Annotated in this window: 49 protein-coding genes (2 of these 49 running past the window's edge); 17 read left to right on the top strand and 32 right to left on the bottom strand. The window is 41.3% G+C overall.

Annotated features, from left to right (window positions below; genetic code table 11):
* On the bottom strand, window positions 1-1,137 hold the 5' portion of the coding sequence (ade, locus tag ACLOAU_RS23960; protein WP_427864459.1) for an adenine deaminase. 492 nt of this gene lie to the left of the window's left edge; only the first 1,137 of its 1,629 coding nucleotides appear in the window; it begins with the start codon at window positions 1,135-1,137; its stop codon lies beyond the left edge, outside the window.
* Between ade and ACLOAU_RS23955 the strand changes: the two genes are divergently transcribed.
* Window positions 1,136-1,333, top strand: coding sequence for a hypothetical protein (locus ACLOAU_RS23955; protein ID WP_427864458.1), 198 nt, complete (start codon window positions 1,136-1,138; stop codon window positions 1,331-1,333). The two genes, ade and ACLOAU_RS23955, sit on opposite strands and share 2 nt — an antisense overlap.
* Window positions 1,334-1,349: 16 nt before the next feature.
* On the opposite strand, the gene ACLOAU_RS23950 is transcribed toward ACLOAU_RS23955, so the two are convergent.
* Both ACLOAU_RS23950 and ACLOAU_RS23945 read right to left on the bottom strand, forming a co-directional pair.
* The gene (locus tag ACLOAU_RS23950; RefSeq protein ID WP_427864457.1) at window positions 1,350-1,622 is read right to left on the bottom strand and encodes a hypothetical protein; all 273 of its coding nucleotides are present in this window, start codon (window positions 1,620-1,622) and stop codon (window positions 1,350-1,352) included.
* A 16-nt stretch (window positions 1,623-1,638) separates the two neighbouring features.
* A complete protein-coding gene (locus ACLOAU_RS23945; protein ID WP_427864456.1) occupies window positions 1,639-2,445 on the bottom strand; it encodes a UbiA family prenyltransferase in 807 nt (268 codons plus the stop codon).
* Between the two features lie 113 nt (window positions 2,446-2,558).
* On the opposite strand from ACLOAU_RS23945, the gene ACLOAU_RS23940 reads away from it, so the two are divergent.
* The gene (locus ACLOAU_RS23940) at window positions 2,559-3,554 is read left to right on the top strand and encodes a LuxE/PaaK family acyltransferase (RefSeq protein ID WP_427864455.1); all 996 of its coding nucleotides are present in this window, start codon (window positions 2,559-2,561) and stop codon (window positions 3,552-3,554) included.
* Between the two features lie 95 nt (window positions 3,555-3,649).
* Here ACLOAU_RS23940 and ychF read toward each other — a convergent pair whose 3' ends face one another.
* On the bottom strand, window positions 3,650-4,747 hold the full coding sequence (gene ychF, locus ACLOAU_RS23935) for a redox-regulated ATPase YchF (RefSeq protein WP_427864454.1): 1,098 nt from the start codon (window positions 4,745-4,747) through the stop codon (window positions 3,650-3,652).
* A gap of 120 nt (window positions 4,748-4,867) precedes the next feature.
* Between ychF and ACLOAU_RS23930 the strand changes: the two genes are divergently transcribed.
* From ACLOAU_RS23930 to ACLOAU_RS23920, 3 genes are all read left to right on the top strand, one after another.
* Window positions 4,868-6,007, top strand: coding sequence for a PDDEXK nuclease domain-containing protein (locus ACLOAU_RS23930; RefSeq protein ID WP_427864453.1), 1,140 nt, complete (start codon window positions 4,868-4,870; stop codon window positions 6,005-6,007).
* A 15-nt stretch (window positions 6,008-6,022) separates the two neighbouring features.
* Window positions 6,023-7,426: a nucleoside recognition domain-containing protein gene (locus tag ACLOAU_RS23925; RefSeq protein ID WP_427864452.1), complete on the top strand. Its 1,404-nt coding sequence runs from the start codon at window positions 6,023-6,025 to the stop codon at window positions 7,424-7,426.
* A 119-nt stretch (window positions 7,427-7,545) separates the two neighbouring features.
* Window positions 7,546-7,872: a hypothetical protein gene (locus ACLOAU_RS23920; protein ID WP_427864451.1), complete on the top strand. Its 327-nt coding sequence runs from the start codon at window positions 7,546-7,548 to the stop codon at window positions 7,870-7,872.
* Between the two features lie 110 nt (window positions 7,873-7,982).
* On the opposite strand, the gene ACLOAU_RS23915 is transcribed toward ACLOAU_RS23920, so the two are convergent.
* From ACLOAU_RS23915 to ACLOAU_RS23875, 9 genes are all read right to left on the bottom strand, one after another.
* A complete protein-coding gene (locus tag ACLOAU_RS23915; RefSeq protein ID WP_427864450.1) occupies window positions 7,983-8,489 on the bottom strand; it encodes a hypothetical protein in 507 nt (168 codons plus the stop codon).
* 130 nt (window positions 8,490-8,619) lie between these two features.
* A complete protein-coding gene (locus ACLOAU_RS23910) occupies window positions 8,620-9,423 on the bottom strand; it encodes a DUF4397 domain-containing protein (RefSeq protein ID WP_427864449.1) in 804 nt (267 codons plus the stop codon).
* A gap of 30 nt (window positions 9,424-9,453) precedes the next feature.
* On the bottom strand, window positions 9,454-11,172 hold the full coding sequence (locus tag ACLOAU_RS23905; protein WP_427864448.1) for a SusD/RagB family nutrient-binding outer membrane lipoprotein: 1,719 nt from the start codon (window positions 11,170-11,172) through the stop codon (window positions 9,454-9,456).
* A 19-nt stretch (window positions 11,173-11,191) separates the two neighbouring features.
* A complete protein-coding gene (locus ACLOAU_RS23900; RefSeq protein ID WP_427864447.1) occupies window positions 11,192-14,314 on the bottom strand; it encodes a SusC/RagA family TonB-linked outer membrane protein in 3,123 nt (1,040 codons plus the stop codon).
* Between the two features lie 54 nt (window positions 14,315-14,368).
* On the bottom strand, window positions 14,369-15,118 hold the full coding sequence (locus ACLOAU_RS23895) for a DeoR/GlpR family DNA-binding transcription regulator (RefSeq protein WP_427864446.1): 750 nt from the start codon (window positions 15,116-15,118) through the stop codon (window positions 14,369-14,371).
* A gap of 157 nt (window positions 15,119-15,275) precedes the next feature.
* On the bottom strand, window positions 15,276-17,117 hold the full coding sequence (locus ACLOAU_RS23890; protein WP_427864445.1) for a RagB/SusD family nutrient uptake outer membrane protein: 1,842 nt from the start codon (window positions 17,115-17,117) through the stop codon (window positions 15,276-15,278).
* 11 nt (window positions 17,118-17,128) lie between these two features.
* A complete protein-coding gene (locus tag ACLOAU_RS23885; protein ID WP_427864444.1) occupies window positions 17,129-20,563 on the bottom strand; it encodes a SusC/RagA family TonB-linked outer membrane protein in 3,435 nt (1,144 codons plus the stop codon).
* 475 nt (window positions 20,564-21,038) lie between these two features.
* On the bottom strand, window positions 21,039-22,145 hold the full coding sequence (carA, locus tag ACLOAU_RS23880; RefSeq protein WP_427864443.1) for a glutamine-hydrolyzing carbamoyl-phosphate synthase small subunit: 1,107 nt from the start codon (window positions 22,143-22,145) through the stop codon (window positions 21,039-21,041).
* Between the two features lie 157 nt (window positions 22,146-22,302).
* Window positions 22,303-23,103 (bottom strand): queuosine precursor transporter, encoded by an 801-nt coding sequence (locus tag ACLOAU_RS23875; protein ID WP_427864442.1) that lies wholly within the window; start codon window positions 23,101-23,103, stop codon window positions 22,303-22,305.
* Window positions 23,104-23,638: 535 nt separating this feature from the next.
* Here ACLOAU_RS23875 and ACLOAU_RS23870 point away from each other — a divergent pair.
* Entirely contained in the window at window positions 23,639-26,125 is a 2,487-nt protein-coding gene (locus ACLOAU_RS23870; protein WP_427864441.1) for a YfhO family protein, read from the top strand.
* Between the two features lie 104 nt (window positions 26,126-26,229).
* Entirely contained in the window at window positions 26,230-27,360 is a 1,131-nt protein-coding gene (locus tag ACLOAU_RS23865) for a glycosyltransferase family 4 protein (protein ID WP_427864440.1), read from the top strand.
* A gap of 6 nt (window positions 27,361-27,366) precedes the next feature.
* Here the strand turns inward: ACLOAU_RS23865 and ACLOAU_RS23860 are convergent, their stop codons facing one another.
* The 7 genes from ACLOAU_RS23860 to rfbF are packed head-to-tail and all read right to left on the bottom strand — an operon-like array spanning window position 27,367 to window position 33,983.
* The gene (locus ACLOAU_RS23860; protein ID WP_427864439.1) at window positions 27,367-28,491 is read right to left on the bottom strand and encodes a glycosyltransferase family 4 protein; all 1,125 of its coding nucleotides are present in this window, start codon (window positions 28,489-28,491) and stop codon (window positions 27,367-27,369) included.
* Between the two features lie 21 nt (window positions 28,492-28,512).
* Window positions 28,513-29,499 carry a glycosyltransferase gene (locus ACLOAU_RS23855; protein ID WP_427864438.1) on the bottom strand — a complete coding sequence of 329 codons (987 nt, stop codon included), beginning with the start codon at window positions 29,497-29,499 and terminating at the stop codon, window positions 28,513-28,515.
* An 11-nt stretch (window positions 29,500-29,510) separates the two neighbouring features.
* Entirely contained in the window at window positions 29,511-30,374 is an 864-nt protein-coding gene (locus tag ACLOAU_RS23850) for an NAD-dependent epimerase/dehydratase family protein (RefSeq protein WP_427864437.1), read from the bottom strand.
* A gap of 1 nt (window position 30,375) precedes the next feature.
* Window positions 30,376-31,605 carry a methyltransferase domain-containing protein gene (locus ACLOAU_RS23845; protein ID WP_427864436.1) on the bottom strand — a complete coding sequence of 410 codons (1,230 nt, stop codon included), beginning with the start codon at window positions 31,603-31,605 and terminating at the stop codon, window positions 30,376-30,378.
* Between the two features lie 10 nt (window positions 31,606-31,615).
* Window positions 31,616-32,140 carry a dTDP-4-dehydrorhamnose 3,5-epimerase gene (gene rfbC / locus ACLOAU_RS23840; protein ID WP_427864435.1) on the bottom strand — a complete coding sequence of 175 codons (525 nt, stop codon included), beginning with the start codon at window positions 32,138-32,140 and terminating at the stop codon, window positions 31,616-31,618.
* A complete protein-coding gene (rfbG, locus tag ACLOAU_RS23835; protein ID WP_427864434.1) occupies window positions 32,137-33,222 on the bottom strand; it encodes a CDP-glucose 4,6-dehydratase in 1,086 nt (361 codons plus the stop codon). Before rfbG ends, rfbC begins: the two co-directional genes overlap by 4 nt.
* Entirely contained in the window at window positions 33,207-33,983 is a 777-nt protein-coding gene (gene rfbF, locus ACLOAU_RS23830) for a glucose-1-phosphate cytidylyltransferase (protein ID WP_427864433.1), read from the bottom strand. Before rfbF ends, rfbG begins: the two co-directional genes overlap by 16 nt.
* Window positions 33,984-34,184: 201 nt before the next feature.
* On the opposite strand from rfbF, the gene ACLOAU_RS23825 reads away from it, so the two are divergent.
* On the top strand, window positions 34,185-35,033 hold the full coding sequence (locus ACLOAU_RS23825; RefSeq protein ID WP_427864432.1) for a glycosyltransferase: 849 nt from the start codon (window positions 34,185-34,187) through the stop codon (window positions 35,031-35,033).
* On the opposite strand, the gene ACLOAU_RS23820 is transcribed toward ACLOAU_RS23825, so the two are convergent.
* The 4 genes from ACLOAU_RS23820 to ACLOAU_RS23805 form a co-directional block, all read right to left on the bottom strand.
* Window positions 35,030-36,037 (bottom strand): TIGR00180 family glycosyltransferase, encoded by a 1,008-nt coding sequence (locus tag ACLOAU_RS23820; RefSeq protein ID WP_427864431.1) that lies wholly within the window; start codon window positions 36,035-36,037, stop codon window positions 35,030-35,032. The genes ACLOAU_RS23825 and ACLOAU_RS23820 overlap by 4 nt on opposite strands.
* Before the next feature lie 9 nt (window positions 36,038-36,046).
* On the bottom strand, window positions 36,047-37,003 hold the full coding sequence (locus ACLOAU_RS23815; RefSeq protein WP_427864430.1) for a class I SAM-dependent methyltransferase: 957 nt from the start codon (window positions 37,001-37,003) through the stop codon (window positions 36,047-36,049).
* 125 nt (window positions 37,004-37,128) lie between these two features.
* Window positions 37,129-38,070 (bottom strand): hypothetical protein, encoded by a 942-nt coding sequence (locus ACLOAU_RS23810; protein ID WP_427864429.1) that lies wholly within the window; start codon window positions 38,068-38,070, stop codon window positions 37,129-37,131.
* A gap of 116 nt (window positions 38,071-38,186) precedes the next feature.
* A complete protein-coding gene (locus ACLOAU_RS23805) occupies window positions 38,187-38,927 on the bottom strand; it encodes a menaquinone biosynthetic enzyme MqnA/MqnD family protein (RefSeq protein ID WP_427864428.1) in 741 nt (246 codons plus the stop codon).
* 132 nt (window positions 38,928-39,059) lie between these two features.
* Between ACLOAU_RS23805 and purB the strand changes: the two genes are divergently transcribed.
* Window positions 39,060-40,397, top strand: a complete 1,338-nt coding sequence (purB, locus tag ACLOAU_RS23800) for an adenylosuccinate lyase (RefSeq protein ID WP_427864427.1) — start codon at window positions 39,060-39,062, stop codon at window positions 40,395-40,397.
* Window positions 40,398-40,459: 62 nt separating this feature from the next.
* On the opposite strand, the gene ACLOAU_RS23795 is transcribed toward purB, so the two are convergent.
* The 7 genes from ACLOAU_RS23795 to ku all read right to left on the bottom strand — a co-directional run bounded on the left by ACLOAU_RS23795 (window position 40,460) and on the right by ku (window position 47,490).
* Window positions 40,460-41,014, bottom strand: coding sequence for a hypothetical protein (locus ACLOAU_RS23795; protein ID WP_427864426.1), 555 nt, complete (start codon window positions 41,012-41,014; stop codon window positions 40,460-40,462).
* A 203-nt stretch (window positions 41,015-41,217) separates the two neighbouring features.
* Window positions 41,218-41,595, bottom strand: coding sequence for a hypothetical protein (locus ACLOAU_RS23790; RefSeq protein WP_427864425.1), 378 nt, complete (start codon window positions 41,593-41,595; stop codon window positions 41,218-41,220).
* 58 nt (window positions 41,596-41,653) lie between these two features.
* A complete protein-coding gene (locus ACLOAU_RS23785; RefSeq protein ID WP_427864424.1) occupies window positions 41,654-42,268 on the bottom strand; it encodes a hypothetical protein in 615 nt (204 codons plus the stop codon).
* Window positions 42,269-42,362: 94 nt separating this feature from the next.
* Complete coding sequence (locus tag ACLOAU_RS23780; protein ID WP_427864423.1) at window positions 42,363-43,955, bottom strand: peptide chain release factor 3; 1,593 nt, start codon at window positions 43,953-43,955, stop codon at window positions 42,363-42,365.
* 89 nt (window positions 43,956-44,044) lie between these two features.
* Window positions 44,045-45,943 (bottom strand): DNA ligase D, encoded by a 1,899-nt coding sequence (gene ligD / locus ACLOAU_RS23775; protein ID WP_427864422.1) that lies wholly within the window; start codon window positions 45,941-45,943, stop codon window positions 44,045-44,047.
* 89 nt (window positions 45,944-46,032) lie between these two features.
* Window positions 46,033-46,716 carry a DNA polymerase ligase N-terminal domain-containing protein gene (locus ACLOAU_RS23770; RefSeq protein ID WP_427864421.1) on the bottom strand — a complete coding sequence of 228 codons (684 nt, stop codon included), beginning with the start codon at window positions 46,714-46,716 and terminating at the stop codon, window positions 46,033-46,035.
* Window positions 46,717-46,719: 3 nt separating this feature from the next.
* Window positions 46,720-47,490 carry a non-homologous end joining protein Ku gene (gene ku, locus ACLOAU_RS23765; RefSeq protein ID WP_427864420.1) on the bottom strand — a complete coding sequence of 257 codons (771 nt, stop codon included), beginning with the start codon at window positions 47,488-47,490 and terminating at the stop codon, window positions 46,720-46,722.
* A gap of 167 nt (window positions 47,491-47,657) precedes the next feature.
* Here ku and ACLOAU_RS23760 point away from each other — a divergent pair, with 167 nt between their 5' ends.
* From ACLOAU_RS23760 to ACLOAU_RS23730, 7 genes are all read left to right on the top strand, one after another.
* Window positions 47,658-48,629 (top strand): glycoside hydrolase family 43 protein, encoded by a 972-nt coding sequence (locus ACLOAU_RS23760; RefSeq protein ID WP_427864419.1) that lies wholly within the window; start codon window positions 47,658-47,660, stop codon window positions 48,627-48,629.
* 61 nt (window positions 48,630-48,690) lie between these two features.
* The gene (locus ACLOAU_RS23755) at window positions 48,691-50,331 is read left to right on the top strand and encodes a ribulokinase (protein WP_427864418.1); all 1,641 of its coding nucleotides are present in this window, start codon (window positions 48,691-48,693) and stop codon (window positions 50,329-50,331) included.
* A gap of 62 nt (window positions 50,332-50,393) precedes the next feature.
* Window positions 50,394-51,092, top strand: a complete 699-nt coding sequence (locus tag ACLOAU_RS23750) for an L-ribulose-5-phosphate 4-epimerase (RefSeq protein ID WP_427864417.1) — start codon at window positions 50,394-50,396, stop codon at window positions 51,090-51,092.
* 59 nt (window positions 51,093-51,151) lie between these two features.
* Window positions 51,152-52,654, top strand: coding sequence for an L-arabinose isomerase (gene araA / locus ACLOAU_RS23745; RefSeq protein ID WP_427864416.1), 1,503 nt, complete (start codon window positions 51,152-51,154; stop codon window positions 52,652-52,654).
* Window positions 52,655-52,728: 74 nt separating this feature from the next.
* On the top strand, window positions 52,729-54,462 hold the full coding sequence (locus tag ACLOAU_RS23740) for a sodium:solute symporter family transporter (RefSeq protein ID WP_427864415.1): 1,734 nt from the start codon (window positions 52,729-52,731) through the stop codon (window positions 54,460-54,462).
* Complete coding sequence (locus ACLOAU_RS23735; RefSeq protein WP_427864414.1) at window positions 54,463-55,296, top strand: EcsC family protein; 834 nt, start codon at window positions 54,463-54,465, stop codon at window positions 55,294-55,296.
* Between the two features lie 29 nt (window positions 55,297-55,325).
* Entirely contained in the window at window positions 55,326-56,381 is a 1,056-nt protein-coding gene (locus ACLOAU_RS23730) for a hypothetical protein (protein WP_427864413.1), read from the top strand.
* Window positions 56,382-56,440: 59 nt separating this feature from the next.
* On the opposite strand, the gene ACLOAU_RS23725 is transcribed toward ACLOAU_RS23730, so the two are convergent.
* Window positions 56,441-57,274: a transketolase gene (locus ACLOAU_RS23725; protein ID WP_427864412.1), complete on the bottom strand. Its 834-nt coding sequence runs from the start codon at window positions 57,272-57,274 to the stop codon at window positions 56,441-56,443.
* Window positions 57,275-57,418: 144 nt separating this feature from the next.
* Here ACLOAU_RS23725 and ACLOAU_RS23720 point away from each other — a divergent pair, with 144 nt between their 5' ends.
* A protein-coding gene (locus tag ACLOAU_RS23720) for a glycosyltransferase family 4 protein (RefSeq protein ID WP_427864411.1) crosses the window boundary here: on the top strand, window positions 57,419-57,671 show its start. The gene runs 893 nt beyond the window's last position; only the first 253 of its 1,146 coding nucleotides appear in the window; it begins with the start codon at window positions 57,419-57,421; its stop codon lies off the right edge, out of view.

The raw sequence follows: 57,671 nt of genomic DNA, 5'->3' as shown, positions 1-57,671 counted from the left end.
CGCCGTGGCTGAAAGCGGATGCGTGATCAATTGCCCGTCTAAAGCCTCAATTACTCTTAACCAGGTAGCCCCATCTGCCTTAACAGCAAATGCTTCTGCAGTTTTGGGTGTGCAATCGAAATTATTGACAATACCCGAGGCCTGCGATTCAATTAATGTGTGGCCGTTTTCGGCAACCAGCTGTCCGTTAATATAGGTTTGAATAACCTCAAAATGATCCAGATCTTTTACCACGATGAAATCTGCCGCGTCCCCGGTTTTTAATAGGCCAACATCCAGCCTGTAATGTTGAACGGGGTTCAGGCAGGCTGCTTTGAGTACCTTGAAAACATCAATACCTTTTTCAACAGCTCTTGCGCAAAGTTCGTTAATGTGACCGGCTTCCAGGCTATCGGGATGCTTGTCATCGCTGCAAAACATGATCTGGTCCGGGTAATCATGAAGCAGCTCAATCAATGCTTCAAAGTTTTTAGCCGCGCTTCCTTCCCTGATCAGTATGTTCATACCAAGCCCCAGTTTATCCAGCGCTTCTTCTGCAGTAAAGCATTCATGATCGGTACTGATGCCCGCTTTTATATACTTTTGGGCCTCTTCGCCTCTCAAACCCGGGGCATGGCCATCTACAGGTTTCCCAAGATCATGAGCTGCTTTTATTTTGTGCAATACTTCGGCATCACCGTTTAAGACGCCCGGGAAATTCATCATCTCGCTGAGATATTTTATTTCAGGCTTCTCAAGTAAAGTTCTTACATCATCTACATCCAAAACAGCGCCGGCCGTTTCAAAGCTGGTAGCCGGTACACAGCTGGGGGCGCCAAAATTAAATTTGAAAGGAACGGTTTTGCCGTTGCTGATCATGTATTCAATGCCTTCCAGGCCACAAACATTGGCTATTTCGTGGGGGTCGCTTACCGTTGCCACAGTTCCATGTACTACCGCCAACCGGGCAAATTCGGAGGGAATCAGCATGCTGCTTTCTATATGAACATGACTGTCTATGAAGCCCGGTAAAATAAAATGATCAAAATGGACCCCTTCGACGGGCTCAATGCTTTCAATCACTCCATTGTTCACTGTTATTCTTCCGGGATGAATGCTGCCAGCCGCTACATCCACAATATTTCCTTCGATATTCATGGCTTTAAAAGTAATGTATTTTGTGGCTGATTATGAGGATCCTCACAGGGAATTTCCTTTGTTTCAGAATTGGCCGATTAGCTATCTTTTGATAGCTCTTATTATTTCAGGTGTGGTAGTGGGTGAAACAGCGGGGCTTTCGGGTAAGGTTATGGCGGCTGAAATACCAGTGAATCAAAAAAAAGAGAGGCGCTAACCTCTCTTGAATAATTTTAGTTGGTTAAAATACCCTCTTCCAACTCAGATACCAGTTGTTGGATATGTTGCCCTATCCATTCAGGAATTGTCTGTTTAGAGGTTATTGACCACTCATTATCATTTTTGCTAAGCCTGAAAAATATACGGTTTCCGCGGTCGTCAGCTGTATCTACATCAAAAACATAATCGCCTGCGTTATTATTTTTTTTGTAGTTAAACTCCCTCAACCTTCCGCTGATTTTTACCAGCCTGCTAAAGTGTATAATTTTTACGAATGAAGTATGCATTGTCGAAATAAGATATTTAAATACCTCGCAAATATTGTACCGCTAAGGTAAGTTTTATAAAGTACAGTATAGGCGAGAGTGCCATTAACCCGTCTAAGATAAAATAAAATAAATAATCATTCTTGGTTTTTATAGCTCTATTATACAAGGAAAAAGTTAAGATGATAGGAATCAATAAAATAAAATTATCCACAAGGCCGAAATCCGAAAAATAAGCGACTAGTAAGGCTGTAATCAAGTGGAGCATCACAAATATGTTGAATACTATTTTTATTTTTTGGGGAGGTAATAAAGTTACCAGGCTCTTAACACCTGTTAGTTTGTCATAGTCCTTGTCCCTTAAATCGAATAGGATGCAAATAGGGAAAATTAGTGTGAAACGGTTGATAAAAAAGAGTGTATATAGAGGTTCCCACGGCTTGCTGATAATAAAAAAAGGAAGTGCCGACGTTACATAGGTCCACATTAGCGCCAGTAATATGGTTTTCCCCAAAATGAATTTTTTAAGCGTAGTAAAAGGCTGAAGAGGAAACTTAGGAGCCGTGTACAGCAGCGTTAAAAATATAGCGGGTACTATCCATTTGATATAACCTAATTCTTTCAATAAAAAGAACGCGCAACCAATAGAACTGATAACAAAAAAAGTAGCGTGGAGCCATTTGTTTCTGCTAAGCCAGGGAGTGCGGGATGCCGTTATTTCTGTAGTTTCATCGGTGAGGTACCAGTGAATACTGTAGCTGGCCAGTGTTGAAAAAAACAAAAAGCCTGCGAAATGTGCCGGTGGAAAGCCCAAAGAAAAGAGATGGGTGCTATATCCAGCCATGGCTATGGCACACAGGGCTATAAAAATGTTGCTGAAAATAATAAAATCAAAAAACTTTCTATTGTAAGATGCCGGCAATGAAATTACTTTTGCTCAAAAATATTTAAAAATACATGGATATTGAAACCAACCTGGTTAATGAAATCTTCAGCAGCTCATTTGACTTTAATAAGATGTGCCTGGAGGTCTTCTGGTTTCAATATGAATACAACAGCATTTACGCAAAATATGTAGACGCGCTTAAAATTGATGCTGCAACAGTAACAGAGTTTTCTAAAATACCCTTTCTGCCCATTCGTTTTTTCAAAACACATCATGTTACAGCAACCGTTTTTGAACCGGAAGTGCTATTTGAAAGCAGCGGCACGACTGAAACAATTAATAGCAGGCATTATGTAAAGCGGAAGAAAATTTACGAGCAAAGTTTTTTAGCTGCCTTTGAACATTTTTATGGTAATCCTTCTGAATGGTGTGTGCTGGGATTATTGCCTTCTTATCTCGAGCGTCAGCACTCTTCACTGGTTTATATGGTGGAGGAGCTGGTACAACAAAGCGGGCATGAGAAGAGTGGTTTTTATTTGTATGATTTTGAAAAGCTGTATGAATCGCTGCAGGCTTTAGAGCAGGCGGGGCAGAAGACTTTATTGATTGGGGTGACTTTTGGTTTGCTTGATTTTGTGGAGAAGTACCGGCTGCCATTGCAGCATACGGTGGTAATGGAAACGGGTGGCATGAAAGGCCGTCGAAAGGAAATGATCAGGCAGGAAGTGCATGATATATTGAAGGATGCTTTTGCAATACAGGAAGTACATTCAGAGTATGGTATGACAGAGTTATTATCCCAGGCTTATTCTAAAGGAAACGGGCTCTTTCAAACCCCTGCCTGGATGCGTGTAGTACTGAGAGATGAAGAAGATCCGCTAACTTTAAAAGCCACTGCGACAGGTTCAACAAGAGGGTTGATCAATGTGATCGACCTGGCCAATATTTATTCCTGCAGCTTTATAGCTACCGATGATATGGGTGTTTTGCATGACAATGGCCAGTTTGAGGTAACCGGAAGAATGGATCATAGCGACCTTAGAGGATGTAGCCTCCTGGTCCTTTAGTTAGATAGTGCGGCAGTTGTATGCTTAAAATATACTGTTCAAAATAACAAAACCCGGCATTAGCCGGGTTTGTAGTATCGATGATGTTGTTATGATTAAACGTTAAACCTGAAATGCATTACATCTCCATCTTTCACCAGGTACTCTTTGCCTTCAATTCTAAGTTTGCCTGCATCTCTTGCAGCGGCTTCTGATTTATAGGTGATATAATCGTTATAGCCAATTACCTCTGCTTTAATAAAACCTTTCTCGAAGTCGGTATGTATCACACCCGCACATTGTGGGGCTTTCCATCCTTCGTGGAAGGTCCAGGCACGTACTTCCTGTACACCGGCGGTGAAATAAGTATTCAGGCCTAAAAGTTTGTATGCAGAGCGGATCAGGCGGCTCAATGCGGGTTCTGTCATCTTGTACTCGTCCATAAATAGTGCTTTATCATCCGGGTCGTCCATTTCAGAGATCTGTGCCTCTATGGAATTGTTCATGATGATGATTTCTGCACCCTCTGCTGCGGCCACTTTTTGCAAAGCTTCAGAGTATTTGTTACCTGTATGCATAGAGGCTTCATCTACATTGGCAACATACAAAACCGGTTTGTCTGTCAATAAAAACAAATCGGCTATGGCTAATTTATCTTCTTTGCTTAAGTCCAGCGCACGAATGCTTTTGCCTTGCTCCAGGTGCGCCTTGCAGCGTTGTAACACTTCCAGTTCAACTTTTGCCTTCGGATCTGTTTTCGCTTGTTTTTCTTTTTTCTGGATCTGTTTTTCAACACTATCCAGGTCTTTCAGCTGCAATTCAGTATCGATGATCTCTTTATCGCTTACGGGGTTGATAACGCCTTCCTCGCGTAATACATTCTCGTCTTCAAAGCAGCGGATCACATGTATTACGGCGTCAACTTCGCGAATATTAGCCAAAAACTTGTTTCCTAATCCTTCTCCTTTGCTGGCGCCTTTTACAAGACCTGCAATATCTACTATTTCAATTTGAGTGGGTACGGTACGGTCGGGTTGCACCAGTTCGGCCAGTTTGGAAATACGCTCATCCGGAACATCTACCAGGCCAACATTGGGTTCAATAGTACAAAAACGGTAGTTGCTGGCCTGTGCTTTGGCGCTGTTGCTTACCGCGTTAAATAAGGTTGATTTTCCTACGTTGGGTAAACCTACTATCCCTGCTTGTAAAGCCATAATGAATTGAAATTTACTGTTTAATATTGGCCGGTTTTGAATAGCCGGCTTATAAAAGTCTGCAAAGGTAAGTATTTTAAATGGAGGCCGGGTCTTACAATAATCTTCTTATTTTTGATAATGGACTTTAAAGGGCTGCTTTCTTCCATTTCTAAAACCCATGTACTGCTGCAGCAATCGGCTGTAAATGCAGTAAACCGCCATATTACACTTCGTAACTGGCTCATCGGGTTTTATATTGTGGAGTTTGAGCAGAAGGGAGAGGACAGGGCAAAATACGGAGACTTACTTTTAGAAAAGCTGGCACGGCGCATAAAGATCAGCGGGCTTTCTGAAACGAACCTGAAAAATTTCCGCAGGTTTTATCTTTGTTATTCCTCAATAGGTCAGACAGTGTCTGACGAATTTCAACAAATAATACCAATAGGTCAGACAGTGTCTGACCTGTCTAAGCCAGTCGTGGCAAGCGTTTCAGGCAACCGGGTATCTTCCCCGATAAAAGGAGTTACTGTTGCTCAATATAAAAAACATATTGTTCAATTATTTGCTTCGGCGTCTTTTTCACATTTTACCGAACTTATTAAAATAGATGACGCCTATAAAAGGCTTTATTATGAATTGTTGCTGATTCATACGCAGCCTTCGGTACGAGATTTAAGAAGAGCTATTCATACATTATCCTATGAGAGAACAGGCCTCTCTCAAAATAAAAAGCTTTCCTTACAGGAAATAGAGAAAAAGATAAAGCCCGCACAGGCTGCAGATGTGATCAAGGATTTCTATTTTTTTGATTTTTTAGAGTTACCACAATCGGAAACGATACACGAAACAGAATTGGAAACTGCGCTCTTAACTCACCTGGAGAAATTTATCCTGGAGTTAGGGAACGGGTTTTGCTTTGAAGCAAGACAAAAGAGACTGCTGATTGGCGATGAATATTTTTTTGTTGATATGGTATTTTATCACCGTATTTTACATTGTCATGTACTGATAGAATTAAAAGTAGAAAAATTTGTAAGCTACCATGCTTCGCAATTAAAATCTTACTTAAACTATTACGAAAAGAATTGCCGGACGGAGGGGGATAATCCGCCTATTGGTATCTTACTGGTGACGGATAAAAATAATGCAATGGTAGAGTATGCCGGCGCAACTATTGAAGAGAAAATGTTTGTATCTAAGTATGCGGTAATGTTGCCTACCAAAAAACAGCTGGAGAACTTTTTGAAAAAAGAGCTCAAAAAATATAAAACGAAATAACAGAATTAAAACGGTATGGTATTAAGCAGAATCTGGAGTGCCTTTATTATTGTGGCTTTGGCGGTGGCTTTAGGCAGGTTTGTGTTTCAGGATAGCCAGAAGCAGATATTTACACAAATGGTCACGGGCAAAAGCGGTGATACCACTTTTGTGCAAGCTGTTGATTCGCTAACCTTGCCAGCTTTGGTGCATAGCCAACTGGCAGCCGGGCAAAATGGAGTAAAATGGGAGGGACACCAGGTGGTTGCTTCAGGCAATGGTCAGTTTAAAACCTTTAGCCTGCAATCTACCAATGGTGTTTTTGAAACTACTAAAGATGCGGTTACGCTATGTATTGGGCTGATCGGCATTATGGCGCTCTTCCTGGGCTTTATGAACATTGCCGAGCAGGCAGGAGGAGTGCGGTTTTTATCCCGAATTATAGGTCCGTTTTTTTCTAAGATCTTTCCCGAAGTACCCAAGAATCATCCGGCTATGGGGCATATGGTGATGAACTTTTCGGCCAATCTTTTGGGGCTGGACAATGCCGCTACACCTTTTGGTATCAAATCTATGGAAAGTTTGCAGGAGCTGAATCCGGATAAAACCAAAGCTACCAATGCACAGATCATGTTCTTATGTCTGCATGCATCGGGGCTTACTTTAATACCAACAGTTATTATTGCTGATAGGGTAGCGCTCAAATCGCAATTCCCTACCGAGATTTTTATACCTTGTATGATCGCCACTTTTGTAGCAACTATAACTGCAATGGTTATCGTATCTTTTAAACAGGGTATTAAAGTATTTCAACCCGTAATTATAGCCTGGGTATTAGGGATTACCGCTGTATTTACTGCATTGATTGTGTACGTACGTATGCTCGATGCAAAGGGCATACAATTGTTCTCTACCAGCCTCAGTAATGGCCTTATTTTGCTGATCTTTTTATTGATTATCGTAGGAGGTATATATAAAAAGGCGCCCATATTTGATGCTTTTGTTGATGGTGCAAAAGGCGGTTTTGAAACTGCTATAAGAATTATTCCTTACCTGGTAGGGTTGTTGGTCGCTATAAGCTTGTTGCGTAACAGTGGTGCTTTTGATTTTATAATGGAGGGCATCAAAGCCTTATTTGCTTTTTTGGGTGGAGATGCACGAATAGTAGATGCTTTGCCCACTGCCATTTTAAAGCCCTTTAGCGGAAGCGGCGCCCGCGCTATGATGATCGATACCCTAAAATCACACGGCCCTGATTCATTTGCCGGGAACCTGGCTTCTGTATTCCGCGGGTCAGCAGATACTACCTTTTACATTGTAGCTGTTTACTTCGGAGCAGTTGGAATTAAAAACACCCGCTATGCAGTAGGCACCATGCTACTTGCAGACCTTGCAGGTATAATAACGGCTGTGGCGGTGAGTTATTTGTTTTTTGGGTGATTGTAAGAGCTGGGGTCGAAATTGGCTTGTAGCTCAAAAAGGGTAGGCGCGTGTTAAAACACGGCATAATAGTTGACGCTTTTAGGTGAAAATCTTTTTGCTGAACTTAAACATCTTTTATGAAAACATTCATCACACTATCCTTATTATGCGTTTGTCTTTTTTCAAAGCTCGAAAGTAAAGCTCAGTTTGAAACCTATGTCCAGGCTAATGTCGTTTCTTATTATCCGCCAGTAGGGCCGTACAATTATTTTGGTTATGATTTAACCAATCTTACGGATCAGACTATTACTGTTGAGGGATATTTAAGGGAAGAAGGTGGTACCAGTACGCCTAATTATTATTTTACCGTTACATTGAGCCCTTACGAAAACGTTACTTCAGGCTGGGTATATGTATTGGGTGCTACATCGGGTGCCGAGATATTTATCACTAATGTTTATTGACCGTTAAGGTAATTTCATTCGGGGACGGTTATTGGAATTAAATAACCCACTCAGATAATAGGCATTTGCCGGAATCTGGTTGGGTTATTTTTTGAGAAATTATGACCGTGTTACAGGTTGGTTATTTGATAAGTATAAGAATATTCATCTACCTCGCCTGAACCATGAATGGATTGCCACAAGGGCGCGGAAGAAAGAAGGGTTACTTCATATCCATTACAGATAAAATTATGATCGGTTTGTGACAGCTGGCAACCACATAAATTTCCCTGTTTTTGTTCATTTAATGTTACTGCTAAATTGGATGCTGAATAGGGAATTAAAAGGTCAGGATCTGAGTAAAATCGAATGACAACATCTGCCATAGAGTAGTAAGGAGCACTGTTGATATTTTCGAAACTAAGTGAGTAATAAACAGGTGATGGGGGTGGTGTTAAAAAAAGGTATTGCTTATAATTAAAATGAGAGGTAAAACCTTGTTGAAGTTTCCCTGTTTTTACAGTGATCGCTTTGGGAGTGTATATTATTTCTGTAGTGTTATTAGTATAACTGGAAAGAGTCAAAACGACGAAGGCCAGAATTAATATTGTGCCGGCTGTGGTGATTGTTTTTTTCATTATAGCTTATTTAAAGGTAAGTGAAATGGGGGGTGTTATTCGGTCGTAAGTCTAAGGAGGCATGGACAAATAGAAGTACTTTTGAATTAGGTGAAACATATTGATTTAACGATTTAAGTTGAATAGAATCCTACCTATTATATAGCAAAGACACTCTTGGGTTTCTTACGTCAGTGGAGGGTAAACTGTCATAACCTCTGGCATATACAGTAAACACCCGTTGATTGGCTACTGAACTGGCATTACCCGTATAAACGCTGCCTAATGTTGTAGTACTGTCTTTTTTTCTGAGGCTCCAGTTGGCAATAATACCTGCCTGAAGCCTGAACGTATCTGATACTTGTTTAAAAGCAATATTAGAGGCAATTTTTGTTGTACCCCAATATAAGTCTAAAGGGCCTGAGTTGGGAATCAGGTTTACAAATTTATAGAGCGCCCAACCGGAATCGGGTTTGTCATAAGGGTCGTAAGTGATTACATTTTGAATCCTACTCGCTGTGTCAGTAAAGTGGATCGTCTGATAAGTATCAGCCTTTAAGTCTACCTCTGTAGTGTGAAGTACTACTGAATCTTTACCTCTCTTTGTGCTATCTCCAACATATAGCATGACGAGACTTATAGTATTCATACCCGGATTTGCAGATAAATAATCAGCAAAAGAGTTGCCACCTGTATTAAGGCCTCCACCCGGATAAGGCGTAGAATAAGTGATAGGACTGCTTACGATGTTTCCATTGATCCTGATCCAAACCTGCCTGTTGGGGATAACGGGGGCTGTGGTTTTTGAAAAATAGGGACATGAGTAATTAATCTTAACCATGGCCTTGCCATCGATACCGTCAAACGGTGACTGACGCAGTTCATTTTTCTTGCAGGCTATTATTAGCGCTATGACTATTATAATAGCAGTAAAAGGTATTTTGAGCTTATTCATTGTTCTCTTTTAATAAGATAAATAATTAGATTAAGGTTCAGTAATCCACATTTTGGTTACATGCCAGTTGTTGTCAAGAATTCCGAGCCTTCTTAACTCATCTATATTGTAAGTGAATTCGGAAGTGTAGTGGGGGCGGACTTTTTGTGCCATTTTAAAGTTATTTCTCTGGTCCCAGACGATATTAGGGTTAAACCCTTTATAAATGTTTAAGAAATTAGCGAAAGAGGCATCTTGAGTGTCGTAATAATCATATCTCTTCATATCTGTCCAGGTTTCAATAAAACCCCAGCCCCAAAGCGAAATATACTTCTGCTCCATGATGTCCGTCAAGGTAAGGGTGGCTGCATTTTGTCTTACATTCGTACTAGCCAGGTAGCTGTTTCTAGCGGACGAAGTAATCGGATTAATGTGATAAATACTTGATGACCCTCTCACCTCGTTATAATTTCTATTGATAAAATCAAAATGGAGATTGATTCCTTTTTTATATGCGTCGTAGGCTTTCGTTATATCACCTTTGAGGAATGCGGCTTCAGCTTTAATAAACTGAATTTCTGACGCAGTCATCACGGGGAAGGGCGCCTTATTTTTAAACAGGTATTTGCCACCTGGTTTGCTAAAATCTGCCGTGCCTGGATTGAAATATAAACTATCGCCAAATGGGATAGCAACTTTTTTCCTCGAATTATTATAAGTGGTCAAAGCTGTACCGGAAGCAGGTGGAAGACCATTTACCAGATAAGATTCCGGAGCATTCAGGGCTGAAAAAGGATCTCCCTGAGCCGCATCTACTCCCCTATATCCTCCATTTCCATTTGTTGTGTCATGTGAGGCGGAAAGCATATGGGATAGCCGTGGGTCTCTTGTGGCGGCATTGCTTATGCCTGAAAATATAGTGCCGTCAAGAAGGCGTACTATAAAATTGCTCTGACGCATAGCCGTCATATTGTCACGGTAGGTTCCGAAATAGTTCGCATTGGCATTAATTGTTGCGTCGAACGGTACACAAAAGTCATCTGCTGCAATAGCCAGCGAACTATCGCAATATTTTATAACTGAGTCTGGTTGATATAGCGCAGATTTTTTAGAAAGATGATTATAATTACGCGCTAAAACGCCATAGACGAATTTCTTCCATTTTCTCAAATCGCCGGCGTACACCATATCACCTCTTGCTATAGTATTGGCTGGATTGCCTATTGCGGAATTCAAATATACTAAGGCGTCTCTGCACATAGAATCTACCACTTTGTAAATAACCTCTTGCGTTTGATACCTGAATTTAAAGCTATCCTGAATAAAGGTTTCATAGAAAGGCATATCTGAATGATAGTCAGTTCCATGTTGATATGCCCATGATTTCAATGCGAGGCCTACACCAAGAAAATCATTTTGATTAAGTCGTTTGGCGTTTTCAAGCATGTATTCCATATTCTTACCGTATGCAAAATAAACCATGTTCCATGTAGAAGCCATAGTGCCACCGCTAAAAGTGAATCCTTGGATATCATACACGTTATTATTGCTCACAGCAAGCGTTAACCAGTTTTGGGTATATTTAGCAATATACATGCCCCCATCCACCTGCAATGCTGTGGGAATAGCCGCAAGCATTTGTGGAAGTACTGATGAATTAGATGGCTCTTGTGTGGTGTCGGGATCGGAATTGATGTCCAGCCATTTCTTACATCCGGATGATACGATGATAACGCTACAAGCTATTATTAATGCTACTTTAATTTTCATATACTACAGTTTGCGAAGTTTAGAAACCTAATTTTAATCCAAAGTTGAAAGCACGAGGCGTGGGTATTGCCCCCCAGTCGATACCCGCTCCGCCATAACCACGGGCATTAGATGAGTTCAAAGCATTGGTATTGGGGTCCATACCGGTATAATTAGTGATAAGGAATAGATCAGTTCCGGTGACAAACAGTGAAGCGGTGCGGATAAATTTGGTACGTCTTAACAAAGACTCTCCGAAACGATAAGCCAGCGTAGCGTCTCTTAAGCGCATCCAGTTAACATTTTCGATATAGTCTGCTTCAGCAAAAATGCCGTTGTAATAGGAACTTCTAAAATAGGGGTTAACTGCAATGGTATTTATTGTAGGGTTGTCTGTATTTTCCAGCCCATCTTTTAGTATTCCTTGAATTACTCTGGGTTGTTCCCTATCTAATGTTCTTTTGCTTACTCCCATAATAGTCATCATCATTTCGTTAGCATTAAACACGTCACCACCTTTTCTGAAATCAAGGTTAAATGACAACACGAAATTCTTATAATTCAGGTTGTTGATCAACCCGAACTTAAAATCAGGTTGACGATCTCCAATTGCTCTGAAAGTGGCGATAGAAGCCGTTGGTAAACCTGTAGTTGGACTAATTAATAATTGCCCTTTATTGTTGCGTTCGAAGTCATAGCCAGATAGGGTAGCTAACGATTGACCTACTTCAACCTGTGATCTCATGTTGCCAAAAACCCAGGTGTCTGAATCATAATAAAAAGGAAGGCCACCTGGCAAACTATTTACGATAGCTTTAGACTTATCGAAGTTGACGATTACATCCCAATTAAAGTCTTTGCTTTTTACAGCTTGTCCCATTAATTGAATTTCCCATCCTTTAGCTGTTAACTGTCCTCCGTTTACCCATTTTAATATCGTGCCGCTTGCATAGCTGGTTCTGGTAGCATATATATTATCTTTTACATCATTTCTAAACCAAGCAACATCGATGGACAGGCGTTTGCCAAAGAATTGTGCTTCTCCGCCAAATTCCATGTTCTTAGATATTTCTGGTCTCAAGTTATAGTTATTCCCTGTAGAATTGAAAGCGTAGCCGCCACCTGTAGAAGTTACCGATTGAAAAGCATTATCAATGACATAAGGAGAATATGGTCCTTTACCTGTGGTGGCATAAGAGGCGCGAAGCTTGGCGAAACTTAACCATCCTTTCGTTGCCTGCATGAAATCGAGGTCTGAGAAAACAAAGCTTCCTGAAGCAGATCCGTAATTAAAGAAGGGTTGCTGGTCTCTGAACTTAGACATAAAAGTTGATACACCTTCGCGAGTGCCAGTTAGGGTCACAAAGAGAAGATTGTCATATCCCAGCGTGTATCCTCCGTAAAAACGTATTTTTCTTGTCTCTCTTTCCTGAAGTGTCGAAAGCCTGGTCGTGGGATCAGTATTGTTGATTGACGCAAAGTCCGGTTCGTAAAAGCGCTCACCCCGCTGTGAATTGATCTTACGCTTATTATTCTCTAAATAAACACCAGCATATGCATCGTTTGTGAATTTCGAAGCGAATTTGAAATTATAATCCAATCTCCCCGTTCCTGTAACGTTAAGCGCATCAGATTGATAAGTACTGATTAAACCGCCCTGTGTGAAATATTCTCTTGAATAGGGATGATACAGCAGCAAGCCGTTTTCAGAGATCGTGTTAATGGAGAATAGCCCAGTTGCAGTAAGACCTTTGGCAATTCCGATTTTCAAGTTCGCATTTCCCCGCATATTGCTACTTTGATCATTGGAAATATTCTTGTATACATCCCAGAACGGGTTGTTCAATTCTGCACTGGGTGCAACATTCCGGATTGTTCGCCTTGATCCGTCAGGGTTCATATAAATGCTGGCATCCACATCTCTGGGATAAGTAATCAGGTTTAGGTAGTAGGTACCCTGACCCTTGGGTGCCTTATCATTAGCAGAATTAGTATAAAAGATGTCTGTTTGCAAATTGATGTTTTTCCTCAACTGAGCAGTTGCACTGATGTTAAACGTATATTGTTCCAGTGTAGTGTTAGGTACTACACCATTTGATGTAAAATAGCCGGCCGATAATCTATAATTCAAAATGTTGGTTCCGGATGTGAGAGAGACTCCATGACGCTGAGCTTTACCGTTCTGGAAAAAGTTTTGTATGTTATCATAAAACTTAGTGCCCTCTGCATACCTGGGACCAAAAAAACGGTAACCGTAAGTGGCATTATAGGAGTTGGGGTCAAATACCCCGTCGGAGCCTCTGGTATAAACTTCCTGTAGTTGAGGGAACCTATAAACTTCCGAAAAGCTGAATGAATTGTTATAGTTTAAAGATGTTCGACCTGCCCTGCCTTTTTTGGTGGTGATCACTATGGCACCCGACGCTCCATCTGATCCAAATTGTGCCGTAGCTTCAGGGCCTTTAAGTATTACTACGCTTTCAATATCATTGGGATTGATATCTGCGATTCTGTTAGAATAGTCACTGTTTCGGTTGGCGAAGGCCGTACCGCTGGATTGCGCGAGGTCTTCCTGATTCATTCCACCATCGGAAACTGGTAGGCCGTCAACCACAAATAAGGGAGCGTTGTTGCCCCCAATAGATGTGCCCGCCCGCAACATTATCTGCGCACTTGCGCCAGGCAAACCTGATGTGGAAGTTACCTGTAAACCTGGTACCCTGCCTGCTAATGAATTAAGAAAATTATCTCTCTGTGTGCTGGCAAGGTCATCGCCCTTAACGGATGGCGCCTGATAACCTAATGATCTTTTCGATCTGGCTTGTCCATAACCAGTGATCACCACATTATCCAGATCTACGCCACCTTGCGACATTCTAAGTGATATTGTTTTGGATTCTCCCACAGTTACAGTCTTGGTAAGGTATCCAATAAAGGTAAAAGTTAAGATATTGCCTTTCTCCGCGTTGATAGCATAACCTCCGGAAGTATTGGTAACTGTTCTTAGGTTTGTGTTCTCGTTAGCCACGGTGACGCCTATCAATGGGGATCCATCGTCGTCTGCTAAAACGGTTCCTGAAACGACTTGCGCTTTTAAGTAGTCTGGATACGCGAAAAGCAGGATGATTGACAGGACTTTTAGAAAGAATAGTTTTCTCATCATCTATATTTTAAGTTTTAGTATGAACGTGTTAATACTTCCCGGTTGTGGACTAAATTACATTACCGTTACACCAGCCTGCTTAAAAGGGGCCAGTGTTTTGTCCGAAGGGTCTAGTTCAGTGATCAGGTAATCGATTTTTTCTATTTTGCACACACTGATGGGTTGGTAAGTCTGCAGTTTCTCCGAGATCGTCATGCAAATTACTTTTGATGCCGAACTTACCATTGCCTTCTTTATTTGAACAACTTCCCAATCATTGTCTGTAAGACCATGTTGGGTGTCAATAGCATTGGTGCCCAAAAAGCATAGATCGGCATTGACATGGCTGATCTTTTGAATAGCTTCGGCACCAACTGTCAGTTTAGAGTCGCGCGATAATTTGTCGCCAATTACTACTACATCGAGTTTAGGGTGTGCCATGCAGGCATTGATAACAGGAATGCTCCCTGTCATAATTGTCAATTTTAACTGAGGAGGAAGGGCCCTGATCAATTCCAGTATAGTTGTACCCCCGCTGGTTAAGACAAACATCCCGCTTTGTATCAATTGTAATGCTTTGCTAACGATAAGCTTCTTATGCGCCTGCGAATAAACATTGATAGGCGAAAACTGCACTTCATTAAATGCCATAGACAGGGCACCTCCATGCACTTTTATCAGCTGACCGGCTTCCGACAACTCCTGCAGGTCTCTTCTGATGGTATCTTCAGAAACCGCAATTTCACTGCACAAATCAACGCTCAATACTTTATTATGAAGATTGAGCTGATGCATGATGTAGGCTTGTCGTTCTTTCTTAAGCAATTATTACTGTTTTGTTAAATCTGTCTTAAAGATATAGCCATTTCCGCAAAAACCTGCAAAAAGCAGGAAAAATTTGCAAATTTTTTCTGCGACACTGAAAATAGATAAAAGCAAAAAAGCCGGAATAAAAATCCGGCTTCTCTCAACTTCATATACTTTACCAATCGGTAGTTTGAGTAAGCGTGTAGCCACGCTCTTTGTATTCGTTGATTTGTTGAAGTCCTATGGGCGATAAATAAACCCGGTCGTTGAAGTCCAGCCGGTTACTCGCATTTTCTACCATCCAGTAACCTACCATATCTGACCTGTTATTTCCATTCCACGTAACAATAGTGCCATCGGCTTTTTTAACTCTTACACGGTTCACCGTAGCCGTGGTAAGATAGGTGGGAATTTCAGCAGGAATATCAACCCAGGGTCCTAGGAAGTAGTCGGGGTTGCTATTAAAGTTCATGTATTGAAGTTTTTTCCAGCGTTTCAGGTCGAGTAAACGGAAGTTCTCCAGTACAAACTCCATGCGTCGTTCTCTACGTATCTCCCATATCAACGCAGGTACATCTGCATCCCTGGAAGGATCATCAGGAAGCGATGCCAGAGACAATGAGGCGGTTTTTTGAACACCTTTAGCAGTGGCTGCTGCATCCAAAGGCCGGCCGCGTATGGCATTAACAGACTTATCTAAGTCGGCTTGCGTTATTGCAGCCCCGCTATAGTATTGGGCTAAAACGGCTTTTGCCTCAATCCAGTTTAAAACTACTTCACCCAACCTGATAACAGGCGCGTCACTGGTATTGGTGTTACTACCCCATGCCGGGGGATAAGTTTTTCCGATATAAGTAATAGCTTCTCTTGACGCAAATTTGTATCCGTACAAGAGTGTAGAGGAAGCGGCATTAGCTTTGTCGATAAATGAGGCTTCGAAACGCGGATCCCTTGTTTTAACCAGGTTGGCAATAGAAAAATTGCCGGCATTAGTTACTGATGAGTTTTGCCAGGGTTTGCCATCCGTTAATATAAATGATTTGATCAACACCAGGTTTGGATCTACACCTACAACCTCGGTACCATTGGAGTAGGAGCCGATAGAATGGGTTACCTGTAATGCTGGGTCGTATGTTCTGTACATGATCACTTCTGCATTTCCCGCTAGATTATCAGACGCAAATAAGGCTTTAAAGTCACTGGTGAATTTATAGTTAGTATTGCTCATTACAAGGTCGGCTGCTTCCACAGCTAACTCCAGGTATTTTTTAGCGCGTGCTGCATCCAGGCCATGATAATGCTCATAAGTGCCTTCAAATAACATAAAACGCGAAATAAAGGCCGCAGCAATATACTTGTTTAAGAACTGGGTGCCGTCATTAGTTCTAATATTGGCCAGTACATATTTAAAATCGTCATAAACATTATCCATTACAACACCTCTGTTGTCCCTGTCTTTATACAAAGTGGGAAAATCGGTTTCTGGTATCGGCTTGCTAAAGTAAGGTACATCGCCAAATACGCTTACCAATCTGGAGTATTCATAACCTCTGAAGAATTTTGCCACAGCACTCCAGTGTTTATAGGCATCTTCTGATATAAGTGGTTTAGCAATGCTGTCGATGCGATTAATAAAGATGTTGGCTTTTCGAACCCACGAGAAATTCCAGGTCGGACCGGAATATTGTTGTAGCCAGGCGGCACTTTCAAGATTAGAGCCTCTTGATGAAGGAACAGTATTTTCAAAATTCGACTGCACATTTTTCCCGGTTACATCGTCGTTAAAAGTATAACCTCTCAGGGGAGCGTAGTCCAGGGTAAAGCCGGTGTTATACCCATTGAAGTAGTTGGAGTAAAAACCGGTAGCAAACATTCTTAAATCATCTTCATTTCTCCAATATAATCCTGTTTCATCAATGTAACTGGTTTGTGGCGGTCTGTCCAGAAGGTCCTTGCTACAGGAGAAAAAAGTAAGGCCGGCTATTCCAAGACTCAGTAAAAATTTATATTGATTCATTATTTTCATTTTTAGAAGTTTAATTGAACGCCAAAAGAAAAACTTTTAAAGGAGGGGATGCCTACACCGGTACGACCTGCATTATAGTTGGTCGTATTCCACATAGAATACCCGTTAATGGTTTCGGGGTCTATTGGCAGGCCATTGAGATGATCCCAGGTTACAAAATTTTCCAGGGCCACATATACTCTTAGCGAGTTAACCCAAATCTTTTTCATAATATCCTGTGGAAGCGAATAACCTACCGTTAGGTTTTTCAATCTCAGGTAAGCCATGTTTAACAAATAACGGTCTTGTACCTGCATGTTATTATTTACGCTGCTGCCTGCGTTGTTATAGGCAGCTGGGTAAAATGCACCTGTGTTGTTGGAAGTCCAATAATTACCGGCTATGGCTTCCGGCATTGCTCCATCAGCTGAGTTGTAACCTGGAATAGCTAAAAAGCCATCGCCCCATATCTGCCTGCGGGCTACGCCCTGGAAAAATACGCTTAAATCAATGCCTTTATAATCGGTACCTATGCGGAAGCCATATTCATACCTTGGATTGGTATTTCCGATTACTTCAAGGTCGCCATGGTCAGCTAATGATGCGCTTCCATTATCTATTACACCATCTCCGTTGATATCCCTGAATTTAACATCGCCAGGTCCAAAATAAAAGTTGGAGGTGTTTTGGAGAAAGGTCTGGTACATTGGTTTCTCTCCATTGGCACCTGGCTTTAACTTATAAGCTTTTTGCCCTACATACTTAGATGGCACTTCATTAGCGGTAAGCGTTATTAACTGAGGCTTGCCAGAGGCATCCAATTCAAAGTCGCTCATTTGATATAGCCTGTCTGTGCGATAACCCCATATTTCTCCGATATCTTTGCCGTTGTAGTTGCCATTAACCTGTGTAGACGACCCGTATTGTTTGATCCTTGTTTTAGCGTCTGCAATATTTCCACGTAAATTAATGCCAAGGCCGTTGGCAAAGCGGTGATTAAAGTCTACCGTTAACTCCCAGCCATTTGTTTGCAGCGAGCCAAAATTGCCTTGTGGAGCACCGATACCAAATGTCAGTGGGACGCCTTCCATCGGAACAATCATGTTATTGGTGTTTCTCTGGTAAAGCTCAAATGCGATATTAATTTTATTTTTGAGCAAACCAATATCAACACCCAGGTTTTTAGTTTCAATGTCCTGCCAGGTAATGTTTTGAACGATTGCCTGGGGAGTGCCTACAAAAGGAAGTTTTTGGCCATTTCCACCTATCCAAGTAGACAGGCCACTTGACATGAGGGGTAGGTAAAATGTATTAGGCACCGTTTGGTCTCCTATGGATCCCCATGATCCTCTTACCTTCAAGAAGCTTAAAACCGGCTTGCTCCAGTCCATAAACTTTTCTTCGCTGATCACCCAACCTGCGGAGAAGGAAGGATACCAACGCCACCAGAGATCGGAGGAGAATTTAGAAGAACCGTCATATCTCAAATTGGCTTCTAACAGGTATTTATTTCTGAAAGCATAGTTGATACGTCCGAAGTAACCTAACTGCGATTCCCAGGTTTTATCTCCAAATACAATAGGAGGGGCCCCTACGGCAAAATTGAACTGCGGGTTGTTAATGTCGGTTAATTGATTTACCTGTTGCGATTGCCATTCTGTAGTAGCAGCAACACGGTTAACTCCCAGAATAAATTTGAAGTTATGATCCTCTTTCAGATCCCAGTTATATGTGGTAAAAGCATTAATAGTGCTGCTGTTAAAATTGGTTACCTGGCGGAAGATATGATCGGGGTTAGATCCGAGGGCTGTGTACATATCATTAGAAAGGTCAAACGCTGGCATTGCCCCCGGAGCAGTACTGGATACCACATTACCAGTACTATCCACATAAACAGGTTGCCCGCTTGAGTTGACCCTTGCTTTAGGCGCTACCCATGAATTACGCGCCGTATAACGGGTGCCCGGGCGTTTCCATATTTCATCCTGTGACGTATATGTATAATCAAAATCAAATTTCCAGTTCTTGGTAAAATTAAGAGTAGAACCCAAGCTGATATTTATATATTTCTGAAGAATATTGGCTGTATTGGCTGCTGCAGCCTCGCTAGCCGGACTACGTATAGGATCGCCATTTTCATCTCTGCCAAAAGGGTAGAGCGGCCCCCATCTGTATAAATAAAGCCAGGGATCGGCAGTAGTTGAGTTAGTGATGTAAGGATATTCTTTATTTCTTTCAGAGTATAAAGCACCGCCACGGATAGTGATATATTTATTGATTTCGCTGGATAGTCTTACTGCAGCATTGTAACGGGTAAACTCATCTTTTTTAGCGGGCTTCATCATACCACTCTGGTTCAGTACCCCAAGTCCTACATTATAAGATGTTTTACCAACTGTTTGCCCAATAGTGATATCATGCTGTTGGGTTGGCGCCCAATTTTTAACCATATAATCGTATGGATCGTAGGTACGAACCCCCATTTTTTGGTTGCTGGCTCCCTGTACATACCAGTCTCTTCCGAAAACAGTGGGATCATCAGGGCCGATAGAACCACCATATTTGTTTTTCCATTCCACCGATTTTAGATAGCTGGCCCTGTCCACATAATAGAAAGCGCCTACCGGTGTAGTAATGCCCACACGCTCTGCAGCATCTACAGTGTATTTGAGCGCATTTACATCTGCCATCTCAAGGTCTTTCCATATGTTTTGCCAGGAGAAGTTATTGGAGTAGTTGATCTGAGGTTTAGGACTTCCCGAACCTTTTTTAGTAGTAATCAATACAACACCATTAGAGGCTTTGGCACCATATATAGAAGCGGCGGCGGCATCTTTTAAGATTGTAATGGTAGCAATATCATTAGGATTAACAATCTGGATACTCGGAATTTCTACGTTATCCAATAGGATCAAAGGTTTGGTAGTACCTTGGAAAGAGGTAATGGCCCCCCTGATTTTGATGATTGGGTCAGAACCTACTTCACCACTCGGAATTGTTACACTTAATCCGGCTGCAGCTCCCTGCAGGCCTCTGCCCACATCAGCTATAGGGCGTCCCTGAAGTGTTTTTTCAACATTCACCGTCGAAACAGCGCCAGTAAGGTTACCTCTTCTTTGTGTACCATAGCCAACCACAACAACATCTTCCAGAGACGTTGTGGCCCTTGGTAACACAATCGAAATTTCGTTGGCATCACCAATAGTAAAAGTGCGATTTTCGTACCCGATAAAAGACAATTCTAAAACCTGTCCCCTGGCTGCCTGAACAGTGAACTTTCCCAGGTCGTTTGACATTACAGCAATGTCTGTTCCCTGTATTTTTACGGTAACGCCTGCCAAAGGTGCCTGATCATCCGAGGTTACGGTTCCATTAATACTCCTGGATTGCCCGTACACCTGATGGGCTGACATAAAAAACAGATGAAACGTCAGAAATAGAACTGCAATCTTTCTCATGATTTCTTCTTTACGGTTTTTGAAAGTAGGATTTTAATAAAATGTAATTTTTAAGCATCTCAATGCCGCATTCTTCCTTCGAATCGATTCAACATAATCTGCCAGGTGCTTTATATTGCACTATCATCTTATTAATGAAATACTGATAGCCCCCGACGGGTTATTTCCTAGTAAATGGTATGGTCAGACAGTGGGTATTCAACATAAAGTGCAAATTTTTTGATCACAGCACTGCTAACACACCTATTCAAAAAATATCCATACGAGAAAATATCCTTAACTCATTGGCAATACTTATATAGATGTTAAGGATACCTTAAAGATAATATAGTTTCCCGCAAAAAACCGCAAAAAGCGGAATAAATTTGCAAGTATTTTACAAAATTTATCGAGGCCTTGTTTAATAATAACCAAAACAAATAAAAAAGCCGGGCTCTTAACAAAAGCCCGGCTCAGAATATGATTTTTAGTAATACTAATTTTTCGACTCTTTAATAAGCGATATAAAATCATCAAATAAATATCTGGAGTCATGTGGCCCCGGGGTACTTTCGGGGTGATACTGAACAGAAAAAGCAGGTTTGCCTTTAACCCGTATGCCTTCAATAGATTGGTCATTAAGGTTTACATGCGTTACTTCAACTTTATCAGAGGTTTTAATAGATTCAGGATCAACGCCAAATCCATGGTTTTGGGTGGTGATTTCCGACCTTCCTGTCACCAGGTTTTTTACCGGGTGATTCAGTCCCCTGTGACCATGGTGCATTTTAAAAGTTTCAATACCATTAGCGAGCGCTAAAAGCTGGTGGCCTAAGCAAATGCCGAAAACAGGTTTTTCTTCGTTCAGTATTTCTTTTACGGTATCGATGGCGTAATCCATAGCCGCAGGATCACCCGGACCATTAGAGATAAAATATCCATCCGGATTAAAACTTTTTACCTCTTCCAACGGTGTTTTAGCAGGGAACACCTTAACATGTGCACCGCGCTCCACCATACAACTTAAGATATTTCTTTTGGTTCCATAATCCATTACAGCAATCTTGATTGGAGAGCCCGCATCTCCCAGTTCATACGCTTCTTTAGTAGATACTTTTGACGCCAACTCTTGTCCACTCATATCCGGTGTTTCGGCGAGCTTTAACTTAAGTTGCTCTATGTCAAATATTTCTGAAGAAATAATGCAGTTCATAGCACCTTTGGTTCGAACATGGGAAACCAAAGCCCTTGTATCTACGCCATGTATGGAAACGATATTATTTTTTTTCAGATAGGCATCAAGAGACCCCTCTGCTCTTTTGCGGGAATAATTTTCGTTCAGGTTTTTAGCAATAACTCCCAGTACTTTCACGCTGTCGCTTTCCACATCTTCAGGAATTACACCGTAGTTGCCTACGTGAACCGCATTCATAATTACGATCTGGCCATAATAACTGGGATCGGTAAAAACTTCCTGGTAACCGGTCATACCTGTATTAAAACAAATTTCACCGGTAGTAGTACCAATAGCACCAAAAGCGAAACCTTCGGCAACAGTTCCATCTTCTAATAATAAAATAGCGCGGGATTGTGTTTCGGACATGAATTTTTTTTTATTGTGGGCCCAACTTAGTGCTGCTGTCAGCGATCTTGCGTCGCACCCTTGTACTGATGAATAGATTTCAACAAAAAATCGCGCAAAAATAGGGCTAAAAAATCAGATATTAAAAGGATGGATCATTATTTATTTGAAGTTGCCCTTAGCTGCCTTTTGTCATCGCCTGACGCTTCATTTCAGCGGCCAGGTCATGGCCCAGGTGTCTTTCTATAAGTGCATGCACACCATAGATCACAGGTGTCATTATTATTGCAACAATAAATTTATAAATATAATTGCCTACGCAAATGGCCATTACCAGGTTCAGGCTCCAGGGCTCGCCCTGGTTACGCGATACGCGGGGGCCTATATAAAACGCGATAAAAAGCACCACAAAACTATCGATCAGCTGCGATACCAGGGTAGATCCGGTCGCCCGCAGCCAGATGGCTTTTTCGCCTGTCATTCGCTTAATGCTATGAAATACAAGTACATCTAATATCTGACCAATTAAAAAGGCTGCTAAAGAACCAATGATAATCCAGGAGCCCTGCCCCAGTATTACCCGGTACGCTTCGTTGGCATTGTCAATTTGCTGGTTTTTATAGTTCCCTACCCAGAAATCAGCTGGCGTTAACCCGATAGCGCCCTGGAACATAATGAAGGTATAAGCAATAAGTGCCGCAGCTAAAAAAGATAAAAACCTTACGCCTTTTACGCCATAGTATTCATTGATGATGTCTGTCATAATAAACACAACGGGCCAGAGCAGTACGCCCGCGGTGAGGTTAAATGAAAAAGCATTGCCAAAGATGCTGAGATTGAAGGGCTCGATACCCACTGTCTTCTCTAATGAAAAGAGTTTTACGCCAATTACTTCTGCAACAATGGCATTGGCAATAAAAAAGCCCCCCAGTAAGATGAAAAGCCGGGTTGATTTATCGTTGATTATAGTACGGATCATTAAAATAAAAGGTGAAAATTAAGAAAATAAGAAGCATAATTATATTACAGGTAATAAGCCAGCGGGGTACAAATTGCCCCGGTTTTCTTCCGGTTATGATTAATATAAAATAAGAAAGGCCCGTTAATGGAAGGAGAATCATTGCCAATCCGTACCCTGCCATGATAATGGTAGATGCAAGCCCTTCGCTCTCACTCCAGGAGGTAAAAAGAAGAGAAAAAGCCAACAGCATGAAAAGTCCGCATAAAAAGGACACCCGGGACAAAAATATTAACCAACGCATAAGCGAATTTATCCGGCAAATTTATTATTATTTTTAGCCCGGATGAACGCTGCGAAAATTTTTCAATCTTTTATAAAATAAATATAATCCTGGAAAATTTCGGAAGTGTTTCATATAAAATAGTATTAATTTGCTCAATCCCGCAGGTTGAGTGTAGGTATGGGTTGGGAAATGCACTACAAGTGAAGTGTGCGACGCAACATCGTTCATATACTTTCATCTGCCGGGATCATAAAAAATAAAACTTTTATAATGACTCCTTGGCTGAAGAAAGCGCTACCACATGTGTTGGCTATTTTGGTTTTTTTGATTGTAACTGTATTGTTTTGCAAACCTGTGTTGGATGGTAAAACTTTAAACCAGCATGACACCGGTATAGATGGCTGGCGGGGATCTGCCCAAAATGCTTTTGATATAAAAGAAAAAACAGGCATCATGCCGCTATGGAGTACCAGTGTTTTTAGCGGGATGCCCAATTACCAGATTGCCATGGAGGGAAAAAGCGCTTTGCCTGTAGATTTGAACAAAGTAATGGGCCTGGGCCTGCCTAAACCCATGAACTTTTTCTTTATCGCCTGTGTATGTTTTTATATTTTATGTGTGGTGTTGCGGCTTAATCCTGTGATAGGAATATTGGGTGGACTGACATATGCTTATTCTACCTACAATCCGCTTATCGTAAGTGCCGGCCACGAAACCAAAATGTTGACCATTGCTTATATGCCTTTTTTGCTGGCTGGTCTGTTGCTCATTTTCAATAAACGTTACTGGATAGGCCTGGCAGTTGCCACCCTTGGCGCTACATTGGTATTGATGGCGAATCACCCGCAGATAGCTTATTACTTTTTTATGATTGCAGGCGCTGTTACGATTGGCTATGTTGTAGTGTGGATTAAGAATAAAGAGTTTAAGCACCTGGCTATATCGTTTGGATTAAGTGCTGTTGCTGCGTTGGTTGGCCTGGGCTGTTACTCATTAGCATTTTTAACCACCAACGAGTATACAAAGTATACCATGCGTGGCGGTAAGAGTGTTGAAATAAAGGATAGCGAAGTAAAAGCGGTGAATACATCTGGCCTGGATGCGGATTATGCAATGAGTTACAGTATGAGTAAAGTAGAACCCTTGATTATGCTAATGCCTAAAGCTGTTGGAGGTAGTAGCGGTACAATGTTGAAAGAGGACTCAAAGGTTATTGAAAAGCTGGCTGCGGCAGGTGTTCCCGAAATGCAGGCCGCCCAGTTTGCAAGCCAATTTCCGGCCTATTGGGGTGGAATGACCAAGCCAGGAGATTACTCAGGTGGTCCAGCCTATATTGGCGCAATTATTTTTATATTGGCTGTGATTGGGTTTGTTGTTGTAAAGAGTCCTTTGAAATGGCCTTTATTAATCGTTTCTATATTAGCTGTGCTTATGAGCTGGGGAAGCTATTTCTTTGGCTTTAATGAGTTTTTATTTAATTCCTTACCACTGTATAATAAGTTTAGAGCGCCATCGATGGCCCTGGTAATTTGCCAGCTTACATTACCTCTGATGGCTGTAATTACAGTATATAGTTTGTTTTTTGAAAAAAATGCCGGAGATTTTCTAAAAGCTAATTTCAAGAAAATACTATATACTTTAGGTGGTATCACGGCAGTGCTGGCGTTGCTATATATAGGGCAAAGTTACTCCTCCGGCTTTGATGAGCAGGTAATGCAGATGCAAATGGATCCTAACGGTGGCGATACTTTTAACAGGGCAATTATTGCAGGGATGAAGGCCGACAGGCAAAGCCTGTTTGGCGCGCAGGTGATAAGGGCGGTATTATTTATGGCGCTTGTATTAGGAATAGTGTACGCGGTATTAAAGAATATGATCAAACCTGTAGTTGCAGTTGCCGTTTTAGCAGCGATCAGCATCATCGACCTTTGGGTAGTAGATAAACAGTATTTCAGCGATGATCTTTATATAGCCAAAGATGAAATCACTAACCAGATTGAGGTACCTACTGCCATAGACCAGGAGATATTTAAAGACAAGGACCCGCATTTCAGGGTATATGACGTTGCCGGGCTTAATAAAAACAGGGTATCCTATTTCCATCGCTCTGCATTGGGGTATTCGGCGGTAAAGTTGCGGGTGTACCAGGATGTCATTGAGCGATATTTTGCAGGGGCGCCAAACGAACAGCTGCTTAATGCGCTTGATGTACGTTATATTATCACCAGGGATGAAAGCGGACAGGAACGCCTTATTCCCAATCCCAATGCTTATGGCGCTGCCTGGTTTGTGAAAGCCGTAAAGCCGGTTACTACAGAGGTGGAAGAGCTACAGGCAATAGGCAGCACCAATTTGAAAGACACAGCGATCGTTCCTCAAGCTGCATTGAAATCGGGAACTAGTTTAACGGCAGATTCTACATCGTCTGTTACGCTTACAAAATATACCAACGACGAAATTGAGTACAATACCAACAGTAGTTCGGGTGGCTTTGTTGTGTTGAGTGAAGTGTATTATCCGGCAGGGTGGAATGCCTATATAGACGGTAAACAGACGGATATTGTGAAAACGAACTACTTTATGCGTGGCCTTGTAGTTCCCCAGGGGAAGCATACCATAAAGCTTGTTTTCGAGCCGGAGATGGTGAAGCGCGGCATGAACATCTCTTACCTGAGTTCCTGGTTGCTGATTATTCTGGTATTAGGAGGTTTCTTTATGCAATGGTGGGTGGATAGGAAGAATGTGCAAATTAGCTAATTAACCAATGTGCTGATATTTATTACTGGATGCTAGATACTCGATGCTCGATACTTTGTATCTAATCTATTGTTCAGCATCTGTCATCTGTCATCCTCTCACCTATGCTCAAAATAGCTTCTCTTGTTCCCTACAAAATTATTCCTGCAGTAACGGGTGGGGAAAAGGGCATTTTCTATTTCCTGAAATATGTTGCGCGCTATGCTGACATAACCGCATTTTCGGTAACCGAAAATGCAGGTACCGTAGAAGGAATCAATTTTGTTGATGTTTTAGGGAGCACTCATAAGAAAGGTCGTTATGCCGATTTTTCAATCTTTCGTAAAATAAAAAAAGCCTGCCGCTCGCTCGATATGAAACACATTATTGTGGAGCATCCCTATTATGCATGGTTGGGTGTAGCTTTAAAGAAATGGGGAGGACTGAAGCTCATCATTCATTCCCATAATATTGAAGCAGCCAGGTTTAAAAGCGTAAAAAAATGGTGGTGGCCCATTCTTCATCAATATGAAAAGTTTGCACACCGGCAGGCCGATTTTAATTTCTTTATCACTGAAGAAGATAGAGATTATGCGATAAAAACCTATCAGCTTGATACCAGTAAATGTGCAGTGATCACTTATGGAATAGAAAATGCGGAAGCTCCCTCTCCTGAAGAAAAGCACCATAGCAAAAATCAGATCTGTGATGAACTGGGACTGCCGGTAGATACCAAACTCATTCTTTTTAATGGCACGCTGGATTACGCACCGAACCGGGATGGGCTGGACAAAATCCTAAAAGAAATTAATCCGCTGCTTCAGCAACAGATTGAGTTTTCTTATAAAATCATTATTTGCGGATTAAGATTACCAGCGGAGTACAACCAGCTTAAAGACTACCAGGATCAGCATATTATTTATAAAGGCTTTGTTGAAGATATCGGTATTTATTTTAAAGCAGCAGATCTTTTCATCAATCCAATTATAGACGGTGGAGGTATTAAGACTAAATTGGTAGAAGCTTTAGGTGCTGACACGCCTGCTGTTTCTTTTAAAGCAGGCGCTTACGGTATCCCTGCCAGTGTTACTGGAGATCATCTTTCAGTGGTTGCGGATGATGATTGTAAGGGCTTTTCGAACGCAATTCGGGGGCAATTTTTAAAGCCCCACAGCAGTACACCTGTTTCGTTTTATGATCATTTTAGCTGGGATGCTATTGCCAGGAGAGCAGTAGATAAAATCAAGGAACTATAGTTGTTACTAGCTTATCGTTTTTACGACAGCATTATAAAGTATTTCTGAGCTTATTTCCCAGTTAAACAGTTGTTTCCGCTCCTTTCCTTTTCTGATTAGTTTGATTGAAAGATCCCCGTCCTGGTAAATGTCCGTCATAGCTTGGGCAATATCGTTTACATCGAAAGGGTCTACAAGCAATGCTGCATCAGCCGCTACTTCGGGCATTGAAGAAGTATTGCTGCAAATAACCGGAACGCCTGCCTGGAAAGCTTCAACAATGGGTAATCCAAATCCTTCAAAAAGAGGAACAAATACCAGGCCGTGAGCTGCTCCTAACAGGTATTTAAGTTCTTGGTCGGTAATTCTGCCAGGAAATATAATATCATCTTTATATTCCAGTGAGTCGTATACCGATTTTATTTCTTTCTCTTCCCAGAGAATGTTTCCGGCGAGCACCAGCTTGAAGTTGTTCGGCATACCTGATTTAAAGCGTTCAAAAGCCTGCATTAGCCTTTGTATGTTCTTACGGGCATGCATAGATCCAACAAAAAAGAAATATGGACTACCGTTGGTGTAGTGCTCCCTCGTTGATCGAGCATCTGTAAGTGTAATCGGCTGAAATATAGGTTTTGCTCCCAAAGGCATTACTTCTATTTTTTCGGCAGGTATGTGATAGGATTTTATTACATCTTGCTTGGTGTAATTGGACACAGTTACAATACAGTCAGCCTTCTTCGCGAATCTTTTAAAAAAATATTTGTAGTAAACTCTATTTCGAAAGGGAAGATTTTCGGGGAAATGTTCAAAATTCAGGTCGTGTATAACAGCGATCTGTTTTGTTTTTGAACGAAGACTGATCATGCCGTCCATGCCAATAAAAAGATCTGGTTGATATCTTTTTAGGAAAGCAGGCAAGATAAATTCTAAATAAAAGAAGTATAAAACCGGATGGCGGTAAGGTGGGAAAATGCGATAAATAGTAGCATTGGGGAAGTTAAAATAAGTTCTGTTGAAGTTTTTATCACAAAGAAGCATAAAATGAGTCTCAGGATGATGCTTAATCATCAACTGTAATGTTTCAATAACCACATTACCTATTCCATCTACATTTTTGTTGCGTAAAACCCAACAATTAAAGGCTATCGTCATTGAGCAAGATTTATAAACATATTAGCTGAGCCATTTCCTTACTATCTGAAACAGACTTCTTGTAATGGCATTGCTATCCAATATAGTAGCAATTCGTATTTTAAAAATGTGTTCGGGTTTAAAGTTCTTGATTCCAAGTAATATTGCATTGGTTTTACACTCTTTTATAAAAGAACTAACCGAAACTCTATTGGCTGTATTGACCTTTAAAAGCCGGTGGCTTAAGCTTTGGCAATAATAGTTGAGGTAAACCCTGCCATATTCTTTTATGGTTTTATGAACGCCTTTTCTGCTTTTCTGGAACTCATTTAAGAAATGCAGATACATGCCAAATGCGATACAATATTTATCGATATGGGTAGAAATTGAAAGACTTACATGTAGGCGGTAATCAAAACCCTTATGAGGTGAAATTGCCATATAAGAAAGCGCCGTTAGCTTTACAAAAAGTTCATAGTCTCCAAAAAGAAGGTTAGGATAAGCTGCAGGAAATCCTCCCAGCTTTTTATAATCATTTGAGCGGAATAGATAGCCAGTACCCATACTATCCATTTTTTGAGTGAATTGAAGTCTCAAGAAATCTTCTACCTGTATTTTTTCGGGCATGGGTTGACACGAACGTACCTGTTTCCCCTGGCTGTCAACATAGTTGAAATGAGTTTGATAAATGGAAGCGTGAGGATGCTGGCCGATTAAATTATTCATTATTCGAAAATAATCTTCGTGTAGCCTGTCATCGTGCCCGATAAAGGTGATATATTCATGCAAAGGCAAATCAAGTGCTCTCGCCCAGTTATCGGGCATAGATAAATCGGTGTCAGAATTTTTGATAATTATCCTTTCATCCTTCAGGGATCTAAGCCATTCCAGTGTACCGTCGTTACTATTGTTGTTCAGCACAAACAAATTGAATTGCGGATAGGTTTGCGAAAGAATGCTATTCACAGATTCTTTCAGGTACTCACCACCATTCCGCACTGGTAATATAATAGAGAACTGATTGTTCAAGATGAATAATTTTATTCAGGGTTATCAGCCGCTAATATCTGTAATAATTTTTGATTGCAGCCCCAAAAATGCATAGGCTCAAAATCGGGGTAAGGATAATATCCAAGATTAAGATGAATTTTTTGTTTAGTATCTTCCAGGTATTGTAAAACCAAATCTTTAACCGTTATAGGCTGGCTACTGCAGATATTGACTATGCCTGTTAGTTCAGTTTGCAAACTCGCTTCAACAATATATTTGGCTACCAGCTCAATGGGCAGGAAATCTCGCACCTGTTCACCTCCACTCATGTTAAAGCTTTTTTCATTTTTTCGCAACGCTTTTTCTAACTGCGGGATTAAAGAGTTCTCAGCTTGTCTCTTTCCAAACATATAAAACAGTCTCAACCATTTTAGGTCATAAGAATGTTGATATGTCAACTCTTCTGCGAAAAGCCTGAGTTGGTTTTTGGCTATCGCATAATAATTGCTGGGCTGTGCGGGCATATCTTCAGATAAGCATCCTTCCTGCATCCCGTACTCAAAACAAGTACCGGTTATATTGATATTTGCTGCTCCGCCTGAAACAAGATTCTTAAGAAATAGCCGGTGAAGGGGGAGGTTTTGTTTGATGTGATGATCAGATTTATAATTGGGAAGTCCTTCCCAGGCCAAATGAATAATGCATTCGGGCTGTTGAAAGAAATGAAAAAGATTGATGTCCTCAGCTATGTTATTAATGTTAAAAGGAATATAGGTTACCTGGCTAAACCAGCTCGCTTGCGCGGCTTTATCTTTATTTAAAGATGTAGCCACAACCGTATGGTTTCGTTCCAACAACTCGTTGATCACGTAATTGCCTATAAAGCCAGTTGCACCTGTAACTAAAACCTTCACTTTATTTAAGTATTGTCAATTGAGGTATCGCTACTACAAATTGTCCTCCCCAATCATTTATATAACTTAATTGAGCAGTAATCTCATCTTTCAAATTCCACGGAAGAATGATTACGAAATCGGGTTGCTTCGCTTTTAGCACATCTTCATTTACAACGGGGATGTGGCTGGCTGGTAATAGTTTATTTTGCTTATGGGGGTTGGCGTCCACTACAAAATCGATAAGGTCGCTTTTAATGCCGCAATAATTCAAAAGGGTATTACCCTTCGCAGCAGCGCCATAGGCCGCCACTTTTTTACCCGCTCTTTTTTGATCGATTAAAAAGCTGATCAGATCTATTTTAATCTGAAATGCTTTTTCCTGGAAGTTCTGATAGGTCTGTATATCCGTTAGACCAGCCTGTGCTTCCTTTTCCAGCATTTGATTAACATTGCCGGAGATCGTATGTGTGCTGTCGTTTTTATGCTTTGCGTAAATTCTCAAAGAACCTCCATGGGTAGGTAGCTCCTCTACATCGAACATCTCCAACTGCTGCGATTCAAATATTTGCTTTACCGAATAAAAGGAGAGGTAAGAGAAATGTTCATGGTAGATGGTGTCAAATTGGTTGTTTTGCAGCAGTTGCAATAAATGAGGGAACTCCATCGTTACAACACCCCCGGGCTTGAGTAATATTTTCATGCCACCCACAAAATCAACGATATCGGGTACGTGCGCCAACACATTATTTCCTAATAGTAAATCGGCATGCTTATGCTGTGCCGCCAATTCTGTTGCAAGTCTCACACCAAAAAAGTCAATGACACTTTCAATGCCTTTTTCGGCAGCTGCCGCAGCAGTGTTGGCTGTGGGCTCTATACCTAAAACAGGTATATCTTTTGCTTTAAAATATTGCAGCAGGTAGCCGTCGTTACTGGCTATTTCGATCACAAAAGAATTCTGATCCAATCCAAACCGCTCCTGCATATTGTCGGTGTATTGTTTTGCATGAGCCAACCAGCTGGTGGAATAGGATGAGAAATATACATACTCGTTGTTGAATATAGCGTCAGATTTTTTATATTCATCCACCTGCACCAGGAAACATTTACCGCAGGTGTAAACTTTTAACGGATAAAATGGTTCAGGTTCATTTTCCTGGCCTGCATTTAAAAAGGAGTTAGATGCCGGAGCATTTCCCAGATCTATAAAAACATCGCTAAGCGGGGTGGCGCAAAATCTGCAATTCATTTAATATTCTTTATAATAATGTATGGCTTTTGTCTCTCTCTGAAATTTCAGTTAGGGGCAGTGGCCATTGTATATTTATTTTAGGATCGTTGTATAAAACACCCGACTCATAGCCGGGGGTATAGTATGCCGAATGAAGATAAAGCAGCTCTGCGTCTTCCGTAAGTGTTTGAAAACCGTGTGCAAATCCTTCGGGGATATAGAGACTTTTTTTGTTACCAGCAGAAAGTTCTGCGCCAAACCATTGTAAGTAGCTGGGCGATTCCTCTCTTAAGTCAATAATTACATCGAAAACGGCGCCGGCAATACATCTCACCAGTTTTATTTCCCCGTAGGGTTTAATCTGGAAATGCATACCCCTGATTGTTCCTTTAGTTGCCGTAAAGGAATGATTCATTTGTACCCACTCCTTGGTATGTCCGATTGTTTCAAACTCTTGCTTGCAAAAAGAACGCATAAACCAACCACGGTTGTCACCCCTTGGGGAGGGAGTAATAACATAACTTCCATCTAATGATGTTGGTTCAAAAATCATAGTTCTAAATAGTCTTCAATTTGCTGTTGGGTATAAACCAGGGCATTTTCTGCCTGCACGTTTTTATACCAATCTAAAGTTTTGCTGATAGCAATAGCAGCTTCCATTTTAGGCGTCCAGAGTAAATGGTTGATTGCTTTTTGAATATCTAGTTTCAATAATGTGGCTTCATGCGGTTGGGTATTGTCAGATTGATCAATCCATGTTCCGCCTCCCCATGCTTTGATGGAAAGCGCCACCAGGTCTTTTACGGACAAATGATCTTCGGGTCTGGGTCCGAAATTATAAGCCCCTGAAAATTGAATGTCCTCATTTAATTGCAACGCCAGCAAAATATAACCCGTTACCGGCTCTAACACATGTTGCCAGGGTCTTACCGCATGGGGATTTCTTACAGTAACAGGTTGATCATTCTTCAAGGCCTGTACTATATCCGGGATAATCCGGTCTTTGCTGAAGTCGCCGCCACCAATTACATTACCGGCTCTTGCGCTGGCAATTGCTTTTTGGTGTAGGGAGTGAGTGCCGGTATTAAAAAAGGAGTTTCTGAATGAATCAACAACAATTTCTGTACAGGCCTTGCTTGCACTGTAGGGATCGTAGCCGCCCAGTCTGTCTTCTTCTTTATATAAAATATCCTGTTCTTTATTTTCGTAAACTTTGTCCGTGGTAACTATTACAGTTGTACATTTTTTATTCAAAATGGTAAGCGCTTCAAGCAGATTTGCAGTACCAATCACGTTTACCTCGAAGGTTTCAGCAGGTATCTGATAGCTGAGCCGTACCAGGGGCTGCGCCGCCAGATGAAAAATAAAGTCGGGAGCAAAGTCCAGGATTTCCTGTTTGAGTTTCTCTTTATTTCTGATATCGGCTATTACATTCTGGCTGCCGGATAGCGGTTTCGTCAGGTTAAAAATAGAAAGCTCATGTTCGGGAGCAAGTGCATACCCTTTCACTTCTGCACCCAGCATATTTAACAGGATGCTTAGCCAGGTACCTTTAAATCCCGTATGCCCCGTTATAAAAACCTTTTTTCCTGAGTAGGCCTTTATCAGTTGTTGTTTATTTACCACAATTTCCATTTAGCTTTTCCAGATTGCCATAATTGTTCCAGCTCCATTTTATCACGAAGGGCGTCCATTGGTTTCCAGAAACCGGTATGCTGATAAGCCTGCAACTCTCCATCATCAGCTAGCTTTTCCAAAGGCTCATCTTCCCACATCATTTCAGTCATATCGTCTTCCAGGTAATTAAATACTTCCGGCTTCAGCACAAAAAAACCGCCATTGATCCACTTCCCTTCATCCTTGGCCTTTTCTCTGAATGAAGTAACGGCTCCCGAATCATTCAGGTCCATGCCTCCAAATCTCGAATCCATCTGCACTGCGGTTACAGTGGCAATTTTATCACCCTTTTTATGAAAAGCCAGTAAATCCTTTATGTTTACATCGCTTACGCCATCTCCATAGGTCAACATAAAGTCTTCGTTGCCTATATATTGCCGCACCCTTTGAAGCCTGCCAGCTGTTTTTGTAGATAAACCCGTATCTACCAGTGTTATCTTAAAATCTTCACTCTTATTGGCATGATAAGTTATATCATTATTTTTTATATCAATGGTAAGATCCGCATTATGGAGAAAGTAGTTCATAAAGTACTCTTTTATCATATAACTCTTGTAGCCGAGGCATACAATGAAGTCGTTAAAGCCATAATGGCTATAAATTTTCATGATATGCCAAAGGATGGGCTTTCCACCGATTTCAACCATAGGTTTAGGACGTGTACCCGTTTCTTCTGATATCCGGGTGCCTAAGCCGCCTGCAAAAATTACTACTTTCATTGATAAATGCTATATACTGATGAACCCTGCAAAAATAAGCTTTTCCGACCTTGAAATATATAACCAGGCACCGCTAGTCTATGGCCCGGAAATGCCGGCTCTGGTGTGAGGTTTGATGTTGAACCAGTTGCCTGCAAACAATCTTCGACTGGTTTTCGATTCATTTTCCTAATTTGCCTGGGCAACGTCATGTAAAGTAGAATGGAAAAAATTTTTGGGGTCGTTATATTGTACAATCCGGCAGAAGAGGTTATCGGTAATATTACCGGTTATCTTCCTTTTCTCCGGGAACTGATGATTATAGATAACAGTGAGCCCGCGTCGAAGCTTGATTTTTCTAACTATGGGGATAACGTAACGGTTTTGCGCGATGGAACGAATCAAGGTATCTCCGCCCGCCTGAATCAGGCTGCCAGGTATGCAATAGATAAACAGGCAGACTGGCTGTTGACCATGGACCAGGACTCTTTCTTTTCAGGAGATTATTTAAAGCAATATATCGAATGTTTGAGTTCCTTTTCAGACAAGGAAAAAGTAGCTATGTGCGGGGTATCGTTTGAATCTGTTCCCTCAACGAATGATTGCGCCATAGCAGAAACAGCGAACCTGATTACTTCCGGCAGTATCCTGAACCTGGATATATTTAAGAAGATAGGGAGTTTTGATGAAAACCTGTTTATTGACGAGGTAGATTTTGAGTATTGCGCAAGAGCAATGAAAAACGGGTATAAAACTATTCAGTTTACAAATATTTATTTGAATCACTCGCTGGGTACTGTTTCTCAACACCGGTCTATAAAAAGCTTAAAGAAAACGACGCGTACCTTGCATTCACCACTTCGATTGTATTATATGCTGAGAAATTATTTGTATGTGTGTGACAGATACCAGGCGGAATGTGGCGAAACATTGAAGTTGAAGAGAACCGCGCTTTTGAACCGTATTAAAAATAACCTGCTGTATGGAAACAACCGGGTGAAAATACTCAGGTATCTTGTAATGGCTGTAAACCATTATAAGGCGGGTAAGATGGGGAAATTGTCTAATTAGCCTTTTTGAAGTATTGAAGCTATTTTCTTCAATTCACTTCGTTCGTTTTCCGAGGCGACAATTTCTGCCATTTGTGTCTCCAGTTCCTTTTTCCTGCTTTTCTCAATTATTTTTTTACCCACTACGGGTATCAGCGCAACGATTCGCCCCATCCTCTTTTTTAATGAGGGTTTTAAATGATATGAACTTTCGATAGCAGTGGCTAGCCTGGCGAAGCCAGTGATTAACCGGTCCTTCACCATTTCAGACTTCTGGCTGTTATTCCAGTGAATGATTTTGGAAGACAGGTGGTTGACAAAGTCGTCAATGTCGGGTTTAAATGCAGGGTCTTTTAAGAGCGTGTTCATATTCACCGCCGTTTTATCATCTGAATCTTCGGCATACTCCCTTACTTGGTATAAAAAGGGAAGCTCTTTGTACTTTCCTATTACAACCGGCAAAATGGATGCATTGTATTCATTTAAATACAGGTTCCGGATACTTGACGAGGCATCGGTATAGGCTTCTTTAAGTAAAGCGGTTCGATGAACAGCATATAAGTATGATTTATAATCCGACAGCAGATTGTCCAGGCGTTCCAGCCCGCCAGCAGCTTCATAAGAATATTCCAAACGAGGGTAAATAGGGTAGAAGTTAATTCCGGCTCCGGCAATTACTTCACTTTTTTTATAACATACACAACGACCCTGTACGGAAGCATAATCCGGATTATTATTCAGAAAGCTGATACAGTCCTCAATTGCCCGGGGTATAATAAAGTCGTCATCGGGGCAAAGAATTACATACCGGCTGCTAACCTGTTGCAGTATTAACTCTATCTTCTGAGTGTAATTAATGCCTGGTGTATAAATATAATTCCATGAAGTGGGAATAGAGTCTGAAGGATGCTTTTGCGAAGAGCTGTCTGCTAAAATTATTGATACTTCAATATCCCGGTAGTATTCTACCAGGCGACGAATATTTTGATGGCGGTTGTGTAGTATAATAACAATGGTTACATCCATCAGGTAAAATTACTTTCTTATGTATAAAGCCACGGTGTCGCTTTCGCGCTTTTGGTTAAGCGCCGTAATTTCATTTTCGAATCTTTCGATATCCGAAGGTTTAAATATGCTGCTTGCGGGATTTTGAAAGTAACTCCGGTCATCATTGACATTGCTTATGCCGCTTGAGTATTGTTCGCTGCCAATAATGGAGAATACTTCCGCATCAAAAACTGTTTTATATATGGAGAGATTATTTTTTTCGATGATCCCGGTAATGCTCTTTAAGGTGTGAATGAATAAATGTCTTGGAGCATCGAGCGATACTACATTACCGCCATATTTGTTCATTAAGGGTTTGCTTACAATCGGGATCCTGATAAGCATTCTGCCGCCTTTTTTTAGCAAGGCTGCTGCTTTTTGTATTACCTCGTCCTGCCGGTCCATATGTTCCAGGCTATGGTGCATCATGATTACATCATAAGTAGTGTCTGTCTGAAAAATATCTTTTTTAAAAAGTTTCAGGCTATTGTTATATACAAGATCTTTCTGTAAAAACGGATCAATACCCGTAAGATTGCTAAACCCCAGGCGATACATTCTTTTTAATAATTGGCCATTTCCACATCCAATGTCCAAAACGCTTTCTTTTCTGTTTTGCAAATGCAGTCCTTTCAGCCAGGTGTAAAATCCCGAAGGTTTAAACTTCAGTGCCAGCAAACTGCCCAATAGCTTGTTTTTATTAAAGGCGTAATAATTAAAGTGGGCACTTCTTATCCAGCTTTTTTTAAGCGGCACCTCGGCTACAGTATAAGAGTAGTAGTCGTTGGGGTAGTATTTGCCCAGGTTTGAAGGCACTTCGGCTATCTGGATACAGCCACAGCTGGCGCATTCAAAATATTCAAACTCGTCTTTCAGGCCATACATCATTTCTTTCAAAATGAATTTTTTATTATTCGAGCCGTTATGGCATACTCCACACTTCATCTACTTGAAAGTTTTACGATGTCTGATTAATACTTTTCGAATGGCTCGAGTATCTGCATCCAACATCACTCTTAAAATAAAAGGGCCGCTTGGTAAAAGCAGCCCTTAAAAATAAGATTTTTAATTTATTGATAGATTACAGGACCAAGAATCCATGCATCCGCTGATGGAGTTGATGAAAATTGTATGGTGTAATTTTCAATTTGGCTTGAGTTGAACATATAGCTGCCGAAAACTTCCATTGAATAAATATGTCGGCAATAATTGTAAAGAGGACTATTTGCATCAGATTCATTCACTCTTTTTCGTTCTACAAAATACACTTTGCCGTCATTCAGGTCATTTGCTAGAAAGCCATATCGTTGTCCTGCTGGATCTCCGCCTAGAGTACTTCCAATTGGAGAGGGAGCTATGCTAGAATTAGACCAAATAGGCCCTCCAAATAAAGATATTGCAGTTTCATAATTATAAATCCATCTATATGTTCCCTCAAATTTCCAATATACTTTTCCAGAGTAATTAATCAAATGCCCTCCACTAATCTTCAAGTCATCTCCTTTGAACCAAGTATTTGCCAAAGGAAAATCTGTAAATTGAATGTTTACCCTATTTAAATATCCATAAAGCAAATGAAGATTAAAAAAGTCCTGCCATACATATCTGCAAAAATTATAATATTGACCTGATCCAGCAGCTTTTTTTTCTACTACGTAAACTTTACCATCTTTTGTATCCTGCGCCATGAAGGCATGTTGTATATCAGGCCCACTTCCTATAGGCTCACCTTGTGGTTGAGGATCAATGTACAATTTAGGCATCATCGAATAGTTGTACCCACCAAACAGTGCATCGACAGTCCTTTGATTATAAATGTGCCGATAAAGGCCATCAACGAGCCAAAACACTTTACCGTTTGTTACATTGATAAAAAGAGGTCTGTCTGCGGCGCTGCCACTGACAGTTCGAGCTACAGTACTTTCTTCCTGAAAAGCTTTTTTTTGAGTCTCATCTTTTTTACATGAAATGAAACCAGCAATCAATAACATCGTTACATACATTTTTTTCATAGCTTAATGTTGATTTAAAATTGAAGAATAGTGAAATATTAGTATAGGGAATTTCTTGCCTGGATATTTATATAGGTTATTTGTGTTTTACTCAAGCGAAGATATGATGAAAAGTATCAAAATTCTTCTTCCATAAACTTTTTTAACCCGTTTCTTTTTTCTTGATCAAGGGTATAACTTAAATTCTGGGAAAAATACTTCTTTAAATCATAAACGCCATTATCATATTCAGCCGCAATTTCGTCAATATGCTGAAGGCCATAAGCGTTAGCCTCATCAAATTTTGTAATAAAGTCTTCAGAAAGCTTTTGGGTACTTACCCAGGCTGCAAAAACAAAAGGAAGCCCTGTGGCTATTTTCCACTCGCCTGCCAAATCATAAATATATTTGAAATTAGGCCTTTGCGCCAAAGCTCTGTCGCCTATAATAACTGCCGCGGTATCATCTTTGATATAGTTGATATAGGATTCGTCTTTTGCGTCAACCAGTTCCACTTGAATTTTCCAGTGATGTTTTACCAGCCATTTCAACAAATTTACTGATGAACGGCTTTGATAGTCGAGGTATATTTTTTTGATCCGATCAATGGGCTGCTCGCTGAAAAGTGCTACTGATGCCACATCTCCAACAGCGCCAATGCAGTAATTGCCATTAATATAATATTGCGGAAGCTGCGGAATCACAGCCACAGGAACCAATCCCAGGTCGATGGCCCCTGTTTTGAGCTTTTCAGCCAGGGATGCCGGATAGGCTTCTATCAATTCAATTTCATCTTTTATAGGAAGTCTTTGCAGGCCATAAATGAGGGGACGTGTGTTTAAATAGCTTACAATTCCAACTCTAATCTTCTGTTCCAATCTTTATTCCTTTATTTTTGCGCGAAATTAGCAGGTTTCAGGTTTATTGTTCCTGATTAGTCGTTAAACTTTAAACCTCGAACCCGTCCAAATGGTATTCAGCCGGCGGACTTTAAATTTTAAATAAGGAGCATGTCTTTAACCGCTATCTCGCCCATCGATGGCCGCTACAGTAAACAGGTAGAAAGCCTGCAGGAATATTTCAGTGAATACGCATTGATTAAGTATCGTGTTATTATTGAAATTGAATACCTGTTGCTATTGGCAGATAAAAAGTTTCTGAAATTGTCTGCGGGAGCTAAAAAACATCTGCAGCAGTTAAAGGAAAACTTTAGCGTAGCAAATGCAGAAGCTATTAAGGAAATAGAAAAGACTACTAATCACGACGTAAAGGCGGTAGAGTACTTTTTAAAGGCAGAACTGGATAAGACGGATGCGCAGGAAGCGAAAGAGTGGATCCATTTTGGTTTAACATCACAAGATGTAAATAATACAGCAATACCCTTATTATGGAAGCATAGCCTGGAGTTTGAACTGCTACCGGCATATCTGAACCTGCAAAACCACTTACATCAACTGGCACAGGATTTTAAAGAGATCCCGATGTTGGCGAAAACACATGGTCAACCTGCGTCTCCAACCAGATTGGGAAAAGAAATTATGGTCTTTGTAGAACGTTTGGAGAACCAGATCCGCTTGTTTTCCTATATACCGGTGGCGGCAAAATTTGGCGGTGCTACCGGAAATTTTAATGCGCATTATGTGGCCTATCCTAAAACGGACTGGATCAAATTTGGAAATCATTTTGTTGAGGAGGTGTTGGGCCTCCAGAGAATGCAGTTTACCACGCAGATTGAGCACTATGATAACCTGGCAGCTCATTTCGACTGCATCAAGCGCATCAATACTATTTTGCTGGATCTGTGCCGTGACATCTGGACTTATATCAGCATGGAGTACTTCAAACAAAAAACCAAAGCCGGCGAAGTAGGCTCGTCAGCTATGCCACATAAGGTAAACCCCATCGATTTTGAAAATGCCGAAGGAAATATAGGTGTAGCTAATGCTATGCTGGAGCATCTTTCTGCAAAATTGCCGGTAAGCCGCCTGCAAAGAGATCTTACTGATAGTACAGTTCTGCGTAATATTGGGGTGCCGGTAGCTCACACCATTATTGCCATCAAAAGCATTGAGAAAGGCTTAGGCAAGCTGGTTTTAAACGAATCTGCATTAAAAGCCGACCTGGACAATAACTGGGCTGTAGTAGCAGAAGCTATTCAGACAATCCTCCGTCGCGAAAAATATCCGAACCCTTATGAGGCTTTGAAGGAGTTAACAAGAGGTAAAGATGGAATCACTAAGCAATCTTTGCATAAATTCATTAGCTCACTAAAAGTTTCAGCAGCAATTAAAGCGGAGCTGAAAAAGATAACACCGCATAATTATACCGGTGTGGTCGCAAAGTATTAAGCAGAAGGCTCGCAGGTTAGTTAAACCGTGAGCCTTTTGCCTTCCAACCTGAATGGTTTAAATTATTTCTTCGGAGCTCTGATTGCCTGACCGTGGTAGTTGGACCAGGTTAAAGCATCTCTATAATAATCTGAATATTGTAAGTTGCCGTTTTTATAAACCAGGTTGTCCCAGGTTATAAGAGTGGTGTAGAATCCTGAGGCATCATTCTGATATAATATTATCAATTTTCTTCTTTCGCCGGTTTTTACAAGGTTCCAGCTCAAAATTTCATGTCTGTTATTCGCCCCGTCATACATATATCCTCTGTTGTCCTTATTAAAAACGTAATAGTCACCAGCAACATTCCAGTTATTCGAGCTGCCACCTCTTTCATAACGTAAAGGAGTGTTACCCATAACGCCAATAGCTTCAATGATTTCCCAGGAGGCGGAGGTTAACAAAGAGTCATTAACAAGGGTATCTTTTATGATAATTGTATCCTTCTTGATTAGAACCGTTTCTATGGTATCCCTTTCGATAATGGTTTTCTCTTTGGTACAGGAACTAGTTGTAAAGGATGTTAGAATAAGCGTTATAAAAAATGTCACAACGCAAGCAAGTTTTGTAGTTTTCATAGATTTTTACTTTTACAGGGCAAATATAAATAAAAACAGGAGATGTAGATAAATGTTAGGTTAGTAGTTTTTACATATTCGCCAGCTTAATCAGCTTTATTTTTTGAACGTTGTGGCTTTGTAGCGGCTTTTTTGCTTTTTGAGGTTTGGGCGTTATGGGTGTCGGAACTGCGATTAATGATATCTTTTGCAGGAGAGCAATTTTAGATTTGCAAAGAACTGGTTCGATGCGGTTTTACTTTAACCCCGCCAGCAATTACAATTATTTCATTGTCGTTACAGTTAGTTATTTGCTCCTTCTTTGTTTGACAAAAGGCGCTAAAAGGAATAACGACGTACAACACCACCACTACAGCTATTTTCTTTAGATAGCTCCAATTTGATCTGAAAACATATTCAATTGAATTATTTGTTTCCTCTGTAGATCCCGGATCTATTTGCGAATGGAGGAATCTTCCGCAAATACGCTCTTTTGTTCTTTTCTCAAAGTATGCTGTTATCTCGGATGCCGACATTTGAGTGAAATCAACGACAACTTTAGAACAGGCAGTACAAAAGCGTCCGCCGTCAAGAGCTTCCATGTTATTCCATTTCTCAGAACATGGTTGGGGTATAGTTATACGCATATTAGCAGTTTGATTATTTGAATTTCATTGCATGAAAGGCAGAAGGCATTAATCGCATCATTGTTTCTTTGTCATTGAACAGGTAAAAAATATACACGTCGGCAGCATTATCTTTATGTAAAGCTACGGTCATACAGTTTTTGTAATTGCTGTCGAATGTAGTTCTGGGAACATATGCTGAAGTGGCTCCCCAATCAGCATTAAACTCATTTTTTACCGCTTCAGGCTTGAAAGCGCCAAATCTGGGAATAGCCGGAGTAGTGGCCACCTGAGGCTGTAAACTGGTATTGAGTAAGATAGTTACAAATACAGTTTGGTAATTTTTATTGGGATGTGCTTGGGCAAACACTTTGCGTCCGTTTGAAGTATCAGCAGCCATCTTTTCAAAACTTTCAATTCTATTTCCGAGCGGGCGGATAACATAACGTATCTCAAAACTATCGGTTTTGCTCTTGATCGCCAGATCGTAGCTCATATCCCGGTTTGGACGTACTGGAACTGTATCAAAATTTTCAGGCATTTCGAAATGTAGTAATCCTTCCTCCAGGGCGGAATTAAACCGGGCATTTTGTCCTGATAAAGTCGAAGAAATCAGCAGAAATAAGATCGCTGTTAGTAGATGGTTCATAATGCTTTTCTATACAAGATGCAGTTTTTCATAAGAATACATAAAAAATGCCGCAGTTTGGATTGCGGCATTCAATAATCGGTTGGTGAAATAGTTACTCTACCTTATGTATTTCGCTTGTAAAGTGAAACTTAATATCAGGATTATTGCTAATCTCCGTGTTTAAAAACCACTCGCTTTGAGCCAGGTACACATCATGACCATCCTTGTCTAATGCGGTGTTGGCTTGTTTAAACCGAACAAAATCGTGTAGTTTCTTATCATCATCAGAGGTAAGCCAGGTAGCTTTATAAAATGGCAAAGCCCTGAACTCAACGCTGGCTCCATATTCATGCAACAAACGATATTGAATTACCTCAAATTGAAGTTCTCCTACACAACCGATAATTTTTTTGGTTCCACCAAACTGCGTGAATAACTGAGCAACTCCTTCGTCTGTCAACTGCAGTAAGCCTTTTTCCAGTTGTTTGGTTTTCATCGGATCTTTATTGACTACCTCCTTAAATATCTCCGGAGAGAAGGAGGGAATACCTGTAAAATAGAAATCCTCGCCTTCTGTTAAGGTATCTCCAATCTTAAAGTTGCCGGTGTCAAACAAGCCTACCACATCTCCGGCGTAAGCGTCTTCTATAACACTTTTGTCGCGCGCCATAAAAGAATAAGGATTGCTAAATCGTACGTCTTTGTCCAGGCGCACGTGATGAAAGTATTTATTTCGCTCAAACCTGCCGCTGCAGACCCTAAAGAACGCAATCCGGTCGCGGTGCTTGGGATCCAGGTTGGCATGTATTTTAAATACAAAGCCGCTCAATTTGGGTTCTTCTACGTCCACTTTTCGGGCAGAAGTTTCGCGGCTTTGCGGAGTTGGAGCGATGCGGATAAAAGTGTCCAGCATTTCCTTTACACCAAAATTGTTAATCGCACTTCCGAAAAACACAGGGGACACTTTTGCAGCCAGGTAATCTGCTGCGTTCAATTCACCATTTACTCCATCCACCAGCTCTACGTCTTCTCTCAAAATCGCTGCGTCTGTAGTACCAAGCATTTCTTCCACAACAGCATCGCTTAGGTCGGTAATAGCTATTGAATCTTCGGCCTCTGCTTTGGTATTTGCGGCAAACAAACGCAGGTTCCGGTCATATAAATTGTACACACCTTTAAACTCCTTACCACTGTTAATGGGCCAGGTCATGGGGTGTAATTGAATATTCAGTTCTTTTTCAATTTCTTCTAAAAGATCAAAACGGTTTTTACCATCCCTGTCCATTTTATTAATAAAGACGATTACGGGCGTATCGCGCATGCGACATACTTCCATCAGGCGGCGGGTTTGATCTTCTACCCCGTTCACACTATCTACTACCAATATCACACTATCAACTGCGGTAAGCGTGCGATAGGTATCCTCAGCAAAGTCTTTGTGTCCGGGAGTATCTAAAAGATTGATCAATATGCCGTTATATTCGAAGCTCATCACCGAGGTTGCAACCGAAATACCTCTCTGCCGTTCAATTTCCATGAAATCTGAGGTAGCAGATTTCTTTATTTTATTACTTTTTACGGCGCCCGCAACCTGTATGGCACCACCAAAAAGCAGGAATTTTTCGGTAAGCGTGGTTTTACCGGCATCGGGGTGGCTGATGATGGCAAACGTACGCCTCCGCATGATCTCTTCGTGAAACTTCATATTGTAAATTCTTAAAAGGCCGCAAAGATATTTGTATTTGGTGAGAAGTCCATGGTCCATGGTCTATAGTCAATCGACCCTCAACTTGGTTACCCTTCCATCTTCTTCAGGCACTTCATAATATCTACACCGCGGCCCAATACGGGCTTGAAAATATCCCCTATTTTAGTAATGCGTTTTGGAACGGTCTTAATATCAAATTGAGAAGGATGGAGCCCTTTTTTTACTTCCTTCCAGTCCAGAGGGGTAGAGACGGTGGCCCCCTTTTTAGGTCGCACGCTATAAGCACTGGCAATGGTCTGCCCCCGGCGGTTTTGCAGATAGTCTACATATATTTTACTGTTGCCCCGTTTTTTAAGATTACGTTCCAGGGTCGTAAAAGCAGGCAACATTTCCGTTACTTTCATTGCCGTCAGGTGTGCAAAATTCTTTACGTGCTCGTAATCATATTTATTGCCCATAGGTACAAATACATGCAAACCGGAAGATCCTGATGTTTTACAGTAAGATGTTACACCACATTCTGCCAATACCTGGCGGGTGGCTAAGGCTACATCAATGACCTGGTCAAATGTGTTTTTATCGCTCGGATCAATATCGATAATCAGATAGCTGGGGTGTTCTTGCTTTTTAACAGTGCTGTTCCAGGGGTTCATTTCTATACAACCCAGGTTGGCCAGGTAAAGTAAGGTAGCTTTATCATTACAAACGATATAATCAATGTTTTTGGTATTGCTTTCTGAGTACACTTCAACTGATGTAACCCAACCGGGTGCGCTGTCACCGGCATCTTTCTGGTAGAAACTCGGGCCTTTGATACCATTAGGAAAGCGGTTCAGGCTTTCGGGCCGGTCTTTCAGATAGGGCAGAATGAATGTTGACATTTGATCATAATAAGCGATCAAATCGCCCTTGGTATACCCTTCATCAGGCCAATAGATTTTATTTTGATTGGTAAGCTTTACCTCCTGTTTTCCAACCTTAATTGTCAGGTCACCGTCTTTTCCTGATGTCTTTTTCTTCGCGGGCGTTTTAGCAACTTTTGTCGCTAAATGCTGTTTGCCTGTATCTTTCGCTTTTGCCATGACTTTTTCATTTTTAGGTATGGTTACTTCTTCCGGAGCTTTGTCAACCCTTAAGCCAACAAAAACAGGGTGTCTGAAAATATGCTCTTCAGTGAGTTCGGAGTATTTTATATTGGCTACAAGCTTAGGCTGCACCCAGGTGGCGGGCATATTGGTTTTGGGCTTAATGGCAAACGGCGAAGTTTTCCTGATCAGGGGCTTTAATTTTTGATACATTTCATTCAATGTGGTTGCATTAAAGCCGGTGCCGGTATGCCCGGCGTAAATCAACTTGTCATTCTGGTAACGGCCTAAAATCAGTGCTCCAAATTTTTTTCTCGAACCCCTTGGCTCCGTAAACCCCACAATAATGACTTCTTCGGTATTGTGGTGTTTGATCTTTAACCATTCGGTTGTACGGCGCCCTTCGTTATAAGTGGAGTCTGCACGTTTAGCTATCATGCCTTCCAGGTTATTTTGCTTGGCGGCTTCAAAAAAATCAACGCCTTTTTTTTCTACATGATCGCAATATTTTATAAAATCATTTTCTATAAGTGCTTCCTTCAATAACTCTTTTCTCTGAATATTTGGAAGAGAAGTGGTAGCATGACCATTCAGATACAACAGGTCGAAAACATGGTAAACGAGTGGAACATCGGGGTGTTCGCCAAAATGCTGCAGGGTTTGAAAATCGGGTAAATTATCTTTGTTATAAGCTACAATTTCACCGTCGAGTATCATCTCGTGTTGCTGCTCCTGTAAAGCTTCAGTTATGGGGGCAAACTTTTTAATAAAAGATATACCGTTACGGGAATAAAGTTTCAGATCTTCACCGATTTCTGCAATGGCCCTGTATCCGTCCCACTTAATTTCGAAGATCCACTCCTCGTCATCAAAAGGCTGATCTCCCAGGGTGGCCAACATAGGATGTATGAATTCCTTAAACTTTGTTTCGCCTGAGAGATAAGCGGCGTAGTGCTTTATGTTACCTTTTGTTGAACTGGCCGTGGGACTCAACGCTTGAGAGCGGGCTTTTTTTTTAAAGCCTGCCCGCCTGCCGGACGGGCAGGCTTTTTCGGGCTTGCTTTCCGGGCAGCTTTTGCCTTTACAACCTTGGTTACCTTAGATGTTTTATTGGTGAATTGCTCAGCATCATACTTTGTGCTTACTGCATACTCGTCTTTATGTTTAATCAGGAGCCAGGCATTACCGTCATCTTCGGTTCTCATTTTTACCAGGGCGAACTCTCCTTTTAATTTTTTGCCGTGTAATATAAATTTAAGGGAGCCCTGCCTCAATTCTTTAAGCAACACAGCTTCGTCGCTACCTGCTGATGAAACGGACTTTTTTCCGGTCTCTTTTTGCAGGGCTTCATAAGTTCCTTCATCCCATATTTCTACTTCTCCCGCTCCGTAATTCCCTTCAGGTATGGTGCCTTCAAATGTGCGGTAATCATAAGGGTGATCTTCTACCATCATGGCCAACCGCTTGTCAGCAGGATTTAGCGAAGGCCCTTTGGGCACCGCCCAGCTTTTTAATACACCTTCCATCTCCAGGCGAAAATCGTAATGAAGTCTTGACGCTGCGTGTCGTTGTATTACAAATTTGAGTTGCTTGCCGCTCCTGGCTAATTTGCCTTTTGGCTCGGCTGTAGAACCAAAGTTTCTTTTCTTATTATAATTACTAAGTGTTGCCATAACTTAAGAGGCTTTCTTTTTTGCTGTCAGGCTGGCTTTTAATTGCTCCATCAGGTCTTTTGTTTTAACGTGGGCTACACGCAGCTTAGGCGTTGTAACCTTCTTGCCTTTAGCCTTAGCTTCAATAACCTTCATTAATTTTTCCGAGTAATTATTTTTATAAGCAGAAATGTCAAATTTCTCAGAAAGCTGCTCTATCAGGGTTACAGCCATTTTCAATTCAGCCGGTTTTACAGTGCGCTTCGGTACAGACAGGTCGCTCGTTTTACGGATTTCCTGGTCGTATCGTATTCTTTGAAACAGGATGATATTTTCATAAGGTCTTAAGATGCCCAGCACTTCTTTATTACGCATTACAAAAGTGCCTACACCGGCCATCTTGGTTTTCTTCAGCGCCTCTGCCAGTAAAGTATAAGGAGCTTCGCCGTTTTTTTGTGGTTCGAGAAAATAGGGCGTTTCAAAATAAATGCTATCTATTTCATCCTCCTGTACAAAATGATCGATGGAAAGGATCTTGGTTTTTTCAGGCATCGCTTTTTCAAAATCTTTTTCGTCCAGTACAATATACTTGCCGTCATAGTCATAACCTTTTACAATATTTTCCCAGGCCACTTCTTTCCCTGTTTTTTCATTGACCCTTTTATATTTGATATGACTGTGGTCTTTTTTATCCAGCATGTCCAGGTCAAGGCTGCTTTCTTCTGTAGCTGAGTAGAGCTTAACCGGTATATTTACGAGGCCAAAACCTATAGCACCTGTCCATATAGCTTTCATAAGGATATTATTTTAGACTTTATGGTAAAACAAAATTGATACCAAAGGAACTATACGATCGGCCCACCTCTTTAAAGTGTCTTAACAAGTTGGTGACCGTTATCTAACTACCTTAGGGACATTTCTTTCAATCTGATTTATTTTACCGCATAACTTTTTAATTCAATATGAAACGCAGCTTGCTCTTTTGTACCACCCTCTTTTTGATGGTAGGTATCTACGCTCAGAAAACTACATCCGGCAATCCTGTTTTTCCGGGTTGGTATGCCGATCCGGAAGTGGCGCTCTTTCAAAAAAAGTACTGGATATTTCCAACGTATTCCGCTCCTTATAATAAGCAGGTTTTCATGGATGTATTTTCATCCAAAGACCTGGTAAACTGGCAAAAGCACGAACGAATAGTAGATACTGCTGCTATAAAATGGGCATGGAGGGCTATGTGGGCACCGGCTATCGTTGAAAAAGATAAAAAATACTACCTTTTTTTTGCAGCCAACGACATCCAAAGCGACAATGAAAAAGGAGGAATCGGCGTAGCTGTAGCCAATAAACCAGAAGGACCTTACAAAGATTACCTGGGTAAACCATTGATTGACAAGTTTCATAACGGGGCTCAACCCATCGACCAGTTCGTTTTTAAAGATAAGGACGGCCGGTACTATATGTATTATGGGGGATGGAGACATTGCAACGTAGCTAAATTAAAGAAGGACTTTACCGGTTTTGAGCCTTTCGCCGATGGTGCCATCTTTAAGGAAGTAACGCCTGAAAAATATGTGGAAGGACCGTTTATGTTTATCCGTAACGGTAAGTACTACTTTATGTGGTCGGAAGGCGGTTGGACAGGGCCCGACTATAGTGTAGCTTATGCCATTGCAGATTCGCCCATGGGGCCCTTTAAACGGGTGGACAAGATATTACAGCAAAATCCGGCTATTGCCACCGGAGCAGGTCACCATTCTGTTTTGCAGATACCTGGAAAAGATGAGTACTATATTGTGTATCACCGCCGGCCCCTTACAGAGAAGGATGGCAACTCCCGTGTGGTATGCATCGATAAGATGGAGTTTGATAGTCAAGGCCTTATAAAAACAGTGCAAATAACAAATGAAGGTGTGGCGCCGCGGAGGATAAAATAATTGTAGCTATTACAATTAATATTTTATTTTTCGTTATTTTAGCGAAAATTATTAAGCTGCCATGTCTCAAGATGTTTATGTGATAGGTGTCGATTACGGATCAGATTCCGTAAGATCGGTTATCCTGAATGCCAGAAATGGAGAAGAAATAGCTTCTTCGGTTTTTGAATACCCCCGGTGGAAAAAAGGCCTTTACTGTAATGCAGGAGTGAACCAGTTTCGCCAGCACCCGTTGGATTATGTAGAGGGATTAGAGTTTACAGTAAAAAATAGCCTGCAAAAAGCAGGACCTGAAGTGGCGAAAAGGGTGAAAGGACTTTCGGTTGATACAACTGGTTCTACGCCCGTAGCCGTAGATGAAACCGGTACTCCATTGGCATTAAACCCTCAATTTGCAGAAAACCCTAACGCGATGTTTGTTTTATGGAAAGATCATACTTCCATAAAAGAGGCAGATGAAATAAACGGGCATGCTACTAAATTTGAAACCAATTACCTGCAATATGTAGGTGGCATCTATTCCAGCGAATGGTTCTGGGCTAAGTTACTGCATGTTTTTCGTGCAGACGAAGCCGTACGTAATGCTACTGCCAGCTGGGTAGAGCATTGTGACTGGTTGCCATTTCTGCTGACAGGCGGAACACATGTAAAAGATATTAAAAGAGGCGTTTGCTCGGCAGGACATAAAGGTCTATGGGCAAAAGAATTCAACGGTTTTCCTCCCAATGATTTTTTTGCAACCTTAGATCCATTATTGGATGGTTTTACAGCCAAACTTCCGGCTGATACTTATGCGGCCGATCAGGCAGCTGGTAATTTGTCCGCAGAGTGGGCTGAGCGGCTGGGCCTGAGTGCTGAAGTTGTGGTGGGCATTGGCGCCTTTGATGCGCATATGGGCGCTGTAGGCGGACAAATAGAGCCTTACTATTTAAGCAAAGTGATGGGTACTTCCACCTGCGACATGCTGGTTGTTCCTACAAAAGAATTTGGAGACAAGCTGGTGCGCGGCATCTGCGGTCAGGTGCCTGGTTCGGTTATTCCTGCGATGATCGGGTTAGAAGCAGGGCAGAGTGCGTTTGGTGATATTTATGCCTGGTTCAAAAACCTGTTAGCATGGCCGTTACAGTTTGTAGAAGATGCAGATCTGAAAAAGTCTATTGAATCCCGGATTATAAAGGAACTGTCTGAAGCGGCTGCAAAACTGCCGTTGCATGAGGATGATGAATTGGCGGTGGACTGGCTGAATGGCCGTCGTACACCCGATGCCAGCCAACTGCTGAAAGGCGCAATCAAGGGATTAAACCTGGGTAGTGATGCGCCCGCGATTTTTAAAGCCCTGGTCGAAGCCAGTTGTTTTGGCGCCCGCGCAATTGTGGACCGTTTTATTGAAGAAGGTGTTCCCGTAAAAGGATTGATTGGAGTAGGGGGCGTTGCTAAAAAATCGCCTTACATCATGCAGGTTATGGCAGATGTAATGAATATGCCCATCAAAATACACAAGTCAGAGCAAACCTGTGCAACAGGTGCTGCCATGTTTGCTGCAACAGCTGCCGGTATTTATGATAATGTAGGACAAGCCATGGAAGCAATGGGGCAGGGATTTGATGTTGAATATCACCCTATACCTGAAAATGTGGCGTACTACGCAAAACGCATGGAGCAATACAATGCATTTGGGAAATTTATTGAAGAAACAAAATAGCCGATGGTCCATAGTTAATGGACCATTGACATTTCCATACTATTTGATACAATTAAGATTTCATGAATTATAAGTATATACGTGAAGCGGCTTATGAGGCCAATATGCAATTGCCGCAATTAGGGTTGGTGTTATTTACTTTCGGAAATGTAAGCGAGGCCGATAGAAGTCAGGGGCTTTTTGCCATTAAGCCCAGTGGTGTAGCTTACAATGATCTTTCTCCGGAGAAAATGGTGATCGTAGATTTTGACGGTAATACAGTTGAAGGCAGCTTAAACCCTTCCTCTGATACCAAAACACATGCGGTTTTGTACAAGCAATGGGACGGCATTAATGGAATAGTACATACACATTCCACTTATGCAACTGCCTGGGCACAGTCGCAACGTGATATTCCTATTTTTGGTACTACACACGCCGATTACAATACAGTGGATATTCCCTGCGCACCTCCGATGAGCGATGAAATGATCAAAGGAAACTATGAGTACGAAACCGGCTTCCAGATCATCAACTGTTTTAACGAAAAAAATCTTGATTATAAAGAAGTCGAAATGGTTTTAGTGGGCAATCATGCGCCATTTACCTGGGGAAAAAATGCCGCAAAAGCGGTACATAATAGTGCAGTGTTGGAGCAGGTAGCTAAAATGGCTTTACTAACAGAGCAGATCAATCCGCAGGCGCCACGTTTAAAACAGGCCTTAATGAGCAAACACTATGAACGCAAACATGGCCCGGATAGCTATTATGGGCAGAGCTAAACCTGTACAGGAGCCGGCAGTTTAAATTTAATAAAGCAAAATTCTTAAAATATAATTTCATGACAGATCTTAAAAAGTTAGAGGTTTGGTTTGCTACAGGTAGCCAAAACCTTTACGGAGAGCAAACACTTATTGAAGTAGCTGAACATTCAAAGGAAATAGCGGAATATATCAACGCACATACATCTATACCGGTTACTGTTGTATATAAAGGAACACTAAAATCTACCGAAGAGATCTATAATTTTTGTGCTGACGCCAATCACGATGCGAACTGCATAGGTGTAATTACATGGATGCACACTTTTTCACCTGCTAAAATGTGGATCAACGGATTGAAGATCTTACATAAGCCATTACTGCATTTTCATACGCAATATAATCGCGATATTCCATGGGGTTCAATCGATATGGACTTCATGAATACCAACCAGTCGGCACATGGCGACAGGGAATTTGGTTTTATGGTAAGCCGTATGCGCAAAAGAAGAAAAGTGGTGGTAGGGCATTGGCGCGATGATAATGCTATTGCGCGTATTGCAGTGTGGACACGTGCTGCTGCAGGTTGGAACGATTGGCAGGGTGCACGTTTTGTGCGTTTTGGTGACAATATGCGTTATGTTGCAGTAACTGATGGAGATAAAGTAGAAGCCGAATTGCGTTTTGGTTATAGCGTAAATACCCATGGTATTGGCGACCTGGTGAAAGTGATCAATGATGTAACGGATAGGCAGGTGGAAGATCTGATTGCAGAATACCACGAGACTTATAATGTAATGGAAAGCCTGCATGCAAGAGGTCCTCAATATCAATCTCTGGTAGATGCAGCAAAGATTGAGCTGGGTTTGCAGCGTTTCCTGGAAGAAGGTAACTTTAAAGGTTATAGCGATACATTTGAAGACCTGTATGGCATGAAACAATTGCCAGGTATAGGTTCCCAAAGAATGATGGCCCGTGGTTATGGCTTCGCAGGTGAGGGAGATTGGAAAACAGCAGCACTGGTGCGTGCCATGAAAGTAATGGGTGCCGGTTTGCCTGGAGGTAACTCCTTTATGGAAGATTACACCTACCATTTCGATCCTAATAATTCTTTGGTGTTGGGTTCTCACATGCTGGAAATCTGCCCGAGTATCGCCAGCGGAAAAGCAAATGTTGAAATACATGCTTTAGGAATTGGCGGTAAAGAAGATCCCGTGCGCCTGGTATTTAATGCGCCCGGCGGTCCGGCTTTAAATGCTTCTGTAGTAGATATGGGTAACCGTTTCCGTTTATTGGTAAACGAGGTGGAGGCGGTTGAGCCGCAAAACGACCTGCCTAAATTACCGGTAGCACGCGTATTGTGGAAACCTTATCCGGATATGAACACCGGCTGTGCCGCGTGGATATTAGCTGGTGGTGCTCACCATACCGGTTATTCACAAAACCTGACAGCCGAGCATCTGGAAGATTTTGCTGATATGGCGGGTATTGAGTTTACACTCATCGGTAAAAACACAGAACTCTACAATTTTAAAAATGAATTACGTTGGAGTGATGTGTATTATCAATTGAATAAAGCTTAAAAAAAATAACGTTTTTCGATTATTTTATTGATTATATTAGCGAACTTTTTTAAAAAATTTTAATTGCTGTCATTATGAGTAATAATTTGGGTACGCTGGACTACGTAGTGTTTTTTACCTATTTTATCCTTGTTTCATCTTATGGTTATTGGGTGTATATGCGTAAGAAAAAAGCAACGGTTTCCGCATCGCATGACTATTTTCTTGCAGAAGGTTCTTTAACCTGGTGGGCCATCGGGGCTTCTTTGATCGCTTCCAATATTTCGGCAGAGCAGTTTATTGGAATGAGCGGTGAGGGCTTTTTTGTAGGGGTAGCTGTTGCCGCTTACGAGTGGATTGCAGCAGTGGCGCTTATCATCGTAGCCGTTTGGTTTATTCCAATTTATTTAAAGAACAAGATTTATACGATGCCGCAGTTTCTCGAAACGCGGTACAACAAGTCTGTTTCGCTCATAATGGCTGTATTCTGGCTTTTCTTATATGTAATTGTTAACCTTACTTCTATCCTTTACCTGGGCGCGTTGGCCATCGACACATTGTTGGGTGGCGGATACCTGCATGTAATTATGATCATACTACTAATAATGGCATTGCTCATTGGCTTGGGAGGTATGAAGGTGATCGGTTATACAGATGTAATACAGGTAGCTGTTTTAATCATAGGTGGTTTTGCCACGGTTTATATGGCCTTGCAGATCGTAGATCAGCGCATCAATGGTGCTGCAGTAGGTAGTGCTATCGCCGGGTTTAAATCCTTAATGAATGAAGCTCCGGGGCATTTCAAGCTGATGCTTGATAAACCCGCGGTAACTACCACTACATTGTCGATGCCGGAAAACCTGGATGTACAGAAGTATGTAGTATTACCTGGACTGGCGATGTACTTTGCTGGTCAGTGGATTGTAAACCTGAATTATTGGGGTTGCAATCAATATATCACGCAACGTGCATTAGGCGCTGATCTGCGAACAGCCCGCACAGGGATCCTGTTCGCAGGGTTTTTGAAACTGTTTATGCCTATCATCGTTATGTTGCCCGGTATTGCAGCGTATGTATTACATAGCAAAGGACAGCTGCCTGGTTTTAATGGCGTGAAAGATGGCGCTTATTCAGCGATATTAGGATTCTTGCCGGTAGGTTTAAAAGGTTTGGCAGTAGCGGCTTTAACAGCAGCTATCGTAGCTTCTCTGGCCGGAAAGGTAAACAGTATCTCAACTATCTATACCCTGGATATCTATAAAAAGTACATTAAATCTGATGCCTCTGAAATCCAGATGGTGAGAACCGGAAGATGGGCGATTATCATTGCTATGTTGATTGCATTGGCTTTCACCTGGACAGACGCATTAGGAATAGGTGGTGAAGGCGGATTTACCTTTATCCAGAAATATACAGGCTTTATCAGTCCGGGTGTATTTGCCATGTTCCTGTTAGGTATGTTCTGGAAACGTACAACAGGTACAGCAGCCCTGGTAGGGGTAGTGTTAGGGTTTGTACTGGCTATCTTCTTTAACAGCTATGCTGTTGAGCTATTTGGTAAAGAAACCTGGATGTATACTGCCTTTACATACGAAAAGATGGAGAAAGGGGTAGTGCACACTATTACTGAAATACCATTCCTTATAAATATGGGTTGGTCGTTCGTGATTACTATTCTGGTTATGATTGCTATCAGTCTTGCAGGTCCTAAAGAAAATCCGAGAGCTTTTGCAATTGATAAGAGCATGTTCAAGGTAGATCCAAGAACCCTGATCTTGATCGTAGTTACATTATTATTAATTACTGCCATTTACGTTAGGTTCTGGTAAATGGAAAAAAGCAGATATTTACACCGGTCAGGAATTGCTTCTGACCGGTTTTTTATTAATATAGAGTTGGCAGGTATAGTTTTTGCAAAATCCAACGATATGGATCAATATGAGATTTTTGTCGGTCATGAATTAGAAAAGTGGCAATTCAACATGTTGAAGGGGCCCGGCCTGTTCGGCAAACTATCCAAGAAGGCTCAGGATAAGATCAACTCCTTTATACCGGAAAAAGTGCATAATGCTATTACTACGGTTATCAAACAAATGATCAGGGGTGTTTTATTTGGTGCAAAGCATACCACCGCAAAGCCGCTTCAGGTTGCATCACTATTTGAACGGGAACTGGTGGTAAAAGAAAAAATAAAATTTTACAGGAGCACTGCCGCTGTAGAAGGTGGGGTAACAGGTGCAGGAGGTTTTTTCTTAGGCCTGGCAGACTTTCCTATTCTCATTGCAATAAAATTAAAACTGCTATATGAAATAGCAGCCACTTATGGGTTCGATCTCAATGATTACAAAGAACGTATTTACTTACTCCATATTTTTGAATTATCATTTTCCGGTAAAGAACATAGTCGCAATGTTTATATGAAGCTGGTCAACTGGGAGCAAAATGCTGCTACGTTGCCAGAGGACATCAACCAGTTTGAATGGCGTAAGTTTCAACAGGAATACCGGGACTATATCGATTTAGCCAAGATGGCACAGCTACTTCCCGTGATTGGAGCCCCTGTCGGCCTTATTGCTAATTATAGTCTTATAAAAAAGTTAGGAAACACAGCTATGAATGCTTACCGCATGCGGATATTGCAAAAAGAATATTCTGTTAATTAAAAAAAATCTTACCCCTTTAAATCAAATCAATGAAATGGATCTTTTTGCCTCTTGCAGTAAGCTTTGGAACTGCGGTATGTAATGGAACTGATGTTAACGATAAAAAAGCGGGAAGCACCGCAGATAGTGCAACGCAACAGGAAATAGTGGTGCAGGATAGTATCCTGAAAACAGATTCGATTGTAGTTGATGACCAGGCAGCTCCTATAGATACCTCTGCTTATAATAAAAAAATGCAATGGATGGCTAACGGCGACAGTTCCGGCCGTTGGCCTGCAAAGGGACCTTATCCATTAAAAGGTGCACTATTACCTTTTAACAGGATTATTGCCTATTATGGTAACCTTTACTCAACCCGGATGGGTATATTGGGAGAACTACCCAAAAAACAAATGTTGGATAAGTTGAGGGGGGAGGTGAGTAAGTGGGAGAAAGCGGATCCTGAAACACCTGCTATCCCTGCCCTGCACTATATAGCGGTAACCGCTCAGGGCGAACCGGGTTCTGATGGTAAATATAGATTGAGGATGCCATTTAAGCAGATAGATACTGTTGTTAGCTGGGCTAAGGAAATAAAAGCACTTACTTTTATAGATGTACAGGTAGGATTGAGCAGCTTGGAAGAAGAGCTCCCGCGATTTGAAAAGTATTTTAAGTTACCCAACTTTCACCTCGGTATCGATCCCGAGTTTTCCATGAAAGGCGGTCAGAAGCCTGGAAGTGTCATAGGAAGCTTTAATGCTGATGACATCAACTATGCCATCGATCTGCTAGCTAAAATTGTACGCGACAATAAATTGCCTCCGAAAATATTGGTGGTGCACCGCTTCACCAGTGATATGGTAGCCAATTATAAGGCTATTAAGAAAGTACCCGAAGTACAGGTAGTAATTGATATGGATGGCTGGGGTGGCAAAGAACTCAAAGCTGGCACCTGGAAGAGGTTCATTTATGAACAGCCGGTTCAATTTGCCGGATTTAAGATATTTTATAAAAATGACCTGAAAAATGGCTCGAAAGGCATTTATACACCATCTGAACTGGTGAAATTTAAACCAATACCTCTTTATATACAGTATCAATAAAGTTATACAAAAAAACCGGCAACATTTGTTACCGGTTTTTTCAAGTATTTATAACCAAACTAGTAGTCGCCTAAAGTTTCGGGTAATTGTTCCAGTGCTTTAGCTAATTGCTCATCGTTGGGAGCAATGCCATGCCATCCGTGGTCATTTTCCATAAAATCTACGCCCTTACCCATGATGGTGTGCATCATAATTGCAATGGGCTTGCCCTGTCCCGAAGCCGCTTTTGCTTTATCCAAAACCGCAATTACATCATCCATGTCGTTACCCTGCATCTCCAATACATACCATCCGAAAGCGGCAAATTTCTCATGCAGGTTGCCCATGTTCAGTACTTTTTCCGTAGGACCGTCAATTTGCTGACCATTCCAGTCAACTGTGGCGATCAGGTTATCTACCTTATGATGAGCCGCAAACATTACGGCTTCCCATATCTGACCCTCATTCAGCTCTCCGTCTCCATGTAACGAGTACACTAATTTATCATCATTATTCAGCTTTTTAGACAAAGCCGCGCCTATTGCTACACTTAATCCCTGGCCTAAAGAGCCACTCGCAACCCTGATGCCTGGCAGATGTTCATGTGTGGCAGGGTGTCCCTGAAGACGGCTGTTGATTTTGCGGAAAGTTGAAAGTTCTTTTGCTTCAAAATATCCCGAACGTGCTAATACAGAATAAAATACAGGTGAAATATGGCCATTTGACAGGAAAAACAGGTTTTCATTTTTGCCTTCCATATTAAAAGACGGATCGTGTTCCATCACTTTAAAATAAAGCGCTGTTAAAAAATCGGCACAACCCAAAGATCCTCCCGGGTGGCCGCTTTGAGAACCGTGTACCATTCTTACTATATCTCTTCTCACCTGAGAAGCTATTTCCTGCAAAGTTGCCATCGTTTCAGTTTTTTGATGAGTTGCAAAAATGCAGTTTTTTTATAAAAGCCTGAAATATGTTTTACCCCCAATAATATAAAAAAGGCCCAAAAATTGTTTATAATGGTAGAATGTCTACTTTTGTGGCACCTTAATCCTTATCGAATGCTCCAAATACTAATAACAGCTATAATATCATTTATAGTTGCTTTTTTAGCAATTCCTGTGATAATTCTTATCGCAGATAAGAAAAAATTGTATGATATTCCGGATGAGCGTAAGCTTCACAAGCACACAATCGCCTCATTAGGAGGGGTGGGCGTTTTTATCGCGCTTACTTTTTCATCCCTGCTCAATATCTCATTTCTGGAGAATCCGGAGTTTCAATATTTCTTTGCAGCTCTTTTTATCATGTTCT

Source organism: Paraniabella aurantiaca (assembly GCF_050309965.1).
In the GTDB taxonomy this organism is placed as follows: Bacteria; Bacteroidota; Bacteroidia; order Chitinophagales; family Chitinophagaceae; genus Niabella.
The sequence above is the reverse complement of the archived record's forward strand: the minus strand, read 5'-3'. Positions and strand labels throughout refer to the sequence as shown.

Excerpts from the sequence above, each read along its gene's own strand:
- ACLOAU_RS23955 (WP_427864458.1), top strand. The coding sequence starts at position 1,136 with ATGGCTTTAAAAGTAATGTATTTTGTGGCTGATTATGAGGATCCTCAC.
- ACLOAU_RS23950 (WP_427864457.1), bottom strand. The coding sequence starts at position 1,622 with ATGCATACTTCATTCGTAAAAATTATACACTTTAGCAGGCTGGTAAAA.
- ACLOAU_RS23945 (WP_427864456.1), bottom strand. The coding sequence starts at position 2,445 with ATGGCTGGATATAGCACCCATCTCTTTTCTTTGGGCTTTCCACCGGCA.
- ACLOAU_RS23940 (WP_427864455.1), top strand. The coding sequence starts at position 2,559 with ATGGATATTGAAACCAACCTGGTTAATGAAATCTTCAGCAGCTCATTT.
- ychF (WP_427864454.1), bottom strand. The coding sequence starts at position 4,747 with ATGGCTTTACAAGCAGGGATAGTAGGTTTACCCAACGTAGGAAAATCA.
- ACLOAU_RS23930 (WP_427864453.1), top strand. The coding sequence starts at position 4,868 with ATGGACTTTAAAGGGCTGCTTTCTTCCATTTCTAAAACCCATGTACTG.
- ACLOAU_RS23925 (WP_427864452.1), top strand. The coding sequence starts at position 6,023 with ATGGTATTAAGCAGAATCTGGAGTGCCTTTATTATTGTGGCTTTGGCG.
- ACLOAU_RS23920 (WP_427864451.1), top strand. The coding sequence starts at position 7,546 with ATGAAAACATTCATCACACTATCCTTATTATGCGTTTGTCTTTTTTCA.
- ACLOAU_RS23915 (WP_427864450.1), bottom strand. The coding sequence starts at position 8,489 with ATGAAAAAAACAATCACCACAGCCGGCACAATATTAATTCTGGCCTTC.
- ACLOAU_RS23910 (WP_427864449.1), bottom strand. The coding sequence starts at position 9,423 with ATGAATAAGCTCAAAATACCTTTTACTGCTATTATAATAGTCATAGCG.
- ACLOAU_RS23905 (WP_427864448.1), bottom strand. The coding sequence starts at position 11,172 with ATGAAAATTAAAGTAGCATTAATAATAGCTTGTAGCGTTATCATCGTA.
- ACLOAU_RS23900 (WP_427864447.1), bottom strand. The coding sequence starts at position 14,314 with ATGATGAGAAAACTATTCTTTCTAAAAGTCCTGTCAATCATCCTGCTT.
- ACLOAU_RS23890 (WP_427864445.1), bottom strand. The coding sequence starts at position 17,117 with ATGAATCAATATAAATTTTTACTGAGTCTTGGAATAGCCGGCCTTACT.
- ACLOAU_RS23885 (WP_427864444.1), bottom strand. The coding sequence starts at position 20,563 with ATGAGAAAGATTGCAGTTCTATTTCTGACGTTTCATCTGTTTTTTATG.
- carA (WP_427864443.1), bottom strand. The coding sequence starts at position 22,145 with ATGTCCGAAACACAATCCCGCGCTATTTTATTATTAGAAGATGGAACT.
- ACLOAU_RS23875 (WP_427864442.1), bottom strand. The coding sequence starts at position 23,103 with ATGATCCGTACTATAATCAACGATAAATCAACCCGGCTTTTCATCTTA.
- ACLOAU_RS23870 (WP_427864441.1), top strand. The coding sequence starts at position 23,639 with ATGACTCCTTGGCTGAAGAAAGCGCTACCACATGTGTTGGCTATTTTG.
- ACLOAU_RS23865 (WP_427864440.1), top strand. The coding sequence starts at position 26,230 with ATGCTCAAAATAGCTTCTCTTGTTCCCTACAAAATTATTCCTGCAGTA.
- ACLOAU_RS23860 (WP_427864439.1), bottom strand. The coding sequence starts at position 28,491 with ATGACGATAGCCTTTAATTGTTGGGTTTTACGCAACAAAAATGTAGAT.
- ACLOAU_RS23845 (WP_427864436.1), bottom strand. The coding sequence starts at position 31,605 with ATGAATTGCAGATTTTGCGCCACCCCGCTTAGCGATGTTTTTATAGAT.
- rfbC (WP_427864435.1), bottom strand. The coding sequence starts at position 32,140 with ATGATTTTTGAACCAACATCATTAGATGGAAGTTATGTTATTACTCCC.
- rfbG (WP_427864434.1), bottom strand. The coding sequence starts at position 33,222 with ATGGAAATTGTGGTAAATAAACAACAACTGATAAAGGCCTACTCAGGA.
- rfbF (WP_427864433.1), bottom strand. The coding sequence starts at position 33,983 with ATGAAAGTAGTAATTTTTGCAGGCGGCTTAGGCACCCGGATATCAGAA.
- ACLOAU_RS23825 (WP_427864432.1), top strand. The coding sequence starts at position 34,185 with ATGGAAAAAATTTTTGGGGTCGTTATATTGTACAATCCGGCAGAAGAG.
- ACLOAU_RS23820 (WP_427864431.1), bottom strand. The coding sequence starts at position 36,037 with ATGGATGTAACCATTGTTATTATACTACACAACCGCCATCAAAATATT.
- ACLOAU_RS23815 (WP_427864430.1), bottom strand. The coding sequence starts at position 37,003 with ATGAAGTGTGGAGTATGCCATAACGGCTCGAATAATAAAAAATTCATT.
- ACLOAU_RS23810 (WP_427864429.1), bottom strand. The coding sequence starts at position 38,070 with ATGAAAAAAATGTATGTAACGATGTTATTGATTGCTGGTTTCATTTCA.
- purB (WP_427864427.1), top strand. The coding sequence starts at position 39,060 with ATGTCTTTAACCGCTATCTCGCCCATCGATGGCCGCTACAGTAAACAG.
- ACLOAU_RS23795 (WP_427864426.1), bottom strand. The coding sequence starts at position 41,014 with ATGAAAACTACAAAACTTGCTTGCGTTGTGACATTTTTTATAACGCTT.
- ACLOAU_RS23790 (WP_427864425.1), bottom strand. The coding sequence starts at position 41,595 with ATGGAAGCTCTTGACGGCGGACGCTTTTGTACTGCCTGTTCTAAAGTT.
- ACLOAU_RS23785 (WP_427864424.1), bottom strand. The coding sequence starts at position 42,268 with ATGAACCATCTACTAACAGCGATCTTATTTCTGCTGATTTCTTCGACT.
- ACLOAU_RS23780 (WP_427864423.1), bottom strand. The coding sequence starts at position 43,955 with ATGAAGTTTCACGAAGAGATCATGCGGAGGCGTACGTTTGCCATCATC.
- ligD (WP_427864422.1), bottom strand. The coding sequence starts at position 45,943 with ATGTTGGCCACCCTGGGAGATCAGCCTTTTGATGACGAGGAGTGGATC.
- ACLOAU_RS23770 (WP_427864421.1), bottom strand. The coding sequence starts at position 46,716 with ATGGCAACACTTAGTAATTATAATAAGAAAAGAAACTTTGGTTCTACA.
- ku (WP_427864420.1), bottom strand. The coding sequence starts at position 47,490 with ATGAAAGCTATATGGACAGGTGCTATAGGTTTTGGCCTCGTAAATATA.
- ACLOAU_RS23760 (WP_427864419.1), top strand. The coding sequence starts at position 47,658 with ATGAAACGCAGCTTGCTCTTTTGTACCACCCTCTTTTTGATGGTAGGT.
- ACLOAU_RS23755 (WP_427864418.1), top strand. The coding sequence starts at position 48,691 with ATGTCTCAAGATGTTTATGTGATAGGTGTCGATTACGGATCAGATTCC.
- ACLOAU_RS23750 (WP_427864417.1), top strand. The coding sequence starts at position 50,394 with ATGAATTATAAGTATATACGTGAAGCGGCTTATGAGGCCAATATGCAA.
- araA (WP_427864416.1), top strand. The coding sequence starts at position 51,152 with ATGACAGATCTTAAAAAGTTAGAGGTTTGGTTTGCTACAGGTAGCCAA.
- ACLOAU_RS23740 (WP_427864415.1), top strand. The coding sequence starts at position 52,729 with ATGAGTAATAATTTGGGTACGCTGGACTACGTAGTGTTTTTTACCTAT.
- ACLOAU_RS23735 (WP_427864414.1), top strand. The coding sequence starts at position 54,463 with ATGGAAAAAAGCAGATATTTACACCGGTCAGGAATTGCTTCTGACCGG.
- ACLOAU_RS23730 (WP_427864413.1), top strand. The coding sequence starts at position 55,326 with ATGAAATGGATCTTTTTGCCTCTTGCAGTAAGCTTTGGAACTGCGGTA.
- ACLOAU_RS23725 (WP_427864412.1), bottom strand. The coding sequence starts at position 57,274 with ATGGCAACTTTGCAGGAAATAGCTTCTCAGGTGAGAAGAGATATAGTA.